The following is a 57671-nucleotide window of genomic DNA, read 5'->3' as shown; positions in this document are numbered from 1 at the left end:
TCTTCATCGTGAGCAGCACCTCCTTAAAAATGCAATGAAAGTTGCCTCCCTGGCCAGGGGTGGTTTAATAACTTAAGAAAGACAACATTTCTTTCTCTTTTACTATATCCTCAGTGCAAGGGGTGTGCCAGGGTTGAAAAAAGGAAAATGTCCGAAAGAATAGCTGGATAACAATTTGTTTTTGTTATTACTAAACTGCTCGCTGGACATTTTGCTCCGGGTATGGTCACCTTTAGAGTGCCTGCCAATTAGCAGACACTACTGCCAGGATTGAGGCAAACAAAGAAGAGTTTTGCACCTCTTGTATTCACCGGATATTTGAGGTAAACTGCTTGTAATATATGAATTTTAACAATGGTTATTTTTAAGGGAGAAAGAAAATGGCTTTCTGGAAGCCAAAGAAGAATAACAATATTGAGGAAACGGGTGGTAGACTTTTATCATTCAACACGGATGTCTTAAATCCCCATGAAAAACAAAAGCTTTTTAGTGAAATTGATAAGCGGTCCGGTTTCACTGCATATCATGGCCATGTCGAACATGGATACTCATTGAAGTCGGTTACTGACCCAGAGAGGTGTCCACGATGTCACGCCCCGACAGAGCGGCATTACGGCAATTTTATTTATACTACCCAAACCGCTCTTCGTATAATGCATGCTCCAGCCGGTTTTTTTGTACAAAATGCCCAACGGTGATTATAGACGAAGACCTGCTGATATCCGGTGTATCAAGTGGGTATAGGTTCCAGGAGGTAGTGGGCCTGTCTGATGCCTACAGTGGTGGGGGTGGGATTAAAGATTTCTTCAAAACCTGGAATGGTGAGACGGCTGTTTATATCTATGATGAGTATGGCAGACTTTTGGGGCTCAATACTTTTCCCGGCAGGAGGAGGAGAGGTGCGGCGGCTTCAATGCGCATTCTCGATGTTAATCCTTCATCAAAGCAGGGAAAAACCAGGAAACACGACAGTAAGGTTGAATCGAGAAAACGTATGGCAAAACAATCGCGCAACCGAAACCGTCCCAAGAAATGACCATTATGCAGTGGATTCTCCGGCCCGGTTCCCATGAGCCTATCCCAAAACTGAAGATGCCGGGATTTTGGGACAGGTTCATGGTAGCGCTCCAGGCTGAGCCGGCCGCCTGCCTAGATCGCCTTTTCTCCTCTTTCTCCCGTGCGGATGCGGACGACATCCATGACATCGAAGATAAATATTTTCCCATCACCGGGCTGGCCTGTCTTGGCTTCCCTGATAATCGCTTCGACGATCGGCTCGACACGGTTGTCGGGAACAACAGCCTCCAGGCGGACCTTGGGAACCATTTCCATGCGGTAGCTGCTGCCCTGTCTCTCCTTCGTCAGACCCTTCTGGTTCCCATGACCTTCCGCTTGCGATATGGTAACACCGACACACCCTGCCACTTCCATCGCCTTGCGTACCGCTTCAATTTTCCCTGGGCGAATAATAATTTCCAATTTTTTCACGGATGACCTCCTTACGGAATGTAAAAGCCCGGCCAGAATTCAGGATAGCGGCTTTGCTTCCTGAATTCTGACTCTGACTCGTGACTCCTCTTAATTGGTAACTGATAACTGATCACTGATCACTGACCACTGGCCACTGTTTTTATCACATTGCGTAAACTCCCTTTTCTCCGGTACGGATACGCATGGCAGATGCCGCTTCGAGTACAATTATTTTTCCATCGCCGATATTTCCGGTACGCGCTGCATCGCTGATAACTGTCATCGCCCGATCGACATCCCAGTCTTTCACGATGATTTCCAGTTTCAATTTGGGCAGGAAACGAATAGTCTCTTCCTCCACTGGTGAACCGTCATCATTCTCACCGCGCTGACGTCCAAAACCGCGCACATCTATGACGGTCATACCCATAACCAGATTTTCCCGTCTCAAAGCCGAGACAACGTCGCCAAGCTGTTCGGGACGGATCAGGCAGGTCACCAGCCGTACGCGATAGGATTTCTGGACACTGGTCAGGGCAACGTAAAGGAGGCTCACCACAGCCCAGGCACCTGCAATGATGAAGCAAATCTTTGCCTCGGCCTGCGCATCGGCATTTCCGATGGTGTAGAGGTAAAGGATCGACACCACCATAACGATGTTGGCAATAAGGCCGAGGAAGGGAATTATCCCATGTTTGATAAAGCTGAAGTCCTTGCGGTTTTTAAAGGCGACGGTTGTCCAGATGCAGGTCAGGCCGTACAGGATGAAGGTCCCGAAGTTTGAAGCCAGTGTAATTCCCGTTAAGCCAACCACAGACCTGACTCCAATTGCCGCAATTATCGACGAGACTGCAACCAGTATCCAGAGTGCAACATGAGGCGTGCTGAATTTGCCGTGCAGGAAACCCATCATCTCCGGCAGTTCACGGGTTTCAGCCATACCGCAGGTGACACGCACGGCCGTATTCATGCAGCTCAAGGTGGTACCGACGATGGCGATGGCCACGGTAATGGCCATGGTTATCATCAAACCAAACCCCAAACCAGGAAGCACATGATCACCGATCAGTTTAACAAGATCGCCGATCGGTGCGCTCGACGCAGCCGCCGCAGCCATACCGGTTACTGTTGTGCCTCCGACAGCAGCGGTCAGTTTTTCACTGATCATGCTGCCTGCCGCAAAGTACTGGAGAAGATAAGCGAAAATTCCCTGAATGACCAAAGAAAGTATGATAGCCTTTGGGATATTTGTTTCCGGGTTTTTTGTTTCCGCAGCCAGGGCGGTACAGCTTTCAAATCCAACCAGAATTAAAATTGCCAGCGTGGATTGAATCAGCACTCCTTGCAGCGAATGCGGACGCATAACATCCCAGGCCCCGGTAAAAGCCCACTGGGTTGCGCTCTGGGGATTGGTAATCCGGTAATATATTGCCAGAGCGGAGAAAATGACCAGGGCGGTAAGCTGGATGATGTTGATCCAGAGTGCCGTGGCAGTCGATCCGGAAACACCGCGATAGCCGATATATCCGATCGCAATGGCGAATGCCGTCGCTATCACGGTCAAGGCCGTAATGGACAGGGTGGCACCCGTGAACTGAGTATAGATATAACCAATCAAAATAGCCATGAAAGCTACCATGACCCCCGGATAAACCCAGTAGAAAAGATGGGCTGACCATGCTGTCAGGAGCTTGGCAACACGGGACAGGGAAACCGGCGCAGAATGCTTGCTTCCATTGCGATCCATAAAGGCCTTCTCCGCAAAATAGCAGCAGCTTGCAAAACCCGCTTCCGGATACAACCTGGCGAGTTGGGCGTAAGACAAAGCGGTGAGAAAGGCCACAACCAGCGCCAAAACAATCCCTGCCCAGATATCAGAGGCGACCGAAGCCCCATTCGGTGCTGTTGCAGCAGCCTGTAACTGATAGGTAATCCATAAGAATGCCCCCGGCGCAATCAAAGCCATGGCGTTTACCGTGGCTCCGAGGAGCCCAAGTGTCGGTTTAATTTCCGGTGAATATATTTTTTCATAGTTCTTTGACATAATAATCCTCCCTTGGTGCATAGCTCTATTTTAATTCTTTAATTCTTTACTAACTCGGTATACTATTATCTTACAGGGCATCTTCACCCCGTTCTCTCGTTCTGATCCTCATGACATCTTCTATTGGAGAAACAAAGACCTTTCCATCACCGATATTGCCGGTTTTGGCAGCTTCGGCAATAACAGCCATTACCTCCTGAACCTTTCCGTCCTGAATAATGATCTCGACCTTGACTTTAGGCCGAAACTCGATCGTGTATTCAGTCCCCCGGTACATTTCCGTATGCCCCTTCTGCCTCCCGTATCCCTTGACCTCAGTCACGGTCATCCCCTTAACTCCGACCTTGTCCAGGGCTTCCTTGAGGTCATCCAGCTTGAATGGCCGTATAATGGCTTCTATCTTCTTCATCTTGAGTAATTCCTCTTTCAGGTGAAAGTGAAAATTTCTCTTACCTGCCTGCGATATTGAATAGTTTTATAAATATTATATTTCTTTCCCTTTACTGTATGTTAGCAGCAAGTAGCATGCCTGATTAATCTTTTAAAAAAACGAATCGTGAAGAAGTGAGTTAACTATTTGTTTTTCTTGCCAATAGGTGGGTTAAAAGAGGTTTCTCCCCCATCATTTTTATCGTCAAAACATCTGCCAATTAGCAGACACCTCTGCCAAAATTCAGGCAAAATCCAATTGGATCTAATAAGCTGCCTGGGGAATATCCTGCTCTTGCCATTCCTGACATTGGAGCATCTGCCAATTAGCAGTCATCATTGCCAGAATTTGTTCAAGGTTGGAATAATGAGGTAAAGGCACGAAGTGCCTTTCTTCGATCAGAGGGATGCCAGGGAGGAAAAAATATAGAGATGAGAGCAGAGCACCAAAAGGTACAGACCAAAGATGGCCATAAGCGTCAGCCTCGTAAACCTGAAATTAATCCGCACGCAGAGGAAGATCAACCCCAGGCTGGTCAGCCAGTATTTTACCAGAAAGAACCAGGAGACACCCCTGTTCAGCAGGTAAGCCATAATCGGGTTGAATTCCGGGATGTCCAGGCAGAAGACGTTGAACAGGGTGAAGTACCCATCGAGAATGCACAGAAGCAGGACCAGACAGATGACCAAAAGAAGCCTGTGACTGTATCGATCCACATAAACTTGAGAAGGATCGTTTATTCGCCGTTTTCCCTCCCTCTGCCCTGACAAGATACTATATCTACTCATGGCGGGAGTAGGACATACCCGCCGTTCCAGGCGCAAACGGCGGTCGGATTGGTCTGTAATGGTGAATTCTGAATATAATTCCCTTGGTGACTGCATTCAAAAGCCTTAATAAACAGGAAAACCTGTCAGTGTTTATTCTTATAGTAATATTTTATTGGGTCGGCGATAAATTATCAAGAAGGAAATCGATGTCAGAACCAATTTGTGGAGATTGGCTCTTGTTCTCCCGATCGGCATTTCAATTGCAATATTCTTGAGCTCAAGAGAATTTGATATAGGAGCTGGGATCCGGAAGATCAGGTTCGTGGATACTTGTTTTTCCTGCTTGTGTCTGGCTATTGAGCTGCGTTCATGCAGTAAATTACTGAACACTTTTTCGGGAGGGGGCATTTCCACACATGATCAAAGGGAAGTATATCTGCTCATTTTTTAAACCTGCTCTTTTTGGATCGATCGCAGTGCTCATGTTCTGGCATACGCCAGCAGCCCGCTCCACCGAGTTGCCGCTCATGGATATGCAGATGATGATGACCGGAAATGCCCTCATGACTGCCAATGGAGATATTCTGCTGGATAACTTTGAATACTGGGATAGCCCGTTGAATCATGGCTGGCAACTGGGAGAGCCAGCCTATCCTGTCTATGGAGGGTCAGCCGGTTACGGGACAGTTAATGGAGTGGTGGATTTTCAGGAAGGCAGCAGAGTGCTCGATGTTTACCGTCCGGCATCCATCTTTTTACCCTTCAGCTCCCAATACATGCCGTATACGATAACCAAAGCCGCCGTTTACCCGAACGGGAATTCCCTGGTCCCCATAAGCGCTGACAACGCTGATTTGAGCTTTAAGATCCGTGCTCCTCTGGCCATAGAAAATTTCGATACCTTCAGTTTTGTGGTCATCGGAACTACGGAAAAAACCTATCTTACCGGTCAAAACGCCGGGGCAAACCATGCTTTTCAACTTGTCTTATTCCCCCGGGAGGCTCTCAACGGAAGCGGCAGAACAGGGATCGACTCTCTTGACCCGAACAGCGTCAATCTGGAGGTCAATCCGGCCATCTGGGTTTATCTCGGCAGGCAGTTTCAGGATGGAACCTGGCATGCAGTCAATATCGATATCAGGCAGGCTGTCTTCAAGGCCACCGGTGAGAACCTCAAGGAGATCACGGCTATTCAGGTAAGGGGCAACCAGTATCGGTTGGATGACATTATCTTTTTCAAAAAATCTCCCTATAAAAACCGCGCCCCCTACCTGTTCCGGATCGGCCCGCTCTACGCCCTCCTGTTTGACCAGACCGGCCAATACAGCAGCAGGCTCATTTTTGCCGAAGATCCGGACCTTGGCACATGGTGCCTTGATCCGAACGGAAAAGCGCTCTGTTATGATAAACCGAGAGACCCGGTAACGAGAGTACCCACCATGATGGATGTCCCCTCTGATGTATTCACCAATTACAAAGATGAAAACCTGCTCTACGCCATCGACTCGGAAGGCAACAGGAGGTTTGTCAACGGCAGGAAGGGAGATGCCCTCAGCTTCAGGCTTACGGTCGGCGGGCCGGGAGCTCAGGGGGTGGAAGCTCCCTACCTGTACAGCAGGATCCCGTTGATTTACCAGGATCCTGCTACCGGCAACGCGATACCTATACCAAATTATGCCCAATATTTGCGCACTTACTTTGGCATTACCGCTATCCCCAAGTGGAATGTGCCCATAACTCAGTGGATTTCCGGAGAGGAGCATTTCAGGAATCTCCAGTATGCGCTGATTAACAGCGGCTTTTCGTACCTGCCCAATGTCATTGTTCTGCGGATGCAGGGGCAGGTACTGGAAGAGCTTATCGTCACCTGTGAGGTATCCGACGGGAGGCTTTCCGATGTGGAAACCTTCCCCGTTTCGGTGGTCAATTATCCGGTGACCAATAACCCTCCAAAAATTGAGCAGCTTTCTGATCAGTGCTTTGAGGTAGGCCAAGTTCCCAGTCAGCGGGATATTATTATGGGGGGATTGTCGATGTCCGATGATCAGGTCATTACCAATGTCTATACCATAACGGCCACGGATTCGGATCCGGGTGACATTCTGACCTATTCGGCTACCCTGAATGGACTTCCTTCGTATCAATATGGCCCGTGGATGGAAAGCATCATCGATCCTTTCCGGGGGGTTATCGCTTTTACTCCCCAGTTTGAAGGCTCTTTTCAGTGCGTCGTCACAGTCCGTGATTCCCGGGGAATGGCTGCCGTGAGCTCATTCAATCTCTTCTGCATTAACAGGGGGACATGGTTAAACCATCCTCCAATCGTCGTTGAACAAATCCAATCGCCTCAGCAATGCCGGGCAGGAGAGCTTTTCACCCTGTCTGAGCTGAAAATGTTCGATCCCGATGATCAGAAGATATTCTATTCCTGTAACATCGGGGCAGTCAGCAATGATGGAGTCTTTACTATCCAGACCCAGTACCCCGGCCAGTATCTGGTTCAGATCACCGGCTATGACAGCCTGGGCGGATGTGTGACCCAGCAATTCCTCCTGGATGTAACCCCCTGGTGGTCTTATTAAGGAAATCACAATGGTGAATTATTGGTGAATTATTTGTTTGACAATATACACTAATATCTATTATCTTACTATCGATAGATTTATCAGGGGTGAAACTGAAGAAGCAAAGGCGGCTACAAGATGAGCGTAGAGGTAATGGAATTATTCAATATTTTCTCAAAGACTTACACTAAAGAAGAAGCTCAGACTATAGTAAAAGACATCGAGACCTTGATAAATGACCATAAGCTGGAATTAGCGACGAAAGGTGATCTTCGAGAAACAGAGCTTAAACTGACCAAAGAAATCAAAGAGACGGAGTTGAGGCTTACGAAGGAGATAGAACAGGTAAAATCTGGTGTTATCAAATGGGTGGTCGGTTGGGTTGCCGGTCTTTTGATTGCTTATACAGGAGTAATTGTAACTGTACTTTCACTGTTAAAATAGTCGATCCCGGATCGATGTGCGGCATCGATCCGGGATGTGGTCATCATTGGTCCGAACCGTTGGGGCCATGCCAATGAGCGGTTAAGGCATTATTTCATCAAAGAGGAATCAAGGCTACCCGGGCAAAACGGGTCCACCAGGTACCGCACGCGGTTTCATCGTCAATCCTACCCAGCCTCAAGCGGACAGGCCGTTAATACAAGCTCAATTTCTCCAGCACATCAACTTCCTGCTGCAAGGTCTCGTCACCGATGGCCTTCATTTCATCTTTAAAGTGTTCGGCAAATTCCTTGAACAATTGCTTGTATTCCCTGGAAACCGTGAGATTGACCGACTGGCGCTCCCATTCACCCAGCAGGGTTGGACAGGGACAGGGGATAGGAATGACGATGCCCTTTTCATAGGTAACCGCAGGTACAACCGGCTCATGGCGGGCCTTGCTTTTGCGCTCATCGATAATCCAGTTTTTCAGCAGATCCGCATAGCTGGAAAGCAGGACAGCCTTTCTCACTCCCGTGTTGGCAAAAAATTCCTGCTCCTGACTGCCAAAAACTATCTCTTCGCTCACACGGTCAGTCTTTCCTTCTCTGTCCTCATACGATACTGTCAACTTTATCCCGGCATCGTTCGCTATCTTTTTGAGTTTCAGCAGGACGACACCGCCCCTGGTTCCTTCTTCTGTTTTGCTGGATGGAAACAGGGTATTGACTTTCATGATCTCGCCGGTTGCCTCGTTGGCTTCAGGAGACCCGTACACCTTGGCAATCTCATAGCCTGACGCCTCAAGGCGCAGCTCCAGATTGAAGACCAGAGGTGTAACCATATAATCGAAGTTCTCATCCATCTGCTCCTTGAATTGAGCCGAGGAATGAACGGAATAGTAATTGGCGCCTCGCACCTTGGTTATATATTCCACCAGCTCGGTGTTAAAATCGACTCCGATGCCGATAAAGGTGCTGTATACCTTGTTATTGGCATTCTTTTTAGCCATACCGAGGAGCCCTGTTTCGCTGGTGTCCTCCGTGTTTGGCATGGCATCAGTCAAAAAAATGATCCTGTTTTCATATTGGGAGTGATCTATGTCCAGATATTCATTAAAAAGCTCAGTCCCTTTTTTCATCCCGGCAGACATATTCGTCCCCCCACGGCTGGTAAGCTCCATAACGTGATCCTTGATGGCCTGCATGTCCGTTTCTCCAACCAGTCTCAATGGCTTGGACAAATAAGCCCGATCGTCAAAGCAAACCATACCGAAGCGGTCATCATCCTTGAGATGATCAATAAGGGCAGCAATGGATTCGGTAGCAACCCGGATCTTGCTCTTCCCGACGCTCTCACTTTCCTTGATTTCATGCCAGACGCCAAACCGGTCATAATAGTAGGAGTCAAAAGACGACCCCATCGAGCCTGAAATGTCCAGAACAATAACCAGGTTCAATTTCTTCCTCTGAAAATCACCCGCCTCGATGCCCGAATTCAATCCAACCGACAGGTAATAGTCTTCCTTTTCAGAAAAGATATCCCGGGAGACAGCCATGCTGTAGGAAGGGCAAAAAAGCTTCTGGCACTCACCCTGCTGGCCAGTGTCGAAATAATAGTCATAGAACAGCCCTTCATAGGTCACATCGCTAGGAATGGGAAGATAGCCGTTTTTGATATTCGAACGGAAGTTGTTGATATCCTTTGCTCCACCCGTTGAAAGGCCGATGGAGGAAGAAGAAGCCATTGCTCCACCGGCAGCGATGCCATACATGGCAGGAAAGAAAGGAGTGTATCCCCCCCCAGAGCTGTTTGATGTCCACTCTTCCTGCCAGTCATCAACTTTAGCCTTCCCGTTCCCTCCTGGTGTTCCTCCTCCATCCAGGCAGGATGGTTGCCCTAAGTACTTCTTGAACAAACACAGGGCATCTTCGGGAGTGACACTGCCATCCTGGTTTATGTCCGCCTGAGCAGAACAGGAAACTCTTCCAAGATAGCAGTTAAAGACCAAAAGTGCGTCCTGCGGAGTCAATACTCCATCTCCATTCAGGTCACCGACGGGGGGCCGGGCTGCCCCGGATTGCAGGACGGAAACTGCCAGAATGGCCACGGACATTATTCCTGCGATTCCTAAAACCACATTGAAGACTAATACCTTTTTCATGGTTCCCCCTCCTGAAAAAATTAAAAAAATTAAACTTTATATAAAATATAGTCAATTTAACTCCGCATTGTCAAGAGTGGAAATACCTGAAGAAAAGAAGAACCGGGGGGAGGGGCTGACCACTGGCCACTAAATTACCGTCTTCCTTCTTTAATACTCGGCCAATCATCATCCTCAGCAGTGACCCTATCTTTGGCGATTCCCCTCTATCAAGATTGTTATCCATAAATGCTCAATCTTATTCGACTGGTGCGGAATCGGGGGTCTTATCGGAATAACTTGCCGATAATACGTCGTTCCGGATATCCTAATGGCAAAATTTATGGTATAACGATTAAATCATGTTTTTCACCTTTTTTCTGATTACCATACTATAACCGCATTCAACCTGATGGAGGAACTACCGATGATCGGCAATTTCCGGATGAATCCTGCCGGTAAACAACACAGAGTGATGACCGTGGCAATTTTTTTCTCTCTCATATCTTCCTGGATAATGATCATATGCTTCAGCGGATGTCAAAAAACATCCCGCCAAAGCCCGGTCGATGGCCGGAGAGCCTGGCAGCACGTTGAGAAAGTCGCAGGTTTTGGCCCCCATCCTTCGGGTTCAAAGGCATTGGAAGAAGTTCAGCGATACATCAAGAGTACCCTGACAGAGGCGGGATGTTCGATCAGCGAACAGAGTTTTACCGCTTCCACCCCGATCGGCGGCATACCGATGAAAAATATTATCGGAGCGCTGGCAGGAAAGCGGGAGGATATCATTCTGCTGGCCACGCATTATGAAACCAAGCTCTTTACCGAGTTTGATTTTGTAGGAGCAAATGACGGCTGCTCCGGAACAGGCCTGCTGCTGGAATTGGCTACAGCCCTGGGAAAGGTCCGCAAAGACCTTGACTGTACGCTCTGGTTTGTCTTTTTTGATGGTGAAGAGGCATTCATTCAATGGTCTCCTGATGACAGCCTCTATGGCAGCCGCTATCTTGCCAGCCAGCTTCTGGCGAAGAGGATGCTTCCCCGGATCCGGTCGGTGATTCTTCTGGACATGATTGGCGATAAAGACCTTACCATCTGCCGGGAGAAATATTCAACCACATGGCTCCAGGACCAGATATGGTCTGTTGCTTCGGAGATGAATTACCAAAAGTACTTCCGGGAATGCAGCCAGATGGTCATGGATGACCATTGGCCGTATCTTCAGGCAGGAATCCCCGCTGTGGATATCATCGACTTTCAGTATGGCGGAAGCGAACCGCCGGGCGTCTATTGGCATACGGCTCAGGATACCCTGGACAAGCTCAGTGCGGACAGCCTGCAGGTTGTCGGAGATGTAGTTTACCAGAGTATATTCCGGATTCAGAAGGAATTATTTAAGGGGACAAAATAAATACGGGGGATAAGGATGACTGATATCAGTCATCCTTATCCCCCGTACCATAAAGGGTAACAGTCAAAAATAAGGATTAGAACAGGCCCAATCCAAACATCCCAAGGCCGCCGACTCCGTTCGCCAGAGCGGCTATGCTCAGGGGATCAAAAGCTCCAAGGCCGGTCAGCCCAAGACCAAATCCGAAGGGATCAAAACCCAATCCTGCATTCAGGCCCACCGGGGGAATAGACAGACCCAGGGGCGGATACAGAGCAGGCATGGTCAATCCGGCAGTCTGAAGTCCAAGTCCCAAGCCAGGATTCATCAGCCCATACATCCCATAGCCAGGCTGCTGCCCGTAGCCGGGATAGAGCTGCTGCCCGTAGCCAGCGGCATATTGCTGTCCGTAGCCAGTCGCGGGATATTGCCCGTAGCCGCTTGTCGGATACTGCCCGTAGCCGCTTGTCGGATACTGCCCGTAGCCGGACGTGGGATACTGGCCATATGGGGTCGGATACTGGCCATATGGGGTCGGATACTGGCCGTAACCGGACGTGGGATACTGGCCGTAACCAGAGGGATACCCGTACGCAGAAGGATATTGGCCATAACCATAAGGATACTGCCCATAGTAGGCACCATAAGCCTGTGCGTACCGGGGATCGGCCGAATAGGGGTTAGTCGCATAGGGATAAGCCCCATAGGGATATGCACTCGTACCACCGCCGGCCGTAGTTGGCGGATAGCCATAGTATGCATAATATGCTGCATATGGATCGGTCGCCGTCTGACTGGTGGCTGTCTTCTTGGTCACGTACATATAGGAGGGTTGGAAGTTGATATTCGTGGTATCGGATAAATCGCCATTAGCATCTTTAAACTTCTGGATAGTATTAATAGTGGCAAAATCAGAATCATCGACTATCCAGTCCGGGCTGGTAAAGTTGGAATTATTGGCCAGGGCAATTGAATAGAGTATGAAGTCATCACCGTAAATGCGGATTTTTTCAACCTTGGCCTGTGGATCTCCGGGAGTGTAGAAATGTGTTCCCATCAGGATGGCAAAGTTTCTCGACGTGAGATCACTCAGGTCTGCCTCATAAGTCTCTCGGGTCGCAGCCGTAGCATTGAAGAAACCTGTCCCGATGTTAACGACATATGAGTCAGATGACGGGATTGAATACACGGTAGTGGTGTTATCCACCGCTTTGAAAGTTATCGTAAAATCGTCACCTGCATCATCAACCATGTAGACCACCACATCATACGTCTTTGCCGCTTCGATCTCCCATTGGATGTATCGAGATGCCTCATCGATGTCGTCGAATTCTATATAGGTGTCAGTGGTGGCCGCCAGGAGCTGACTGCCCGTAAAGAAAAACATAGTCAAAAGAAACAGGCCTATTCCCAACGCCTTCAAAAACCATATTTTTTTCATTAAGTTCCCTCCTCGATGAATATCCTTCCAAGGATATATCACGCGCTGCTATGCTCATTGATAATTCATGATAATTATGTCTATTTGCGGATTAGCGACTCGACGAATTCACCTCCTCCTCAAAGCTGCCAGGCATTTCAAGAGCTTGCCCGTTCCTGATGTAAAAAATAAGAATGAAATAATCATTCATTATTATCTAGGGTATAAAATTATAGGAAAACTGAACAAAGACATATGCAATATGTATGCCTGCCGATAGACCTTATAATGATGAGACCATGACTCTGCCATATCTTTAAAAGACGGAGTTAAGAGGCTTGCATTATGGCATCTTGCGGATAAAGGTGAATAAAAATTTCCGCTGCCGGAAAAAAATACGATACCAAAGTTTATGAAAAATGTTTCACCAGGCGATAACTATGGTTTTTATGTTATCAATTCAAGAGGTTGTGGACTATGAAAAAAAATTCATAGCGTGTAAATACTTGCACCCCGAGCAGGATATCAGGGTCGCGAGATGTATATCCAGAGAAAATGCAGCCCATTTTTCTTATGACGTGCCGAATTATCCCTTGACAGAACAGAGGGATTTGGCTACTATTTATTGAGAAAAACTCTTTGTTATAATCAAAAAGGGAACAAAAATGAATTTTACGGGATATAAATATCTTATCAGGCAGGCGGGATGGCGTTCCTGGCGGGAGAGGCCCCCTCTGGCTGCCTGATTCAATGAAAGGCACGCATAGCCATAGGGTCCTCATAAGATCAAGGATTCTATGGCTTTTTTGTTTTTAGGGTTTTTCGACTATTTGCCATCATTAATCTAACACCAATTTGGAGATAAGCGAGAATATATGTATTACCCGGATAAAGGAGAGTTTCAAAAAATGGCCTTGCGGGGTAATCTCATCCCTGTCTACCGTGAAATCTGTGCTGATCTGGATACTCCGGTGTCGGCCTTCAGGAAAATCGACAGCGGGAAATCCTTTCTGCTGGAAAGTGTCGAGGGTGGCGAAAAGATCGCCCGCTATTCTTTCCTCGGATCCGATCCGGTCACCGTTATTCTCGGCCATAAGGGAGAGGTGAAAATCCAGGAGAGATCCCGGCCAGGCACGGTGATTTCCACCCCTAACCCCCTTGCGGTCTTAAAAGAACTGATGAGCAGGTTTCACCCGGTTCCGGTGCCTGGACTGCCGCGATTCTCCGGAGGTGCAGTAGGATATATCAGTTATGATTATGTCCGCTCTCTGGAGCCTATACCCGATGAGAATCCGGATGATCTCAACCTGCCGGAGATGGCATTCTTTCTGGTCGATACCCTTCTCATTTTCGATCATCTGGCGCATACCATTAAAATTGTATCCAATGCCTTTATTGAAGATTCGGCAGACCGGGCCTATGATCAGGCTGTCGAAAGGATCGATCATCTCTATGAACGGATGAAGATGCCGGTGGCCTCTTCTCAGATTCTGGATGGCGATATCATGCTTCGCCGCCGGGCATCCAGCCCTGCGGCTGATTTCATCCAGAGCCAATCGAAAATCAGCTCGAATTTTACCCCGGCAGGTTTTGAAGAGTGCGTTATGAAGGCCAAGGAATACATTGCCGCGGGCGACGCTATTCAGGTCGTCCTGTCTCAGCGGCTTTCGACCGAGATTTCCAGCAATCCTTTTGACCTTTACCGGGCGCTTCGGCTGGTTAACCCTTCCCCCTATATGTATTATCTGCACTACGACGATACCAGTATCGTCGGGGCGTCGCCTGAGCTTCTGGTCCGGGTGGTGGACGGGGTGATCGAGGAGCGGCCCATCGCCGGTACGCGAAAGCGCGGAGCCACCGAGGAAGAGGACAGGTTTCTGGCCGAAGACCTTCTGGCGGATCCCAAGGAGCGGGCCGAGCATATCATGCTGGTCGATCTGGGAAGAAACGATGTCGGCAGGGTTTGCAGGCCCGGCACGGTACAGGTGACCGAACTGATGGTCATTGAAAAATATTCCCACGTGATGCACATTGTCTCGAATGTCAAGGGCATACTCCAGGATGACAAGGATTGCTTTGATGCGCTTTCGGCCTGCTTTCCTGCCGGGACGGTGTCCGGGGCTCCCAAGGTTCGGGCCATGCAGATTATCGAGGAACTGGAGCCGGTCAGGCGCGGCCCGTATGCCGGGGCCGTCGGCTATTTCGGGTTTTCCGGAAATATGGACACCTGCATTACCATTCGAACGATTGTCATCAAAGGAAAGACCGCCTATATCCAGGCTGGTGCGGGGATCGTAGCCGATTCCGATCCCCGGCTTGAGTACCAGGAAACATTAAACAAAGCAATGGCCCTGATCGAGGCCATCAGAAAGGTGGAAAGTGATTAGTCCGAAGGTTCTCATGATCGATAATTACGATTCTTTTACCTATAATATCGTCCAGTATCTTGGAGAATTAGGGGCAGAGGTTCTCGTCTACCGCAATGATGACCTTACGGCGGAGCAGATTCCAAAGCTTTCTCCGGACAGGATCGTTATCTCACCCGGCCCCTGCACCCCGCTGGAAGCCGGAATCTCCAATGAGGTCATCATGGCCTTCGGTGCCTCCATCCCGACTCTCGGCGTCTGCCTGGGGCATCAGTGTATCGGCCACTGCTTTGGCGGTGAAGTGGTAAGGGCCGATCGGCTGATGCATGGCAAAACCTCGATGATCTATCATGACGGGCAAAAATTATTCCGCGGCCTGAGCAACCCTTTCATCGCCACCCGCTACCATTCCCTGATCGTCAGAGCCGAGACCCTCCCGGCATGTCTTGAGATTACCGCCCGGACCAAAGAGGGCGAAATCATGGGTATCCGGCATAAAGAATACCCCATTGAAGGAGTTCAGTTCCATCCGGAGTCCATTTTGACCAAGGAAGGAAAACTGCTGCTGAAAAATTTTCTGGAATTTGAAACATAGATTATAGATTAAGGAGGAAGAATGGCCATGATCAAGGAGGCTATCGCTCAGATTATAGCAGGCAAGGACCTGTCCCGTCAGGAAGCGGTGGATGTCATGAGAGAAGTTATGGAGGGGGCGGCTACCGATGCTCAGATCGCCAGTTTCATTACCGCCCTGCGGATGAAAGGAGAAACCATCGAAGAAATCACCGGGTTCACTCAGGTTATGCGGGAGAAGGCCGAGCGGGTGAATCTCGATACCCCGGTCCTGGATACCTGCGGAACGGGCGGGGATGGTGCTCATACCTTCAATATCTCGACGGCAACGGCTTTTGTGGCTGCCGGTGCAGGCGCTGTCGTGGCCAAGCACGGAAACCGGTCGGTTTCAAGCAAGTGCGGAAGCGCAGACTGCCTGTTAGCCCTCGGAATTGAAATTATGGCCGAGCCCCCGGTGGTGGAAAAATGCCTCCGGGAGGCAGGAATAGGCTTTTTCTTTGCTCCGCTCTGGCATAAATCCATGAAGTATGCCATCGGCCCCAGAAAAGAGATCGGCATCCGGACCGTGTTCAATGTCCTTGGCCCGATGACCAATCCGGCAGGGGCCGAGTGCCAGTTGCTGGGAGTCTACGACCAGGCTTTGCTCAGTCCCCTGGCCCACGTCCTGAAGAACCTGGGAAGCACCAAGGCAATGGTTGTTCACGGCCTGGACGGCCTGGACGAGATTACCACCACTGGCCGGACAAGGGTTTGCGAGTTAAAGAACGGCTCGGTTATCGACTATGAAATCGATCCGCAGGATTTCGGGCTCCCCCTGGCCAAAAAGGAAGACCTGGCCGGTGGAACAGCCGAAGAAAACGCCAGAATCGTGATGGATGTTCTCAAGGGCGTGCAGGGTCCGGCCAGAGATATCGTCCTCCTCAATGCCGGGGCTGCCCTGTATGTTTACGGAAAAGCCGAAAATCTGGCCGATGGCATCAGCCTGGCTGCCCGGTCCATCGACAGCGGCGCAGCGTTGGACAAGCTGGAGATGCTTCGCAAATGTGTTCAGGAAGTTAAAAGTTAAGTTATCGGTTATCAGTAGCGCAAGGTTTCATCCTGCGCCGTGGCCGAAACACCACATAAGTAAAATGGAAATCTTTGGTGATTTAATTATGGTTTCAATTATGGTAAAATTCAGAGTGAAAGTGGCGTGATTAGAGGGAATGGCACTTACATAAGCCAAGCTTATAATATAGAGAGGACACAAAGCACACAGGGAAAAAAGATCTCCCGCAGAGACGCAGAGACGCAGAGAACAACCAATCCGGCAAGGTCCTGATGAAAGTCGGGATATATCGATGTGTCAACGGCCTGGAAGCAAGCAAAAAGTAAAAAGGCACAAGGAGGAACTTATTTTACTTTTACTTTTCAATGATATCCTCTGCGTCTCAGCGTCTCTGCGGGAGAATTACTAATTCTTATGTAAGTGCCATTCTGATTAGAGGAGCTATATTGATAAGTAAAGAGGAAAATAATGTTTAATTTTCCAAAAGTTAAGAAAGAGCCTGAATTTCAGTATAAGACTAACTTTTTGAAATCAGTTATCTTTCAGTTTCAGTATCCGGAAAATAATTCTGTTACTAACAATAAAGAGCTTTGGAAAAAAGCTCTTGAAAATAAATACCCAAATATTAAAGCCATATTTCATAGTAAGGTAAAATTTGAACTTAAACCAGATAATAAGACTTCTTTGCTTCAACAACCCCAAAATACAGCAAGGGGATTTGAGTTTAGGAAAAAGGATAATAGTATTGTAATAGCGTTTACAAATGATTCATTTACTGTGACGATCTTAGGTGTTGCATACTCGAATTTCAATCGTATGTTCAATGAGGTTAAGAACGATTTTTTCCCTTTGTTTAAACAGGCTGGCATAAGTTCTTTTAATAGAGTGGCGATTAGAAAAATTAATTTATTTGGGTTTGATCAAGAGAATGACTCCAATTCCCCTCAAATATACCCTCAAAGTTTAAAAAGATATTTGCCGGTGCAGTATGCTTAATGACAATGAGTGCTAACACGGCTTTTACAAAACCTCATGGTAGATTACATAATATATCACTACAGGAAGGATGTTCTATATCGGAAGATGATTTCGGGGTTATTGATGGAGACCTCACCAGCGGGATTTTACATACACAGCTTAGTCTCGATACTACTAGTGATACTAGCCTCGATACCAGCTTTTCCCATAGAATTGAACAGGATATAAAGGCTGTCCTTGATTTACAAGCTTCTCCACTTGAAAAATTAATTGATGAGGATGAAATAAGAGAGGAAATGGAAATAATTTCGACTTATATGAGTAATGTTAAAAGTTTTTATGCCTCAAGAAAAAAGAATTTTATTATTTGATGAAATATGATTTATGTTAATACCTTCAAATATTTCTTCCTTTTATTCTAATGCCATAGACAAAAACGCCCTTTTTCAGGGGGACATAATCAGGGCTGTTGGCGTGGGGTTAAAAGAGCCAAATAGAGATGGCGATCCCGATTATTGGATGATCATTACTAAAAACTGTGATTTAGTTTTTGTGGAACCCAAGTTGCCCAGAAAGCAAAATATATCAATTATCCCATTATTCACTATTAACATTTTACGAAAACTATTTGATAAAGATATATTAACTGCTCTTTCACGAGCAAGAAAAAAAATGGTCTTCATGGCAATATATAAAATATCCAGGGCATTTGGTAATTTAAAAAAATCACACATTGATAGCCTTGTTCAGAATAAAATTTCTAAATTCATGTTTCTGCCTCCCGATGGTAAAGAATTTGATGAGCCGATGATAATCGATTTTGATATAGTTGTGCAATTAGATGGCAGTAACCCACAAGAAGTGGAAAGAGTTTTAAAGTCAAAAGCCATACAACTTGTTTCTCCTTGTTAGAGAGAAGGTTGCACAAAGATTCGCCGAGCATTATTTCAGTATCGGAATAGATGATGAAGAAATTAGAGATAAAGAATACGTAAAGAAGTTAAAGGAATTATTGCCCTATTAAAAGCAACGTATACGATCAAGTTAAGCCATGACGCCTATACTCGATGAAATTCTGATCCATAAAAGAATCGAAGTAGCCCGGAAGAAACTCTCACTCCCTTTCCGGGAATTAGAGGAGAGAACCAAAAGCCTGCCACCGGCCCGAAATTTCTATCAGGCCCTCAAGCAGCCCGATGGGATATCCATCATCGCAGAGATCAAAAAAGCCTCCCCTTCGCGGGGAATTATCCGCAAAAGTTTCGACCCGATCCAGATCGCTCAGGTGTATGAACAGGAGGGAGCTTCGGCCATATCCGTCCTGACGGATCAAAAGTTCTTCCAGGGAGATCTGGACTATCTGCGAAAGGTGCGGGAGATTGTCTCTCTTCCCCTTTTGCGCAAAGACTTTATCATTGATGAGTATCAGATCTATGAGGCCAGGGCAGCCGGGGCGGATGCGGTTTTGCTGATAGCGGCTGCGCTCTCACCGGAGCGGCTTGGCGGCCTTTATTCCCTGGCTCGCTCTATCGGCCTTCAGGTGCTGCTGGAGGTCCATGACCGGGACGAGCTGGATACGGCCCTTGCAATCGGCGCTGCGATCATCGGCATCAACAACCGAAACCTCAAGACATTCCAGGTGGATTTATCTGTCACGGCAAGCCTCGCCCCCCTGATCCCTCATGACCGGGTCATCGTGAGTGAAAGCGGCATCCACGAGGCCAGCCAGCTTCATTTTCTAGAAAGCCTTGGCGTGGATGCGGTCCTGATCGGTGAGGCTTTTATGGCTCATGATGATATCGGCCAGGCATTCCGGAAACTGGTGGGGAGAGGGTGATCAGTGATCAGTGGCCAGTGGTCAGCAAATACAGTGCCACCAAGTGTTTTTCTCTGTGCCTCAGTGTCTGTGGGGTGTCCTTTGTTTTTCATTTTACAGGGGAAATATGACCAACCAGCCGGAAGTTAATACCCCCCGCGTTCGGGTGAAAATCTGCGGCCTTACCAGGGCGGAAGATGCACTCAAGGCCGCAGAGCTTGGTGCCGATGCTCTTGGGTTCATCTTTGCTGAAAGCCCGCGGAAAGTCACGCCCGAAGCGGCACGGGCCATCATCGAGCTTCTTCCTCCCTGGGTGAGCCGGGTAGGGGTTTTTGTGGATGAAGATATCCGGAAGGTACGCGAAATCCAGGACTTTTGCCTGCTGGATTACCTTCAGTTTCATGGCCATGAGGATCAGGACTACTGCCGCCAGTTTCCGGGCAGGGCAATCAAGGCCTTCCGGATCCGGCAGGAAGCTGATCTTGCGCCCCTGGCCGGGTATTCGCTCCCCGCGTATCTTCTCGATACCTTCGTTCAGGACCGGATGGGGGGCACCGGCCAGACCTTTGACTGGCAGTTGGCCCTTTTGGCCAAGCGTCATGGCCGGATCATTCTCTCAGGAGGCTTGACACCGCTCAATGTAGCGCAGGCGATTCAGCTTGTTCAGCCCTATGGAGTCGATGCCAGCAGCGGCCTTGAATCCTGTCCCGGTCAGAAGGATCATTCCAGGCTCTCTTCGTTTTTTGAATCAGTCTCTTTGGCCACCTCAGCCAGCAGGGCGGAATCCTCTCCGTCGATCATAAAGGGCTGAAGGGATTTTTCGCCCTGACCGTTCTGCAGGAGTATCTGGATCTTTCTTTCAGACTCCTCAAGCTTTTTGGTGCAAGCTTGCGTGAGCCGGATGCCCTCGTCAAAGATCTTCAGGGATTCGTCCAGCCCCAACGAGCCCTCCTCCAACTGGCGGACAATCTCCTCCAGCCGCTCCAGGGCTTCTTCGAATTTAAATTTAGCCATGCTCTTTCACCTCACAGGTAACTTTTCCGCGAAACAAGTTGACACTGATCAAATCTCTGGGACCAAGGCTTGCGGAATCGGTGATGATTTCCAGATCCGGTATTTTCCGGCAGATGCTGTAGCCTCTTCTCAATACAGCCAGCGGGCTTAAAGAGTCGAGCTTGCCCATGATGCCTGCCAGCCGCACGGCCTGACTTTTCATATATTCCTGCTCCTGCCGACAGATCCGCTCCCGCAGGCTCCTTACCCTCTCCTGCCAGGAATGAATGCGGGCACAAGGTGCAAGCCGGTAGAAGGTATCGATAGTGTGCTGCGTCTGTCCCCTGGTCAGGGAAAGCTTGTGCAGGAGGGATTGCCGCAGACGAAGCTCCAGAGTGTCGATGGTCTGATGGTAGTGCTGGAAAAACCGGTCCACCGAGCGCGGGGATGCCCAGTTTTGGCTGCATCGCTGAACACGCGCGGAGAGAAGGTCAAGCTTGTGCCGCATGAGCCGGTACATTTTCTGCTGCCTGACCACGATCTTTTCGACAAGGTCCTGTTTGTTCCTGACAACCAGTTCCGCCGCTGCCGAAGGGGTAGGTGCCCGCAGGTCTGCGACAAAATCGGCAATGGTAAAATCGATTTCATGCCCTACGGCGGAAATAATTGGAATGCGGGATTCATAGATGGCCCTGGCCACGATTTCCTCATTGAACGCCCACAGGTCTTCAAGCGATCCGCCGCCGCGGCCGACGATGAGGACATCGATATCCGGCCATTGGTTAAATTCCCGGATAGCCCTGGCGATCTCACCGGCAGCCTCTTCACCCTGGACCCGCACCGGGTTGATGATGATCGATACCGTGGCAAACCGGCGGTGTATGACCTGGAGGATATCCCGGATGGCTGCTCCGGTCGGGGATGTTACCAGGCCGATAGTCTGCGGATACAAAGGAATGGGCTTTTTGGCCTCTGCGGCAAACAACCCTTCCGCCTGGAGCCTGGCTTTCAACTGCTCAAAGGCGGCCTGGAGCGCTCCGGCTCCCCGGACCTCCATCTGTTCCACCACAATCTGATATTCACCCCTGGCTTCGTAAACGGTAATCCGTCCCCGTACCAGAACCTTCATTCCATCCTGAGGCCGGACGGCGAAGGAGCGGCTTTGATAGCGGAAGGCTACAGCCCGTATCTGGCTGGTTGCATCCTTTAAAATGAAGTAGATGTGACCGGAGAAAGGTGCCTTCAGATTGGAGATTTCTCCCTCGATCCAGACATTCTGAAACTCTGTTTCCAGATTATCACGGATGAGAGAAGTAATTTGGGAGATCGAGTAAATCTTTACCTGCGGAGGCATGGAGGCAATTTTAAAGGAGTCCCGCCAGGATTGTCAAGAAGAGAATTTCCCCTTGCCAAAATAGTTCTTGACCATTATAATACAACCGTTAAGCTTCGATCGAATATCTTCGGGCAGTGATGAATTGAATCATCTTTGGTCAACAACATACAGGATGTTGGCTTGGAAAGGGTTCTCTACCATGATTTCGCTGGCGGAAATGAAAGTGAACACAACCGGAATTATCAAGCAGTTAGGCGAAGGAGTCCAATTTCGGGCCAAAATGAATTCGCTCAACTTCCGAATTGGAAAAAAAATTAAAAAAATCAGCAAGTCGATTTTAAGCAGCCCGGTGGTGGTTGAAGTGGATAATACGCGGGTGGCCATCGGGCTGGGCATGGCTCAAAAAGTATTTCTGGAGGTGCTCACTGAAGATCCTTCGCCTGAGCAACCTGAAAGCATTCCTGGAAACGCTCAATGAAAATTCTTCTTATGGGCAATCCGAATGTGGGAAAAAGCGTTATTTTTTCCCGCCTTACGGGTGCCCATGTGATATCATCCAATTATCCCGGCACAACAGTAGGGTTCACCAAAGGGCAAATCCGGGTTGATGGACTCGAGGCAGAGCTCATCGACGTTCCCGGCATCTACCGTCTTGAGCCGCTGTCCAAGGCTGATGAAGTGGCAGTGAAGATGGTGGCCGAGGGCGACGTTATTATCAATGTCGTGGATGCCACAAACCTTGAGCGAAGTCTTTACCTGACCATGCAGCTCCTGGAGCTGGGAATCCCCATGGTTCTGGCCCTGAACATGTGGGATGATGTCAAGCACAAAGGGATTAACCTTGACCTTGAAAAGCTCAGGGAGTTTTTGCAGATTCCGATTATTCCGACCGTGGCCGTGGCCGGAGAGGGGATCAAGGAGCTGGTGGCCAATATCAGGCAGGCCAGAGCTCCGAAAATTCATCAGCATACCGATGAAGAGCGATGGGCGGATATTGGAAAAATCACCAGAGATGCCCAGGTAATAACCCATCGGCATCACACCTTCCTGGAGAAACTCGAAGATGCCAGTCTTATGCCGTACACCGGAATCCCTCTCGCCCTTCTCGTATTGCTCCTTTGTTTTGCCCTGATCAGGTTTTTGGGAGAATCCCTGATTCACTCCGTCATGGATCCCTTCTTCTATGGCTTTTATGGCCCCTGGATCATCAGGCTGGTAAAAATCCCCTTTCCGTCAGGTCTGATGTACAATATCCTGATCGGAAATTCAGCCAATTTCATTGAATCCATGGGGCTTCTGACGAGCGGGCTGTATGTGCCCTTCGGCATGGTACTGCCGTATATTTTTGCCTTCTATCTGGTCCTCAGTATCCTCGAGGATGTCGGGTATCTTCCCCGCCTGGCGGTCCTGGCGGACAACGTCATGCACCGGATAGGATTGCATGGCTTTGCCATCATCTCGATTGTCCTTGGCCTTGGATGCAACGTTCCGGGTGCCCTTTCGACCCGCGTGCTGGAGACCAGAAGGGAAAAGTTCATCGCCTCCACCCTGATATGTACCTCGGTCCCCTGCATGGCCCAGAGTGCCATGATCATCGGCCTGGTCGGAAAGTACGGGCTTGGCTATATCTTTCTGGTTTACGGGATTCTCATGGGTATCGGCATCTCGATCGGTCTCATCCTGGACCGGACACTGAAAGGTGAAAGCCCCGAAATATTCATGGAGATACCCTCTTACCATGTCCCGCATCTTGGGTCTCTGCTGAAGAAACTGAGAATGCGGATCATGGAATTCCTGAATGAAGCCGTGCCTCTGGTACTGCTTGGCATTCTGGTTATCAATATCCTGAACGGCATCGGCGTTATGAAGTTTATCAGTTTCCTGGCCGCACCGGTAGCCATGCGGGTCTGGGGACTTCCCAAAGAGGTGATCCCGGCAATGATGATCGGATTCCTGCGCAAGGACGTAGCTGTCGGGATGCTTCAGCCGCTGCATCTTACCATCAAACAGCTCGTTATCGCCTCGACCGTGCTGGCGGTCTATTTCCCCTGTGTGGCCACCTTCTTTGTCCTGGTCAAGGAACTGGGCTTTAAAGATATGGCCAAAGCCACGCTCATCATGGTGGCGGTAGCCCTGACCGTCGGCGGAACAATCAATCTGCTGTGGTAGTAGAGCCCAAGGTAAACTTTTACTGTAACTACTCAGCTTCCCATTGACTACCCCCTCGATGAGTGATAAAATTCTGTAATTTTGGCTACCATCAAAAATACGGATTCTCAATTCCTTAACCTTATAAGAGTTGCAGGGTGTAACATCACATGGCTATAGCAAAAAAAGGAATAATTGTGCTGGAGGATGGCACCGTATATCAGGGGAGATCCTTTGGCTGCGCCGGAGAGCAGGTGGGTGAAATTGTTTTCAACACCGGGATGGCAGGCTATCAGGAGATACTGACTGACCCGTCCTATAGGGGACAGATTGTCGTTATGACCTATCCCCTGATTGGCAACTACGGGATCAATCATCGTGACCAGGAATCGGAAAAACCCCAGGTCTCCGGATTCATTGTCAAGGAAAACAGCCCGATCCCCAACAACTGGCGCTCAAAAAGCTCCCTTTCCTCCTACCTGAACGAGCATCACATCATCGGCATCGAGGGCGTGGATACGCGGGCTATCACCCGGCATATCCGGGTGATGGGGGCCATGAAGGCCATTATCTCTACCGAAACCGAGAGCATTCCCGACTTACTGGCCAGGGTACAGGCTGCGCCCGGCATGGCTGGACAGGATCTGGTGCAGGAGGTGACCTGCCGGGAAGTCTATGCGTATCGGGAAGGGAAGCAGGATGAGCATGAGCTGGATTGGCATGAATACCTTCCTGATCGCCTGGAGAATAACGAGCTGGGGAATACCGAAGCGGACTGTGACTGTCCGCCCCTGGCCCTGCCCCGCTATCAAGTGGTGGCTGTGGATTGCGGGATCAAGGAAAACATCCTGCGCCAGTTGACTGGCGCTGGTTTTGATGTTCAGGTGGTTCCGGCGCGCTTTTCAGCAGAAGATATCCTGTCCCTTAAGCCCCAAGGAGTGTTTCTTTCCAATGGCCCCGGAGATCCGGCTGCCGTTTCGTATGTTATCGAGACAGTAAAAGGGCTCCTTGGCAGAGTGCCGATTTTCGGTATCTGCCTGGGGCATCAGATTCTGGGCCTGGCTCTGGGAGGCAAGACTTTTAAACTGAAGTTCGGGCACCGGGGCTGCAACCATCCGGTAAAGGATCTGACCACGGGAAAAGTCGAGATAACCTCACAAAATCACGGATTTTGCGTGGATATCGACTCTTTGCCATCTCAGGATGTCACTATCACGCATATCAATCTCAACGATCAAACCCTCGAAGGAATGCAGCATAACAGATGGCCGGTCTTTTCCGTTCAATACCATCCAGAAGCCTCTCCCGGCCCCCATGATTCCCATTACCTCTTTCATCGATTTTACCAGATGGTTCACGCCCGGCAGAATAAGGCGGCATGAAACAAACCAAAAGCAACACTATCGCAGGAAAAACAACGAAATGCCAAAAAGAACAGATATTCGCAAGATCATGATCATCGGCTCCGGGCCGATTGTCATTGGCCAGGCCTGTGAGTTTGACTACTCCGGCACTCAGGCCTGCAAGGCTTTGAAAGAGGAGGGATATGAGGTTGTTCTGCTCAACAGCAATCCGGCGACTATTATGACCGATCCGGAAATCGTCGATCGGACGTATGTCGAGCCGATTACTCCTGAAATTCTGGAAAAGATTTTCGCCACAGAGCGCCCCGATGCCCTTCTGCCCACGCTGGGGGGGCAGACCTCCCTGAATGTGGCTGTCAAGGCCTGTGAGATGGGTATTCTCGACCGCTATCAGGTTCAGATGATCGGGGCCAACTATGAGGCCATCAAGCGGGCTGAGGAGCGTGAGCAGTTCAAGCAGGCCATGATCGAGATCGGGCTGGACCTTCCCCTCAGCAAAATGGCCCACAGCATGGAGGAAGCCCGAAAGATCATCCAGGATATGCCCTTTCCGGTCATCATCCGGCCAAGCTTTACCCTGGGCGGAACCGGCGGCGGGATCGTCTACAACCGGGAGGAGTTCGAGAGCCAGGTAGCGCGCGGGCTCGATCTGAGCATGACCAGGGAAGTTCTGATCGAAGAATCGGTCATCGGCTGGAAAGAGTATGAGCTTGAGGTCATGCGGGACCGCAAGGATAATGTGGTCATTATCTGCTCCATCGAAAACCTGGACCCTATGGGGGTCCATACCGGAGACAGCATCACCGTGGCCCCGGCCCAGACCCTGACCGACAAGGAATACCAGAGGATGCGGGATGCCGCCATCCGGGTAATCCGCAAGATCGGGGTAGAGACCGGCGGATCGAATGTCCAGTTTGCCATCAATCCGCAGGACGGGAGAATGGTCATCATCGAAATGAACCCCAGAGTCTCCCGGAGCTCTGCCCTGGCCTCCAAGGCAACGGGCTTTCCCATTGCCAAGATTGCCGCAAAACTGGCTGTCGGCTATACGCTCGATGAAATTCCCAACGATATCACCCGCCAGACTCCGGCCTGTTTCGAGCCGACCATCGACTACTGCGTGGTCAAAATCCCCCGCTTTACCTTTGAAAAGTTTCCGGAAACCAAAGCTGTCCTGGGTGTATCCATGAAGTCCGTGGGTGAAGCCATGGCCATTGGCAGGACTTTTAAAGAGGCCCTGCAAAAGGGGCTGCGCTCCCTGGAGACCGGTCGCTTTGGCCTGGGACTGGATGGAAGGGAGGAGTGCGGGCAAAGCTGTGACGGATCCCCCGCTTCCCTTGAGGAATACTTCAAGCTGCGGGCTTCGGGGTATGGTAAGGAGGACGTGGTCAATATCCGCCAGCAGCTGCGCATTCCCAATCCTGCCCGGATATTCTACCTTCGCCATGCTTTCCTGGCCGGAATATCGATGGAGGAAATCTACCAGTTGACCTTCATCGACCCCTGGTTTCTGGCCAATATCCAGCAGATTCTCGAAATGGAAGGAGAGCTTTGCATCATGCGGGAAGCGATGCAGCAGGAAATCAGCTCCTTCCAGGAGCAGGGGACGTTATCTCCCGATGGAATCGGCAGGGACCTGGTGCGAAGGGCCAAGGAATACGGCTTTTCCGATGTTCAACTGGCCAGGATACTGAAGACCCAGGAGCGGGTGGTCCGCCACTGGCGAAAGGCTTTAGGGATCGAGCCGGTTTATAAACTGGTCGATACCTGCGCTGCCGAGTTTGAGGCCTATACCCCGTATTATTACTCCACCTATGAGCAGGAGGACGAAATCCGCATCTCGCAGAAGAAAAAGGTCATGATCCTGGGAGGGGGGCCAAACCGCATCGGCCAGGGGATCGAATTCGACTACTGCTGCGTGCACGCCTCCTTTGCCCTGCGGGAGGAGGGGGTTGAGAGCATCATGGTCAACTGCAACCCGGAGACGGTCAGCACCGATTACGACACCTCGGACAAGCTCTACTTTGAGCCCCTGACCTGCGAGGATGTGTTATCCATCATCGACAAGGAAAAGCCTGACGGCGTGGTTTTGCAATTTGGCGGCCAGACCCCCCTGAACCTTTCAGCAGCTCTGGCGGAAGAGGGAGTGCCTATTCTGGGCACCAGTTGCGCAAGCATCGATCTGGCTGAAGACCGGGAGAAGTTCAAGCAGATTCTGAACAAACTGGGCCTGATTCAGCCCGACAATGCCACCGCATTCTCCCTGGAAGAGGCGCAGGCTGTAGCCCGGAGAATCGGCTATCCGGTGGTGGTCCGCCCCTCCTATGTTCTGGGAGGAAGGGCCATGAAGATTGTCTATAATGAAGCTACCCTGGCGGAGTTTATCCAACTGGCCCAGGATGTTTCACCGGGACACCCCATTCTGATCGACAAATACCTTGAAGATGCCATTGAAGTGGATGTGGATGCAGTCTCCGACGGCCAGAATACCTACATCGGCGGCATTATGGAGCATATCGAGGAGGCCGGCATCCATTCCGGCGACAGCGCCTGCGTTCTTCCGCCCTATACCCTGGCCGACGAAATCATCGAGGTCATCAAGGAAAACACCAGGACCCTGGCATCGGAGCTGAAGATCAGGGGATTGATCAATATCCAGTATGCCATTAAAAATGATCAGGTGTATATCCTGGAGGTCAATCCGAGGGCTTCCCGTACGGTCCCCTTTGTCAGCAAGGTGACCAATGTGCCCCTGGCCAAGGTGGCTACCCGGGTTATGCTGGGCAAGAGCCTGGCCGAGATGGGGCTTGATCGGGAAGTCGAGCTGGACTATGTCGGAGTCAAGGAGGCGGTCTTTCCCTTCAACCGGTTTCCCGGCGTAGATACGCTTCTTGGCCCTGAAATGAAGTCTACGGGCGAGGTCATGGGCATTGATACCGGCTTCGGCGTGGCCTTTGCCAAGGCGGAACTGGCTGCCGGAAGCAGGGTGCCTTTCCGGGGCAAGGTTTTCGTCAGCGTCAAGAATAAAGACAAACGGAACATTCTGTTCATCGTCAAAAAGCTGGTCGATCTGGGATTTGGCATTGTGGCTACCAACGGAACAGCCCGGGCTTTGCGGAAAAACGATGTGGAAGTTGAGCAGGTTTACAAAGTGCACGAGGGCAGGCCCAACATCGTGGATCTGGTCAAGAACAGGGATATCCAGCTCATCATCAATACTCCAAGCGGTGCCAAACCCTGGGAGGATGAGCTATCCATCCGTGCCGCAGCCCTGGCATACGACATACCGATCATAACCACCATCTCCGGTGCCGCAGCCATGGTCAATGGGATCGAAGCGCTGCAAAAGCGGGGCATGGGAGTTAACTCCCTCCAGAATTACTACCGTACCGGCAGGAGAATACGATGAGGCAAAGAGCAGCATGCTTGCATCAGCCTGTCCTGATTATCATCACCCTTTTCCTGATGTGCTGTTGTGCCGGATGTGCCTTTGTCAGTGTCCCGCTCCTTGCACCCTCCCTCTCCGACCTTGAGGAACGGACGGTTTTGGGAAAGGGAGACAGTAAGATCCTCCTTCTGGATGTTTCCGGAGTAATCTCGGAGGAAGACCAGACCAATCCCCTGGGCATGACCACCGACGTCAGCCCGGTGGCAAGAATCAGGGAAGAGCTGGAAAAAGCGAAGGAAGACCGGAAGATCAAAGCCCTGCTGCTGAAGATCGACAGCCCTGGAGGAACAGTCACTGCCAGCGACATTATCTACCATGAATTGCAGGCATTCAAGAAGAAGACCGGCATTCCCATAATCGTCAGCATGATGGATATAGCCGCATCAGGCGGCTACTACATCGCTATGGCCGCAGATAAAATCATTGCCCATCCCACGACTGTCACCGGAAGCATCGGGGTTCTGACCATGAAATTCGATATCCAGGGCTTAATGGCCAAGATCGGCGTGGAGGAGGTAACGGTCAAATCCGGGGATATGAAGGACTTCAACTCGATTTTTCACACCCTGAGACCCGAAGACCAGGCCTTGCTGCAAAATATTATCGATACCCTGCATGAGCGGTTTACCACCATTGTGGCTGAATCCAGACCCGGTTTATCGCAGGCAGAGGTCAAGCGGCTTGCCGATGGCAGGGTTTATACGGCCCAGCAGGCCCTGGACCTGAAACTGATCGATGAAATCGGCTATCTGGAAGATGGAATTGAGCTGGCCAAAAAAGCGGCAGGGATATCCCAGGCCAGAGTGATTGCCTACCAGAGGCCCAGCCAGCCGAAAAAGACAATCTACGCCCGCTCATCCGCTGCCGAAAGCACCTTTATCTCCTCACTCGGTTCACTAAGCAATCTATCCTGCCGGTTCTGGTACCTGTGGGCGCCGTAATCAGGTATTTTTATCTAATCATTAATAGGTAAAAAATTATTTTCTCCTAACGCGTTAATCATTCCTCTTAATAAAAAGTTGTTATCAAAGCGTAAAATATATTTCCTTCCTTTTTCTTAAGATTCGTGAAATATCTGCTGGATTCCTTCATCAGCGTGTTCTAAACGAAAAATCTTTAAAGGTTGAACCAGAAATAATTTCTTAGCTGCAAGTTCGGTGGAATTGAAGTGAAGATAACGTGGAAAAATTACTTTATTGTCTTTCCAACGAAGGAGATCACGGTCTGAATCCAGGATGTTTGAAGCTGCGAGAAGCCGAAGAATATGGTTACTGCGGCAGCAATAAAGCCAATCAACACGGTAATTGCAGTCCCTACGACCCATTGACGGGTAGCCTTGTTATCTGCCCTAACTTCTGCTCTAACCTCTGCAAGCTCTTTTCTTGTGGCTTCGCTCTCTTGCTTAACTTCCTGTTTAACCTCTTGCCGCAATTCAATAAACATACCTTTTAAAGTATCTATAGATTCATCAATATGTTTGAATCGTTCATCAAGATACTTATTGAAGTATTCAGTTTGCTCCGGCATATTCCTTGTTGGCTCCCATGATATGTTACACCAATTTATATTATAAGTATAACTTATTTTTCGGCAAAAAATCAAATCAGTTTGGTAATACCACCTCATGCGTGCTATACTACAGCGTAGTAGAGGATAGAAATAAGGGGTAGCAAAATTTTTTGCTGCCCTTGTCATTGGCAGGTATTATGCGCCTGGAAGGACTCGAACCTTCGGCTTCAGCGTCCGGAGCGCTGCGCTCTATCCCCTGAGCTACAGGCGCATTGAAGATTGTGAAGTCATCATAATAAAATTACCCCAAAAAGTCAACCAGTTATTGAACAGTTATCAATTACAGTTCATTACCGGCAGCTTGCGGTAAGTAAGTGGAAAATATAATATGCCCACAGTCAGTGTGATCCTCACGACTTACAACCGGGGCCGATTTCTCCCCGAAGCCATCGAAAGTGTCCTGAACCAGAATTACCGGGATTTCGAATTCCTGCTTGTGGATGACGGATCGACCGATGATACCCTGCATCAGATTCAGCCATACCGCAGGTATTTCTTCTTCATTCAGCACTGCCGGAATCGGGGAGTCAGTGCAGCCAGAAATACGGGGATTGCCTGCTCTTCAGGAAAGCTCATCTGTTTTTTGGATTCCGACGACCTCTGGAAGAAAAATAAGCTGTCTTCTCAGATCGCTTTCTTGAGCACGCACCCGGGCTATCAAATCTGCTACACGAACGAGATCTGGCTGCGAGATGGGGCCTGGCTGAACCAGAAATTGAAGCACCAAAAGTTCTCCGGCGATATTTTTGAAAAGCTCCTGCCCCTTTGCATCATCAGCCCATCATCAGTCATGATAGCCCGAAAAGTCCTGGACCAGACCGGCTGCTTCGATGAATCATTTCCCGCCTGCGAGGATTACGACCTTTGGCTTCGGATAGGCTGCCGATTTCCAATCGGCTATCTGGAAGATCGTCTGATCATTAAAAGAGGTGGACACGAGGACCAGCTCTCCCGGAAATTCGTAGGACTGGACAAGCTGCGCATCAAGGCCCTGCTGAAGATTCTGGCCAAAGGAAGCCTGAGCCGGCCACAAAAGGAAGCTGCCGGAGAGGAACTGAAACGGAAATGTCAGGTTTACGCCTGCGGCTGCCTGAAGCATCACAAGGATGAAGAGGCGGCCTTCTTTCTGTCCATTTCAAAAGCCTTTGAATCGTCGATGGACACGGCTTGCCTTGAAACCTTGCTCACCTCAGATTACTTTCTTGATCACACCAGGAAATAAGCCCTCAGCCAGAGTATTTCCTTGAGATTTCCCGATAAGACAGGGTATAATAAATAAATATAAGAGGTTAGGGAATTATGAGCCAGGCGTCAGAATGCAGGAGTCAGAAGAAATAAAGCCTGAAGAGTCAATATGAGCTGTAACTCCGGATAAAATGAACACCCGGGCTCGAAAGACTATGGAGAGGACGACTGATTGTGAGCATACAAATCTTGGAATTATATAAGGCCTTTGAGGAGAGCCTGGGAAAGGAAAAAGCCCAGCTCGTAGTAAAGGATATTACCAGCTTGATCGATGAGGCCAGACAGGAATTGGTAACGAAGGAGAATCTGAAGGAAACCGAGCTTAAACTGACCAAGGAGATAGAAGAGGTCCGCCTGACCCTCACCAAGGAGATAGAAGAGGTCCGCAAGGAGATAAAAGAAGTAGAGCTTAAGCTCACCAAGGAGATAGAAGGGGTCCGCCTGACCCTCACCAAGGAGATAGAAGGGGTCCGCCTGACCCTCACCAGGGAGATAGAAGGCGTCCGCCTGAGCCTGACCAGGGAGATAGAAGGGGTTCGGAAGGAAATAAAGGAAGTAGAGCTTAAACTGACCCATGAAATAAATAATGTCAAACTGGATATCGAGAAGGTTCGATCGAGTATAATCAAATGGGTTGCTGGCTTGTTGGTTGCTCAGACAGGGGCGATCGCAACTATATTCATGCTTTTGAAATAAGATCATTGTCGAAGTAAAAGGAGTACTATCCAGGAGGAGTATTATCCAAGAGTGAATAGCCATATTCTTCCCTTAACCTCACGCTTCATCGAGCTGGCAAAATTTAATCCTCAGCATCGGCCTTATGTCATTCGTTACCCTTTCAACCAGCATCATGAGGGAGGAACTACCGGCCACCTGGAAGAGCTGGCAAGCTCCATCAGGCACTATGGCCTTCTCTCTCCGGTTATTGTCCAGGAGGGGGGAGGGGATGATGAAGTATTCATCGTTCATGGAGCCAGGCGCTTTCATGCCTGTCAGTCGCTCGGCTGGTCCGCTCTGCCCTGCCAGGTTGTTCCATCAGGCATGAGCGCGCAGGAGGTTTACCGGCTCAGCCTCTCGGTCTTTCTCAGCCACCATAAGCCGAACATCATAGAGCAGGCCAGAATAATCCAAAGGCTTCAGGCCTTTTTTCCGCAGGATATGGTCATTCAGGATTTTCTCCCCCGGCTGGGACTTTTACCCCAGCGGAAAGTGCTTGAGCGGGTCGTTCAGCTCGCGGAATTGGAGGATGAGATTGCCCAGGATGTGGCGGTGGGGAAGGCTGATCCTCAGCTTGGGTGGCGGCTTGTCAAAGTTGCCCCTGCTGCACGGCTTGCCCTGTATCGATTCCTTCGCCGGCTGCCCTTCACTCTCAGTCAGCAGTTTGAGATTCTGGAATATGTGCAGGAGATCGCCCTGCGAGACCATACACCTCTTGAAAGTCTCCTCACTCTCCAACCTGTCCTGGATATTCTGGCCAGTGACCTCGATCAGCGGCAAAAAGCCAATTCCATCCGATTTTTCTGGCGTGCCAGGCGATACCCTCGCCTGACTGCCATCGAGGAGGAGTTTAGCAGGGAGAAAAAGCTGCTCCGGCTGCCGGAGCAGCTTGAGCTGTATCCACCCCATAATTTTGAGCATGGAAGCTATAAATTTGAGCTGAAGTTTTCCGACCTGGCCGAATTCCGGCAGAAGCTCGACTTTTTAAATCAGCTCGTAACTAATGGAAAATTCAACAACATCATCAAGTCGTAACCTTAAGCTTATCAATCATGCCTTTATATCTGCCAAAAAGAATCATTATCAGCCCGCAGGTTAAATCATCCTCCCTGCTTCTTGATGCCATTCTCCGGAATGCTCCTTCAGTTCCGGTAGAATACCGGAAAATCGATCAGGATTTCTTTCATCTTTTGACTACGGATGATCTGATCATAACTCAGCATCAGGGAAACTTTTATAAACCCTGTCCCGGCACCCTGCACTATCTGTGCTGCCAGTACAAGATCCTGAACATCGGATCAAACTGTCCCCTGTCCTGCACCTACTGCATCCTGCAATCCTACCTGGACCATCCGGCCATGGTTGTGCATGCCAATGTGGACGATATGCTGTCGGAGCTGGATGCACTCTTTTCTCACTATCCTGCGAATATTTTCCGGATCGGCACCGGCGAATTCACCGACAGCCTGGTTCTGGACCATCTGACGGGGCTGTCCACCATCATTGTTCCTTATTTTGCCGCCCGGAAAAACGCTTATCTGGAAATCAAGACCAAAACCACCAATATCAATAACCTGAACAACCTGGATCACCGGGGAAAAACCATTGTGGCCTGGTCACTGAACTCAGCCGGGATTGTCCGGCGGGAAGAGCTTGGAGCACCCTCCATCGAGGAGCGCCTGCTGGCGGCCCGAAAATGCCAGGACTGGGGATACCGCCTGGCCTTTCACTTTGATCCGATTATTTATTACCCCGGCTGGGAAGAAGAGTATCGGAAAACCATCGAGCAGCTTTTTTCAACAATCACAGCATCCCGGATTGCCTGGATCAGCCTGGGCTGCTTTCGATACCTGCCAAGGCTCAAACCGATCATTCAGGAAAAGTTTCGCCACAGCCGGATCATTTATGAGGAGTTTGTTCAAGGTCTTGACGGAAAGATGAGATACCTGGAAGTTCTCCGTCAGGAGATCTACGCCAAAATGGTCCAGTGGATCCGGGAGCGGGCTCCTCACTGTTTTCTTTATTTGTGTATGGAAAGCCCCAAAGTATGGCGAAACTGCCTTGGATTTGCTCCGGCCAGCAATCAGGAGCTTCAATCCTGGCTCGATCAGCGCTGCCGGGAATGAGTGGAAGAGGGAATCTGTCGGCGGGCTAATCAGTCTGATAGACCTCAAATCCGATGTCAGGGAAAAGGTTGTTCAATTTCTCGATCGATTCAAGCCACTCAAGGTCGATAGCCCCGGCTTCGACCTGGCGGCAGATTCGGTTAAACCGCTCAAGGTGGGCAATGGTGCGCTTTGTGGCATACTGGACGCTGGTTTTATTATGGATGATGAAGGCCCAGTCACTCCCCTGCGCCAGCAGAAGCTCACGGCTGGCCTGATTCAGGGCCCTTCGCACCACACCATTGCTGCCGGAAAACCGTGCGGTCAGATATTCCATATACTGGGCAGCCTTGAATAAGGGAGCATAAATCCACTTATTGGTGCTGTTCAGCCACATCTCGTGATATCCCTTCCATCCCCAGCTCGAAGCGGCGGGCTGGGAAACCTGATTGATGGGGAATTTTTCCAGATATTCCGACGGGGTAATCATCCTGAGTGAATCCTTGCCAGCCGCCATTTCCCGAATCAGGAAGTTGATCCAGTCAGGCCCCTCATACCACCAGTGGCCAAACAGCTCCGCATCGTACGGCGCAACAAAGAGAGGCGGGCGGTCCATCCCCTGACTCAGGGAAAGGCCGCAGCTTTCGTGGCTGCAAAAGCAATCCCGGGCATGCTCTCTGGCTTTGACCAGTGCCTTCTGCGGATCATAGAAATCCTTGTGATCCGTTGCCCCGGTAATCCGGTAATACTTGATGCCGGTATCCACCCTCAGATTCTGGTGAAGGTAAGGCCGGATATATTCATAGTCAAGGTCATGCCCGATATCACGGTAAAATTCCCGGTAGTCCGGATCTCCGGGATATCCCTCCTGAGCGCTCCACACCTGCCGGGCGGACTTTTGATCACGACCGAACGCAGCCACTCCTGACGGGCAATAAACTGGAGCGTAGACAAAATATTTGGGCCGGGGGTGAGCAAAGGAAAGTCCGTGGGTGTCCACAAAAAAGAAGCGCAGGCCAAAAGACCGCAGCACATCGTCCAGACCCGGATAATATCCACATTCAGACAGCCATATGCCGCGTGCGGGCTTTCCAAAGGAGCTTTGATAGCATTTCAGGGCTACGGCAATCTGAGCCCGTACCGAGGAGGGATTCATCTTTAACAGCGGCAGATAGCCATGGGTGGCCGGGCAGGTAATGATCTCCAGTTTTCCCAGGGTCTGAAACCGGGAGAAGGCCCGGATCAGGTTTTGCTGATACTTCTGCTGGAAAAGAACTTTATTGGCCGAGAACTTATCATAATACAGGGAAGACAGCGACAGGAGCTTGTGATGGAGCCTGTTTCTTTGGACCTCTTTTTCCGCCAGCTCAATCAGCCTGTCCAGATACCGGATGTATCGTTCCTGAAGCAGAGGATCGTTGAGCATGGCTATCAGGGTAGGGCTTAAGCTTACGGTAAGCCGAAAATCAACTTCTTCCTCAACCAGGTTATCAAGCACCTGAAGCAGGGGGAGATAGCTTTCGTTGATGGCCTCAAAAAACCACCGCTCCTCCAGACACTCGTCCTGTTCAGGATGCCTGACAAAAGGGAGGTGTGCATGAAGAACCAGACAAAAATAAGCCCGCGGCTCCATTTAATCTCCACTCACCCTGATCTTTTGCAGCCAGACGGGAATAAATTCATGGACTTCTCCGCCTTCCGGCAAACATGCCCGTAAGGTAATCCAATGCCTCCCCTGTTGGCTGAGATTCAGACGACAGGAGAAGCTGCCATCCGGCTGGACTTCAACGGCATCCTCGCCAATATATACCGCTGCCCCTGGCTGAGCACGGCCATAGATCAAAAGATCAAGGTCATACTGGAAAAATCCTTTCACCTGGCGAGGAGAAGAACTTTCTGAGGAGGTTTCTTCCGAACGGCGGTTGTTCAGGCTGGAGTAATTACCCATGCTGGCCGATGGGTAGCTGCTCAAATAACTGCTGAAGGGGCTGCTCAAGGGACTGCTTGCAGGACTGCTCAGGCTGGCACTGAAGTAACTGCTCAAGATACCGGATGCTCCAAATGATGCGCTGCTCAGACTGCTGAGGCTGAAAGGGCTGCTGCTGGCGACCTGCCCGGCCATGCCTGCCGGTTCTTCTGCGTCCCAAAGGGGGAGTAGGGCATTTTCCGGTGAAGATGCAGGTGAAGCCGGCCAGCAGGGTATATTCTCCCCTTGCAGCTCCATAACTTCCCTGGGCTGATCTTGAGGCAGGTTGCTGTAATATTCTTCAATCATCTTCCGGCTGATGGATTTCCGGGTTTGTGATGAGGGTGGCTGCTGGGGCAAGAGTTGTCGGGCCAGAAGCTGCTCATCGGGATTGACCATGCTTATGGTTTCATACTCGCCGAGAACTTTCATCCATTGTTCCTGGTGCTGCTGAGGTGGAGAGAGGATGTTTTTCGGAGTTTTGACGACATTTGACCGTTTGATGACATAAAAGTCATTCGATGAAAGAGATATTAACCCCAATTCGGCAAAATACGCCCTGTCGGATTGAGGAACCTCGATATACCAGTCATTCTTCCATCCTTCCACCGGGACATCAAAATATGAGCCGGGCTGCTGCTCATTCCCGTCACCTGCAAATATCCGGAGGGTGAGCCGGGTCTGCTGAAAAATGCCCTTAAGCTGCTCACCAATGGCGGTCAGATCCTCAGGCCATACCTCCCAGCAGGCATATATATGCGCTGGATCAACCTCCAGAAGGAGCAGAAGCGGAGACAGCCACTCCTGAGAGATAATCTCCCGTTCCTTTGCTGGAGATGGATTCTGGCCATTGCCCGTTGTATGGCTGGTGCTCATTTTGCTCTTACTTTCCGGATAAGTTCCTGGTTAGAACAAGAAGTCAGGAGTCAGGAGTCAGAAGTCAGGAGTCAGAAGTCAGAAGTCAGGACAAATGGATTTTCTCCTACCTTCAGGTTTACAATTCGAGCTTATAATACCTGCCGCTTTATTTCCTTCAGAAGAATGAGACCCGGCTTGATATTATCATAGAGCCTTGCCGCCCAGGGTCCATCTTCCGCGAAATAGCAATCGGTTTGAGATTTCAGCAGCCATTTCTCGGCTTTTTCCAAAAGACCTGATAAATATTCCTGGCAGAGGCTGCGATCTGCCTTTCGCAATAAGGCTGACTTTACTTCATGATAGAGCTGGCTCAACTGCCAGACATCTTCAATCGCCCTGGCACGGTCAGATGCGGCGTACCTGCCGATGGAGGCCGAATGACCGTCATCAGCCTGTGACCCTGCTGCAAAGCCACTTCCTTGCCGGACAGTCATCAGGTGCCGCACTTTCATGTCATGCAGGAACTCCCTGAGAAGTACACCTCTGACTGCCAAGCCGGCCTTGTATATCCGCTCCAGGTAGGGGGAAAAGCATCCTTCCCAGAATTCGCAGTCTTCAGGCTCGCCAGCCGTCCTTCGACCGGTCAGCTCGTCAATAAAAAGCCAGTCAACCACCAGCGGATTTCTCTGCCTCTGCCCGGACGGATTTTCACTATATGGATGAGCGGATGAAGGCTCTAGCGGGGAATCGCCGTTCTGGAGGTGATCAAATCCCTTACTGATAAGCACAGCGCCGATTTCAATTCCCTGGTAGGTCAGGTTTCCAATGGTGGAATAGTGCTCCCTGCCATGTCGGCCTTTAACCACCTCCCTGGATCCTGGTTTTATTATTGACCGGTCCAGAATAACATATTCATACCCGTATTTTTTGAGCACAGGGATCATCTGCGGACAAAATCCTCTGCCTGATGGCCAAAATCCTTTCGGTTCCTGTCCAAAAACCTCCCTGATAATCTCCCGGCCCTGCGCTATCTGTGAATTCCAATCCACAGACGGGATCAGGGGAAAGATAGGATGGGAATATCCAAGGCCGATGATCTCGACATTTTTCGATTCCCGATATTCATTCAGCATTAACGGAATATCAATAACCTTTCGGCAGGCATCGATAACCTCCCTGCTGAGAAGCTGCTCAAGAAGGATGCCGGAGAAACCGACATGAATTTTCAGGGAATCCCGGTAGCTGTCCAGATACTTTAATGGCATCTGATAGCTATTGATGATCTGCACAAGCCTTCCCATCTGGTTCTCAACAAGTAAACTGAAGATGTCAGGGGGTTGGTGCATAAGGAAGCCAAGAGTATGACATACCTTTGCCATTATTCTCTCTCCAGGTCCGTAACGTGGCATCCTGACTGCTGTAGTAAGCGATCAAGGACTCGATGACTTCTGCTGCACCCGGCAGCAAATGTAATTGATATTAAAATATTTAGAAATTATTGTCAATAAATAACCAAGGGTAGTTTTACATTCCGGATTGTGCAATTGATAGCATAAACAGGCAAAAGAATTTCATCTATTATTTTTTTGTTGACTTTATTCTTTCTTAGCAATAAACTTATGGGCTGCATATATTATCCGCTTTGGCTCATGATAGGTTATGGTTGTTATTGATTCTATAAAGGGGAGATAAATGGTACCTCCATGTATTATGGGCAGGATCATACTCTATCAGTCAGTCATGACATCAATTCATCATTCCCACCCGACATATGATGATGCTTACCGATAAGAACCAGCTTTTCTCTCACATAATAATAAGCAAACTGCCAAATTTTTCGGATATGGTAGTTGCTTATTTCAACAATTCCCCCGGCTAAAAACAGCCGGAGTCCCTCAAAAAATACCAGATAATCTTAAAGAAAGATTATGTTATCCTATCCGGAAAAATGTAAAATTTTAATTAAGAATCGTAAATATAAAAAATGTCAGTAAATACAGGAAAATACCAAGGCCGGTTTTTTCAGGATCACTTTGCAGGAAAAGGAGGAATATTCATGGCAAAGTCAAAAACTCTCGTATCCGTAGTCGGTTTTATTGCAATCTTGTTCTTTGTTTTATCTCTCACCGTTATAGCTCCTTCAACTACCCTGGCTAATCCGGAGGAGCAAGGGGCGGTAAAGGCTGAGGAGCAGGCGACACCTCCAGCGGAGCAGCCCACAGCACCACCTGAGCAGGCAGCTCCGCCAGCCGAGGAGCCTGCACCGCCGGCAGTCGAGCAACCTGCACCACCGGCAGCCGGGCAGCAGGAGTCTACAGAGGTTATCAATATCAATACCGCCGGAGAACAGGACCTCCTGAAGCTCAAGAGGATTGGACCTGATCTGGCCAAAAGGATTATTGCCTACCGGGAGAAAAAAGGCCCGTTCAAGAAAACCGAGGATATCCTCAAGGTAAAGGGACTTGGAGGAAAATTCTGGAAAGCAAACAAAGACCGGATGACGGTTGGAGAAGGTGTAACGGAAGAAAAAAAGGAAGAGCCGGCACCTCAACCAAGTGGACAACCAGAGTCTACTCCTCCGGAAGCAGTTACTCCCCCACCAAGCCAAGAGGCTGCTCCTGCGGCAGAGGGACAGACCGCTCCCCAGGGAGAACAAGCTGCTCCTCCCGCGGAGACAAAATAAGGGCGATGACCTGAGTAATAATTCCATTGAGATTGAGATTGAGATTAAAGAAAAAATCAATACCAGGAGAAAACCGGCCTGAGTTTTCTTACCCTTAATCCAGTCTCAATATCGATTAATCACGTGTGATGACTACCCAAAAAGCTGAAATTCTTGCTCCCGGCGGGAATGAAGAAGCGGTCCTGGCCGCCATTTCTGCCGGAGCAGACGCTGTCTATCTGGGACTGCCAAAGTTTAACGCCCGGATAAAGGCGGCCAATATTACCGAAAAGTCTTTACCTGCTCTGGTGCATCTGGCTCACTCTTGTGGAGTAAAAATCTATGTTACCGTCAATACCCTGATTACTCCCGGTGAGATCGATGAATTTCTGGCCCTGATCGGGGTTTGTCGAAAAGCCGGAGTGGATGCCCTGATTGTTCAGGACTACGGTGCATTGTACCTTCTCCAGAAACTCTATCCGGAAGCAGAAGTCCACGCCTCTACCCAGGCAACCAGCCATAACAGCAGGCAACTGGAATTCCTTAAAAAATTCGGGGTCCGGCAGGTCAACCTTTGCCGGGAGATGTCCCTGACCGAAACACAAGAGCTGACCGCAGTTGCCAGCCGGCTGGGAATCAAAACCGAGGTCTTTGTTCACGGAGCTTACTGCATCTCTTTTTCCGGTCAGTGCCTGATGAGCTCTTTTATCGGCGGCCAGTCCGCCAACCGTGGCCTGTGTGCCCAGCCCTGCCGCAAAGTCTATTACCTCCAGCCGGGAAAGAGCGGGGCCTGCCGCCTCAGTCTCAAGGACAACAGCGCCTTCAAAGAGGTCGCCTCCCTGCTGGAAGCTGGAGTCAGCTCTTTCAAGATCGAGGGACGGCTCAAGAACTTTTTCTATGTCTATCAGGTTGTCCGGGCCTTCCGGGAACAACTGGACAGAATCTCTGCCGGGCTCCCCCCCAATCCGGACGATCCCCGGCTGCATAAGGTTTTCAACCGCGGATTCAGCGCCGGTTATCTGGAAAACAGGATTTCCCGGCAGATGTTTGCCACTTCGCCCCTGGATCAGTCCCTGCCCCTGGCCGGAGAGGTAAAAAAATACCTGGCCGACCGGCACCTTCTTGAACTGACCAAAGACGCTGTTTTGCCGGAAGGAACCAGGATCAATATTTATACCCCCGATAACCGTTTTATCTGCACGGCCGTGGTCGGGGAGAAGCAGGCATCCGGAGTCTTCCGTATCTGCCTAGAGCACTTTGTGCGGGACAGGATCCTCCGGGGGTATCTGGTCTGCATCCTGAGAGACAGTGATGAGATGGCCCGCATCCAGGCAGAATTGAAGCACCTGAAGGACAGACGGCTTCCCGTGCAGGTCAGGGTTGAAGGAAAAGAAGGCCAGAGATTGAGGGCCAGCTTCAGCGACGGGCAGAAAACCGTTTGGGTCGAAAGCAGGCTGGTGTTGCACAAGGCCACGAAAAACCCGCTGACTCAGGAAACATTCTTCGTAACTTTCGGGAGGCTGGGGAATACGCCGTTTGACTTGAAGAAGGTAGACTGCTCGGGTTTGATCGGCAGCCTCTTTCTGCCGGTCAGTGAGCTGAATGCCATAAGGCGAAAGGCTGTCAGCCAACTGGAATCGGTAGAGGTTCAGGGCGGAGAGGTAAAACCTCCCCCGCTGCCTGCGGCACAGCCGGTGAAGAGCGGCCTGGCCATCCTGGTTTCAGACTCGGAAGAGGCGGTCTCTTTCTCAAGCCTGACTTCGGCGGTGCTCCTGGAAATCAACACCGCTGAGGAGTTTCACCAGGCGGCCCTCTTCATGGCCGGAAACCGTAACATACTTCCCTTCTTCCCGGCCATCCTTTTTGAAAAGGAGTATCGCACGATGGCCGAAAGCCTGGATGCAGCCATCTGTTCCAGAATCGTGGCCAACAACGGCGGTCTGGGTCTTTCTGCTGCCGAAAAAGGGATCGGCTGGATCGCCGGTCCTGCCCTTAACTGTGCTAACCCCTATGCTGCCAGGGCATTGCAGGAGAAGGGCGGAGCTGAAGGTGTATTCCTTTCTCCGGAATTGAACGCCAGACAGATCACCGAGGCCAGTGCAGGTATTGACATCGAGACCTGGATCACCGTCCTTGGGCCTCTTACCCTGATGACGAGCCGCCAGTGTCTGCTCCGGGACACGGCACACTGCCGCAAAAAGGCATGCGATGAGCGCTGCCTCACCTCATGCCGCCAGTATGCGGTCTGGTATGATGAGCGGAATATGCCCTTTTACGTTTATAAACGTCCGGGAGCATATACGCAGGTTTTCAACAATGCCGTTCTTTTCACTCCCGAAGCAGTGCGCCAGTTGAAGGGCCGGATATCCTGGTTTGTTCTGGATATGCGCAGCTTCCCGTTTTATCATCTGACAGGGAGGGAAAAAAGAATGATCCTGGATTATATGGCCGGAATCCTGGCCGGGGAGCAGGGACATAACCAGCAGGACAGGGAGGGGGATAGGCAGGCAATCAAGAGGATCTTACCTGCAACAACCACCGGGCATTTCAAGAGGGGAATTTGATCCCATAAGGAGTTACCCGGAGGGGTACTTAGTACACTGCGCATTAAATACGCGGCCAGTTAAAGCCGCCCATTCACTCCCTCGCTCCCCTTTGAGGGGGAGAGGGTTGGGGTGAGGGGGGCTGATAAGGCAACTATTCTTATCCCTCACCTGCCACACAGAGAGCCCCAGAGGGACTCCCTACCTCAAGGGCAATAGTGTTAACTGTAAGCTACTAACTACAAAGGCCCCTACCCCAGCCCCTTCAGGGGCGAGGGAGAAAAGATGTGCCCTCACGGGCGAGGAAGCTATAGGTACCCTCAAGAGGGCAAGGGAGAAAGGCGCTACTCTTCAATGGGTAAATCATTTGTTGGGAGTTCCCTTACTCTATGCTGCTTTGACCTCCTTTATCTCCTGGCCAATTTCGTATAAAAATTCAGGGGCAAAATCAGCACCATTCTCCCACTCTATCGTATTGGTTTCTTTATTTACCCTTACCTTCTTAAATACCTCAATATCTCTTAACGGCTCAAATACCTCGCCGTATAGCTCATCTTTCAAATCAACATCCTTGACTTTGCCATCGTTAAACTTGAGCCTTAATCTGTAATCCTCTAAGTAGGTTGCTTCTATGACATGCAAAAACATAGTTATCCCTTCTTAAGGTAATGGGTCTATTCTTTTAAGCGGTTTTCTTTCCTGAGCCAGGTTCCAATCCAGGTGTAATTCTTCGATATGCTGCTCATACCATTCAAAGATCATTTTCAGTGCACGCTGAGACATCTTCCCCTGTACAGTTCCTGTTTGGATTTCAACAGTGATTTCTTGATCCTGGTATCTCACATGGAAATGCGGTGGATTATGCTCATTGTAGTTCACGAATATTAGAAGACCATAGAATCTACAAATTTCGGGCATGCTATTGCCTTTGTACCTTCATTATTTTCAATGAACGATGCATACTCTAATAACTGAGCAATCGTTTCACGAGGAGTTTTCCCTCTCTTTAATTCTATAACTACAGTATTACCGGCCTTATCAAGACCTAGTAGGTCAATGAAAGAATTTAGGTTAGTAGTGACCTGACGGCCAATTATGAAAATTTTACCCTCTTCAAAGAAGTACTCAGGATTGTTCTCAAGCAAGGCTTCCAGATCAGTTTCTCGATTGGAATCTTTGAAATCATGCTCCTTATACGGGATCAACTTTCCATTTTTATCAATAGTGAATAGATTCATACTCTTACCTTCTGGTATAACTTGATAACTGGCGACTCTGAAGAGAATTCAATGACTTAAAAAGAATACTGCAAAATAGGTTTTTAAGCAAGAGGTATATTCAAGCTGACAATCTTTTTCGGTTTTTTTGTAATTAATTAACGTGCAGAGAAAAATGTGGTATCTTACCGTGGCACTCCTAGCAGCTACCCCACAATGTGGTTGTCACTGCAAATGCTAGCAAAATAACGATGGGGGCAGAAACCTGCCCCCTACGAGATATTGGCCATGTATTAACGTGCTGTAACTAAGTTTCTCTCTCCTCATTTTTAAAAGAAGGGTGGAGGAGCTTTCAAATGAACAAATTCATGTTTGCCCGGTCCGCTTCACTCAGGTATTGAGCGACTCCGCCGACCTCGACGCCATCGATGAGCTCTTCCTTTTTTATCCCCATGACATCCATCGACATCGAGCAGACAACGAACTTGATACCTGATTTCATCGCTGCTTCTATTAAACTGGCTAAAGAATCGACGTTTTTTTCTTTCATGACATACTTCATCATGCCTGTTCCCATGCCCAGCATATGCAGTTTGGAAAGTTTCAAGCGCTGTGCGCCTTTTGGCATCATCATGCCGAACATTCGGTCGAGCAGAGGCTTACGGGCCGGAGTAGCCCGCTCTTTTCGCAGAATGTTGAGCCCCCAGAAGGTGAAGAATAAGGTCACCTCATTCCCCATTGCCCGTGCTCCATTGGCAATAACAAAGGTTGCCAGAGCCCTGTCAAGATCGTTTGAAAAAACAACGATTGTCTTTCTGTTTCCGTTATGGTTATTCCCCGACTGGCGGTGTTCCTTCTCCGCTCTCTCAATCAGGGCATGATAATCACGACCTTCCCAGCGGGTATCGAGGATTTTGAGGCCCGCGGCCTGGCAGAAAGCCGGCAGGTCCTTGGTAAATCCAGGGTCTGAGGCTCTGACCGCTACCCGATCACCCGTCTTCATGGTTTCCAGCTTCCGGGATAGTCTCATAATCGGTCCGGGACATTGGAGTCCGGTCAGATCAAGCTCTTCAACCTGAGCTGATGTGCTTGCCGAGGTTTTCCCACCCGAATCCCCCGAAGTGCCGCAGCAAGCCGAGGATGAGCCATTGCCTGAACTGCTTTGGCAGCAATCGGGGACATCGTTCCCCTGGCCGCAGTCAGGAGCGGGTGAAATTCTGGCCGTGGAATGGCTGTAGGTCTTATATCCTCCCGACAGGTTGTACAGATGCTCAAAGCCGGACTGCTTCAGGATTCTATAGGCCACATAGGCTCTGATACCAACCTGACAGGTTATGACGATATGCCGGTCCTTTGGCAATTCATGCATCCGTGAGCGCAGCTCATCGACCGGAATATTGACTGACTGCGGGATACTGCCCAGCATATATTCCGGTTTGGTCCGGACATCCAGAAAGAGAGGATTTTCGATCGCTCTGGCCTGGTCATAGGTAACAACATTCACTAACCCTTTGAGAATATTGCTGCCGACAAACCCGGCCATATTTACCGGATCCTTGGCCGAACCAAAGGGAGGTGCATAGGATAACTCCAACTGCTCCAGGTCGTAAACCGTCATCCCGGCGCGGATAGCTGTGGCAAGGACATCGATTCGCTTATCAACTCCTTCAGCTCCGATTCCCTGAGCACCGAGAACCCTGCCGCCCGGTACTTCAAACAGGACCTTCAGGGTCATCTGCGAAGCGCCCGGATAATAGCCTGCATGGTTAAACGGGTGCAGATGTATCGCCTGATACTTGATGCCGCCTCTTTGGGCTGCTTTTTCATTCAGGCCCGTCGAAGCGGCCTGGAGATCGAAAACTTTGAGGATGGCCGTGCCCAGGGTCTTCTGATAGCGGGAGTTCAGGCCGCAAATGTTATCCGCAGCAATGCGGCCCTGCCTGTTGGCCGGTCCGGCCAGAGGAACGTGCACTTGTCTTCCCTCAACAAACTGGGTGGTTTCAACCGCATCACCTACGGCAAAAATGAAGGGATCACTGGTCCTCATCTGCTCATCAACCGCAATCCCGCCCGTTGTCCCAATCTGAAGCCCAGCATCCCTGGCCAGCTTATGGTCAGGCCGAACACCAAGAGCACCGATCACCACATCGGCATTGAGCTCGGCCCCGGATTTCAGGATAACTTTGCCTTTCGTATCTCCGACTATTCTCTGGATGCCATCCCCCAGGTGGAGACAGACTCCTTTCTCCGCGAGTTTGGCATGAATAATATTGGCCATTTCAGGATCAAAGGGGGCCATCACCTGATTCATCATTTCGACAAGATGCGTCCTGATTCCCATCTCGACCAGATTCTCGGCCATTTCAACGCCGATGAATCCGCCACCGATGACTACCGCCTCCCTTACCTTGTGCTCCCTGATATGGGCGATAATAGCATCCATATCCGCCATGTCCCGAAGGCGCATGAACATCCTGGCGTCAGCACCCTCAAGCGGTGGAACGAAAGGATACGCTCCCGGCGACAAGATCAGGTAATCGTAGGATTCATGGTATTCAGCACCCGTCTTTAAGTTCTTGACCCGGATCGACTTGCGGGCCGGTTCAATGGCCAGAACTTCGTTGTTGACCCTGACCTCGACCTGAAAGCGGGAAAAAAAGCTGGCAGGCGTTTGCAGCAGGAGCCGGCTGCGGTCTTTGATCTTGCCTGAAATGTGATAGGGAAGCCCGCAATTGGCAAAAGAAATGTAATCACCCCGCTCAAACATGATAATCTGGGCCTGTTCATTTAATCGTCGTAATCTGGCGGCAGCCGTAGCCCCCCCGGCAACACCGCCGACAATGCATACTTTCATTTTTTTATTTCCCGATATTAATGGTTAGATCGTAAGGTGTGTAAGAAATCCCCGTATATTCTTATCGTCATATTGCCCCGGTTTCGAGAAAAGTTTCAAACTGGGCCTTGACTTGCGGATCCCGTTCACACCTTTGCAGAACGTTTTTCTGTTCTTTTATCTGTCTGTCCGTAAGTTGAAAGACAGAAGAGTGCCCATATTTTTGGTGGATATACTGCTCGTATTGCTCCAATGAGGCTTTCATCTTCAGCCCGGTGAATTTGGCTATCAGCAGTTGAGGAGATGCCGGGCTGCTGCTTCCATCGGCCGGGTAATTGCCGCCGCAGCCATCGGTTTTAGCCGATTTTTCGTGCTCCTGGAAAAACTCGGCATCCTTGCGCATGGCATCATCTTCTTCATGGTGCCTGGCCTGCGATTCATAATTATCATCATTTTCTTCCAGCAGGGGACGGAAGGTTTCATAACTGGGGTTGTCGATCGTGGTACCCCGGTCAAAGTGTCCGGTCCGGTCCTTCTCGAAGACCGCCACCCGTCTGCCATCCTCCACTTCCAGACGAAAGCAGATGTCTGGGGCGTAGGGAGTGGACTTTTCAGCCTCCATTTTGACTCCGGCCTTCACGATTTCACCACCCCTGGCTTTATATTCATCCTTGAGCCTTCCGGTCATGACCACATGCATGGGCAGATTGACGAGCTTGGTCATCAGCAGCGAGTAAAACCGCTTGATCTGCATCCAATCCACATAACTGAAGCCCGATTTCTCTTCGCCTGCAATGGCCTTGTCAGGGTCCTGAACCTTATACTCAAGCCTTCCCTCCTGCAGGGCGGACCAGATAACCGTGATGGGATCGATGACCAGTGTCCTGAAGTCGTGGTTTCCCTGCTCCAGGAAGTTTACGGCATTCAGGACTTCGGCGTAGCTTTTGGTATCGAGCACATGAAACTGGAACCGGTCTGCGTAAAAATCCGTCCCACCCTCAAGATCAATAACCGCCGGATTGGGAAATCCAAGCGCAAAATATGTCTTACCTACTCCAGGACCACCATATAAGCTGATTTTCAAATGTTTTTTCTTGGATGAAGCTTTAATGAATGGGTTTTTCATTTCCTTCCCTTTTTTATTATAAAATATCCTTGCGCAGTTTTCTATGCTTGGTTAACTATTTGATTAGCAATACATTATAGCAAACAAGAGGTGGTGTTACAAGGAGAAAATACTTGTTGTTAAAGGCAAAAAGGGGCTGGCAGGTGGGGGTGATATTGACAATTCAGTGGGCTTTCGTTGATAATTAATAGGGAATTTATTGACGAAACATTAATAAATTGTTGACGTAAGGATGAAAAATGGAGAAAAGAAGCAGGAGCAGGGAAATATCCTCTTTCATAATAAAAAATGTGTTCGAGAATCCTCAGACCATTTCAAAGGTAACGGCTGAAAAATTCGGAATTAGCCGGCAAGCTGTCAGTCGGTACATAAAAAGATTGGTTGAAGATGGTGTATTGAAAGCTCGAGGAAGAGCACGGAATAAAGTATATGAATTAACAGATATTATTCATAAGATATACAATGTGCCAATACGGCCTGATGTGGAAGAAGACAGAGTCTGGCGGCAGCATGTAAAACACTTACTCACTCCAGTTCCAGCAAATGTCTTGGATATATGTCAATATGGTTTTACTGAGATATTTAACAATGCGATTGAGCACTCAGAAGGTCATACTGCTGAGGTAACTGTTAAGCTTACGGCTGCATTTGTAGAGATGTGGATATCCGATGATGGTATTGGCATTTTTAATAAAATCAAAAAGGTGTTAGGACTTGAAGACCATCATCACGCTATTTTGGAACTGGCTAAAGGTAAGTTGACAACAGATCCTGAGCACCATACCGGTGAAGGGATATTTTTTACCAGTCGCGTATTTGACTATTTCTCGATACTATCTGATCAACTCTACTTTTGCCATAAAAAGTCGGGTGATGACTGGTTGATTGAGGACAGCGAAGGCGAACCTTGTAAAGGGACCCTGATATGCATGCGAATATCAACATTCTCTTCCGACACCCTCCAGGAAATATTTGGCAGATATGCGAGTGAGGATACCGATTACGGCTTTACAAAAACCCGGATACCCGTCAGCTTACTTAAATATGGTGAAGAGAACCTTGTATCACGTTCTCAAGCCAGGAGACTATTAGCCAGATTTGATAGATTTAAAGAGGTATTCCTCGATTTTCAAGGTATAAAGACAATTGGGCAAGCATTTGCAGATGAAATATTCAGAGTTTTTAAAAAGCAAAACCCACAAATAAAGATCATTTGGGTTAATGCTGATGAAGAAGTAGAAAAAATGATTATGAAGGCACTGTCTGATAGTGCTACGAGTTCAAGAATCTGAGCTGAGATATCCATATTGAACGCTCTTTCTGCCTCAGTTCATGTCCTACTCCCTGCCAGGCTGCGGCTATATTCATGGTATTTTCCCTTTGCTGATATCCCAGACCGGGGAAAGAGACGGATTTTTGACACCCCGGATAGATGTTTGATCTATCAAATCAAGGAAAATCCTCCACACCCTCTCGGAATCAGCCTGTCGGACCATCCGATAAGTCCATCGGCAAGGCACTTTTTCCTGCCCGATCCCTGATCCCTGCTTCCGCTTGCTGGCCGGAGTCGCTTTTTGCTTCTCCACCTGAACCCGGTAGAAGGCAAAATGGCCGTCGGTAAGCCATTGGGCCAGGAGCCAGAGCCCAAGCTCCCGTGGTGAAAGCGGGCGAGGTGAGGTGATAGAAGAGGAGGAGCAGGCACCTGCACTCCTGCTGTCGGTTTCAGGAGCGTAAGGTTGAGTTTCCGGAAGGTCGGCTCCTGCCCGGTAGTCCAGGATATCCTGGCGAAATTCCTGCATCAGGCTTTTCAGGAAAGCGGATAGTTTTATTTCTCCCCCGGCAGTCTCTCCTTTTGCTTCTTCCTCCTCCCCCGCTCTCCCTGCTGCTTCATCGATCAGCGATTTGATAAAATTGAGCATCCTGACCAGGCGAAAGAGGGTGACAAGATCCAGTCGCCGGAATTGCCCGGTTTCAATCGCAAAGGCTGAAGAGCGCAGCAGCGTGAACCCTCCCTCCGGCAGCCAGCCGCTTTTCCGGCACTCGTCATAGAGCTCCATGCCGGGGGTGGCATAGAAGATACTGGGTGCGATCAGCACAGGCTGTGCGGCCAGAAAGCGGATGGATTCCACCATTTCCTCGAGGCTGGAGCCGGGAAGTCCCAGAATCAGGTAGCCGGTGATGAAAAAGTCACTCTCTGCCGCCTCACCGACAGTCCGTGCAAAGGAGGAGCTTAAGCCCGGTCTCTTCAGCCTCGTGAGGGTACTTGCCGAAGAGGAGACCAGGGGAAGGTTCAGATGGCGGCAGCCGAGCTTTTTCAGCCTGCTCAGGATTTCCCGGTCGAGAGTGTGAGGGAAGAGGCCGTTTTCAAAGAGCAGGCCAAAGGCAGGATCATGTCCGAATTCCGCCTCGATGGCATCGAGCACCTGAATGGTTCGCTCCCTTTGCCAGGTAAAGTGCTCATCTTCAAAATCGAAGACCCTGATCCGATAGCGGTCGTAGCACAGCCTCATTTCGGCCAGAATGCTCTCGATAGAGCGAAGGCGCACGGTATGGCCAAAAATCGTATGCCCGGAGCAGAACCGGCAACGGTAAGGGCAGCCCCGGCTTGAGAGCATCATGGTGTATCGCTCGCCCTGAAAGCGGTAGCGATCAGGATCAAGCAGGGAGCGGTCCGGAAAGGGCAGCTCATCAAGATCAGACACAAGACACCGCGGAGGAGATATCTTAACCGAGCCCTTTGACCGCCAGGCCAGCCCATCGATGGATTCAAAGCTTCTGCAGCCGCAGATGGCCTCTGCCAGGGCCGCAATCCGCGCCTCTCCCTCACCCAGGATGACATAGTCCACAGCGGGGTCTTCCATCAGGTGAGCGGCGGCGACTGTGGCATGGCATCCTCCCAGGAGGGTCAATTTTCCCAGTTCTCTGGCTGTCCGGGCAATAGCCAGCGATTCCTCCTCATAGGGCGTAAACAGCGTGCCGATGCCTACCAGGTCTGCGGCTGCAATTTTTTCACGAATCTGTTCATCCAAAAGGCCGAAATGATAGAAACGGCCAAAAAGCCGGAACGGACTTTTATCCTCCGCCGGGTAGTATTCTTCCAGATAGCTCATTGACCGAGGGATGGGCAGGGCTTTTTTCCGCTCTCCGCTGAAGGCATCGAGCACCTCACAGGGAAAGCCTGACTCCCTCAGGGCAGAGGCCAGGTGCAGAAGCCCCAGGGGATACATTCTGTGGCCGGTATGATAAAAGTCCCGGATCGGTGGCTGGATCAGGAGAACGTTCATAAATATCCATTTTATACCCATGATCTTGAGTCTGCAATCCGTATCCGGTGAATTGAATTGCCGAAAATGAAAGTAACTGTCATTTTGGGATAGATTTTCACCTTCTTTTATGTTATCCTTTTTTTTGATCTTCGGAAGCAACTATTTGAGCCTTTTTGCCAAAAACCTCATTCCGGGAAGTGTCAGAGGACAGGCAAGAGGATGTTGTTCCGATGTGGAGTGCGGATAACTCAAAACATCCGCGTGTAAGAAGAAGAGGGTTTTTCCTCAGTCAAATGACCTTGTGAGGGGAAAGGGAGGCTGATTCCCTTTATCATCGCTCACTGAAAGGCAGAAATTTTTCTCCCTTCGGCTGTTCTTAAGGATGATGAAAAGGGCCTCGCCTGTGAAAAAATGCGGACGACCTCACCGGAATGGCGTATTATGTCGCTCAGGAAACCCATGGCTCAAGCAGTTATTTCAGGAATACTTTATCAGGAGTCAGAGCATGATCTGTGTACCTATCACTGCCATAACCACAGGAGTAGCCCTGCAGGATATTCAGCAGGCGGAAGAAGTTGCTGACATTTTGGAATTGCGGGTTGATTATCTGGCTGATCCGGATCTGGCAAAAATTCTGACAGCCAGGAAAAAACCGCTCATCGTTACCTGCCGAAAAACGGATGAGGGCGGAAAATTCCCCGGCACCGAAGCAGAGCGGATACAGCTCCTTGAGGAGGCCGTTCGCCTGGGGGCGGATTATATCGATGTGGAGTGGAGCTGCGGTCCGGAGGTTTTGCAGCGCTTCAAGGAACTGACGAGGGGAACCAGGACCCGGATCATCAGCTCCTGGCATAACTTTCAGGAGACGCCACAGAATCTTGGCGGATTATACACCTCGATGCGATCAGCAGGGGCCGATATCGTTAAAATCGTCACCCAGGCCAATTCCATCAACGATAACCTGAAGATTTTCGACCTGATATTTCAGGCCCAGGAGGATGATCAGGAGATCATTGCCCTGTGCATGGGTCCTCATGGCGAAATCAGCCGGATACTTGCTCCGCTGCTGGGGGCCTTCCTGACCTTCGGCTCTCTGCGGCAGGGAAAAGAATCCGCCCCGGGGCAAATCGAAGCCCGGAGCCTCCGTGATGTCTTTCGGGTCCGCGACCTCAAGGATACCGATTTTCGTCTCTATGGCCTGGTAGGCAATCCCGTTAACCAGAGTCAGGGGATTTATCTTCATAACCGCGCCTTCCAGCATCTGCAGCAGGACAGCCTGTATGTCAATTTTCTGGTGGAAGACCTGGCTTCCTTTATGCGGGGCTTTAAAGGCTATATCTGCGGGCTCAGTATTACCATGCCTCACAAGCAGAAGATCATGGATTATCTGACCGAGGTTGACCCCATAGCCCGCCGGATCGGGGCCGTCAATACGGTGGTTAAAAGAAAGAACAAATTGATCGGCTATAATACCGATATTACCGGAGCTGTTCAGGCCATTGAGGCAGTCACTCCCCTTGCCGACAAGAAAGTGGTTCTCCTGGGGGCAGGCGGGGTGGCACGGGCCATTGCTCATGGGGTGGCAAAGCAGGGAGGCAGGCTCACCATCCTGAACCGGACACCCGGCAGGGCTCAAACTCTGGCCAGAGAGCTGTTTTGCCGGTCAGGAGGACTGGAAGAGATCCAAAACCTCGAAGCTGACATTCTCATTAACGGCACCTCAGTCGGCATGGCTCCCCAGACCGAAGAAATGCCGGTACCTGAATCTGTCCTGCGACCGGGACTGGTCGTCTTTGATACCGTTTATCATCCGGCTGAGACGCGCCTGCTCAAAGAAGCCAGAGCACGGGGTTGCCTTACTATCTCAGGCGTGGATATGTTCCTGAACCAGGCGGCAGCCCAATTCACCTTGTGGACCGGCCTTGAGGCACCAATCGAGGTTATGAGGTCAGTCCTGAAATTGTGAGAAGAGAGAGAAGATAGTGGTCAGTGGCCAGTGATTGGAATCAGAGTCTGAATTCCTGGAGATTACCATGAACCTGGTAGTACAAAAAACAGACCGTCTGGCCGGTGAGATTTCCATTCCCGGCTCAAAATCCCATACTATCCGGGGTGTGGTCATGGCTTCCCTGGCTGAGGGCGGATCCTGCCTGAGTGACCCGCTGGATTCGGCCGATACCCTGGCCGCCTTCAATGCAGCACAGGCACTGGGTGCCCGGATCGATGCATCCCGCTCCGGCGAGTGGATCATTACAGGATTCGGCCGATACCCTCAACCTCCGGCTGGCCCGATCGATATGCTCAACAGCGGCACATCCACTAACCTGTTTACCTCGATAGCGGCCCTGGGGGATTTTGAGGTCATTATCGACGGGGATTCTTCCATCCGCCGCCGTCCGGTGCAGCCTCTGCTGGATGCCCTGAGACAACTGGGGGCTGAGGCAGAGTCAATTAACGGGAATGGCTGTCCTCCGCTGCGGATCAGAGGCCCGATGCAGGGAGGTGAGGTCGAGGTGGAATGCCGCAGCTCCCAGTACGTCTCAAGCCTCCTGATATCCTGCCCGCTCATCCCTGCCGGGACCACCACGATCCGGGTCTATCACTTATGCGAGGTGCCCTATATCCAGATGACTCTCGACTGGATGCACAGCCTCGGCATCCAGTACGAGCAGGAAGGGTATGAATATTTTAAGATTCCCGGCGGACAGCACTACCACCCCTTTACCCGCAAAATTCCGGCTGACTGGTCATCGGCCACCTTCCCTTTAAGCGCGGCGGCCATGATCAGGGGCTCCGATTGCCTGCTTAAAGGGCTCGATATCAATGATTCCCAGGCTGACCGGAAGGTTCTGGAATATCTTCAGGAAATGGGGGCCCGGATTGAGATCATTGATCGGGGAATCCGGGTTATCGGACAGGGCCTGCACGGTGCGGAGCTTGACTTGAATAACACCCCCGATGCCCTTCCGGCCATAGCCGCAGCCGCCTGCGTGGCCGAAGGGGTGACCGTGATCAGGAACGTTGCCCACGCACGGATCAAGGAGACCGACCGCATCCGGGTCATGGCCGAAGAGCTTGGCCGGATGGGAGCTCAAGTACAGGAAACCCCCGATGGGCTGATCATCGAGCGCAGCAGGCTGCATGGTGCCAGGGTCGAGGGGCATCACGACCACCGCGTGGTTATGGCCCTTTCCCTGGCCGGGATGGTGGCCGAAGGTACGACACTGATCACGACAGCCGAGGCGGTTAACGTGACCTTTCCCGGCTACGTCGATCTCATGCAGGGCCTTTCAGCCGGGATGAATATAGAAGATAATACATAATTAAGATACTACGTAACCAATCCGTAGAACAGTCACCGGGCCTTCCCCGATCGGGGAAGGCCCGGTATTTTCAGAATATTGCCCCGCTTACCCGAAAACTTACCATACCTTCATTATTGATACACAATCCTGCCCCTCAAACTGATAACCGCCACTCTCCTTCCTGAGCCTGCCGGTCAGGGTGAGGAGAACTTCTTGGCCAACCATCTGCTTCAGCTTGAATGTATTCATAGCTTTCTGAAAATCGAAGACAAGCACCAGGTCCATATGTCCATCACCGGCAAGGGTCTGGCAGGTGCAGGGAGCCCCTTCCAAGGGTGTCGATGCATCCTGATACATGCTGCGGACAGGAGCAATCGTACCCTTAATTCCTTCCCTGCCGATTCTTACTGACCCGGGATCGATCCTGCGGACGTCGAAACCCGGCCTGCCTGAGATGGCTATCGTCACAGTCTTGCGGCTGCTGCCCACCGGAAGCCGGTTCGGACACACTCCCGGATCAATATCCACCGACACCGGGAAGTCTCCCCCAAGCCTGATCAGTTCCCATCCTCCCTCCGGCAGATCGTCATCGGGGTCGGTGAGCAGGTTCATGGGATTGGCCATACCCAGATAAAGGGCATCGTCCGCAAGCATGGTCCGGATGCCATAGCTGGTATAATTGCCAACCCCGGCCAGGGATTCGGGCACGGCAGGAGTCCTCGAAGATTCTATTCGGTAAAGATCAGCCCCGAAAAAATGGGTGGGAAGCTGAAGCAGAGTATCCGGGACAGAGCCGATGGTAAAATCCAGAAATTCGCTCATCTGCTCTCCAACGAAGTAGCTCCAGTCCATAGTGCCAATAAAAAGCCTGTTATTATAAACTGACATGGTCCAGGTATAGTTATTAAAGAAATTGCCAAACCCGGACAGGCCCCAGATTGGCGGCCCCATTTTGGTCGGTACAATCTCCCAGTGTCCGGCCTGGCTTGAGGGATCATCGCCCGGGGGCACATATTTGGGCAGATACGGCATGCCATAGACAAGCTGCATCCTGGGATTGTTATTGAAATTACGCCCGCGGAAAATGCTGATCGGACGGTAAGTCGCCAGAACAGCGGTCAGAATATCCTCCGGATTATCCGGCATCCCGTATATGGTAAAATGGGCAAGTGCCGAGGTGAAGGGGACATGCATGGTCCCCCAGTAAAGATAGCCGTCAAAGGAGGCCAGAGCCCCGCCTCCATAGGTGGCCGCCGTGACCCAGTCCGGCTCATAGTCATCCACCTGCCAGACTTTGGTCCAGCCGTCCGCATCCCGGGCGGTCAGACCGCCTTGGGGAATGGGCGGGCTCATATAGAGACCGGCTGTAGTTATCTCTTCTCCCGCCAGCATATTGCCTGGCCAGGTGGTCACAAAGAGGCGGCCTTCATGTTCGGCAAGCTCTGCGCCCTCGCCATCTCTCAGGTTTCCGACAACGGTAAACTGGAAGAGCCTGGCAAGATCGGGTAGATTCGATGGAAGATAGGCCAGCTCTCCCGTCCATCGCAGCACACTTCCTTTGGATTGGCCTGTGGCATTGCGCACGGCGGTGTAGAGGACATTATCCACCACCACCCACTTGCGGATATTGGTGTAGGCGGGCAGGTTTTTCGATCCCAGATACGTGCCAGAGTCTGAGAGGAATGCGCACAGGGTAATCCCTCCCAGAGCGTTTGGCCCCCCCATGAAGACTATATTGCCAAGGCTCCCTGCCGACCGAATCCCGTGCATGGCGCGGAAAGCCGGATCTTGAGGTGATTTCTCGGTCAGAGTCCTGGCCACGGTATTATAGGTATAGATGTGAGGCGGCCGCCAGTCACCGCCGGCAGGCGGAAGATAGGGATAATTTCGAGAATATTGGGAGCTGCCAAACTCGCAGACCCATGAGTCGGTTTCCCTGGGCTCCGGGTCGGGATTACCGCCATAGGTTCCCATAGCCAGGCAATGGACGTTCGGGGCGGTCCCAACCCAGATATTGCTTCCGGACTTGGCAAGCCCCCAGACATAGGCCTGGTTCACTTTAGGCTTTCCTTGGGAACAGGGCGGGCCGGGAGGATAGGGATTGCCGATGCCGTTATAGCATTCATCCGGTGTGGCCTTGGCCAGTAACTCCCTGCTCAGGGTGGCAAACAATTCATCCCCTGGCAATTCACCCGGTGGAGTGCCGGGGATGCCGGGTATGGCCGGTATTTTCTCCCCCTTCTTGGGTGAATCTGCTGGTGATGATCCACCATAGGCATTCAGCCAGAATTGCTCGATGGTCTGCTTGGGATCAGCTTTGCTCGGCGGGGAGGAGTTTTCCTTGCCGGTACCGCTATGAGCGGCCCCGGCGGTAAAACCAAGGATCATAAGAATAGCCACAAATTTGATCTTTCTGCTGAGCTGATTCATGCTTTCTCCTTTTCTCACTGTAAAGGTTTAATTATGAATCTTTTTCTCCTGGACATTGGTGCAGCCTTGATGGAAAATGGTTAATACCTGGGTGCCTGATGGGTAACTCTGATATGCTTAAACTGGCTCTCGTGCCCGTTTTGAAAAAGGGGGGATGAATGATTTCAGTAATAACAAAATTATATCTCATATTTATATACAATACCAGCATAATTGTCAAATATTTTCTATCAATTTTTAGCATATAGTAAAGTTCATGGAGGATGACATGCAGCTCATTGCCGGTATTGATGAAGCCGGGCGGGGATGCCTGATCGGGCCTATGGTCCTGTGCGGGGTGGCGATCGAACAGGAGAGGGAGAAGGAGCTTTGGGCGATCGGAGTGAAAGACTCCAAACAGCTCACTCCCGCAAAAAGGGAGCGCATCTGTGAGCTGATCGGCCAGACAGCCCGGTCGGTGCAGATGGTCATGGTTATGCCCCAGGAGATTGACCGGGAAAACCTGAATGTGCTGAGCAAGAAAAAGTCAGCGGAGCTGATCATTCGGCTGAATCCGGATTGCATCTATCTGGATGTTCCGGCCAGGGGGATGGGAATCCCGAAATACTGTCAGGACATCCGCTGCCTGGTTGCCAGGGAGGGCTTGCACATTTGCGGAGAAAACAAGGCCGATCAAAACTATGCAGTCGTTGCTGCCGCATCTATTGTGGCCAAGGTGATGCGGGACCGTGAAATCAAAAAATTGCAGGAATTCTATGGAGATTTTGGTTCCGGCTATCCTTCAGACCCAAAAACCAGACATTTTGCCCGGCAGTGTCTTGCCGCAGGAAAGCCGCTTCCCCCTCTTATCCGCACCAAATGGGCTACCATTGCCCGCTTCCGGAAACCTCTGCAGCAGCGGCTCTTCGATGAAAGCGGGAAGGAGCAATGAATCGGAGGGCTTGCCTTTTTTCGGCGCAGTCTTGGGGTGACGGTTTTTTTTCAATAACCCGCTATAACACTGTATAGTATTTCTCCCGCAGAGACGCAGAGACGCAGAGGATATTATTCTTTCAAGCCATTGACACACCGGGTAATACCAGCTTTCATCAGGGCTTCACCGAAG

The 57671-nt window shown here is 50.3% G+C and carries 48 protein-coding genes and 1 tRNA gene (1 of these 49 running past the window's edge); 28 read left to right on the top strand and 21 right to left on the bottom strand.

Going from position 1 to position 57671, the window contains the following annotated elements:
* Window positions 1–7, bottom strand: the 5' portion of a protein-coding gene (locus tag AB1611_19320; GenBank protein ID MEW6381734.1) for a P-II family nitrogen regulator. Its footprint begins 332 nt before the window's first position; only the first 7 of its 339 coding nucleotides appear in the window; the start codon lies at window positions 5–7; its stop codon lies off the left edge, out of view.
* Window positions 8–380: 373 nt separating this feature from the next.
* Between AB1611_19320 and AB1611_19315 the strand changes: the two genes are divergently transcribed.
* Both AB1611_19315 and AB1611_19310 read left to right on the top strand, forming a co-directional pair.
* Entirely contained in the window at window positions 381–698 is a 318-nt protein-coding gene (locus AB1611_19315) for a hypothetical protein (protein MEW6381733.1), read from the top strand.
* Entirely contained in the window at window positions 695–1036 is a 342-nt protein-coding gene (locus AB1611_19310; protein MEW6381732.1) for a hypothetical protein, read from the top strand. The genes AB1611_19315 and AB1611_19310 overlap by 4 nt, the downstream gene beginning before the upstream one ends.
* A 113-nt stretch (window positions 1037–1149) precedes the next feature.
* Here AB1611_19310 and AB1611_19305 read toward each other — a convergent pair whose 3' ends face one another.
* The 4 genes from AB1611_19305 to AB1611_19290 all read right to left on the bottom strand — a co-directional run bounded on the left by AB1611_19305 (window position 1150) and on the right by AB1611_19290 (window position 4828).
* On the bottom strand, window positions 1150–1488 hold the full coding sequence (locus tag AB1611_19305; GenBank protein MEW6381731.1) for a P-II family nitrogen regulator: 339 nt from the start codon (window positions 1486–1488) through the stop codon (window positions 1150–1152).
* A 145-nt stretch (window positions 1489–1633) separates the two neighbouring features.
* Window positions 1634–3514 carry an amino acid permease gene (locus AB1611_19300; GenBank protein MEW6381730.1) on the bottom strand — a complete coding sequence of 627 codons (1881 nt, stop codon included), beginning with the start codon at window positions 3512–3514 and terminating at the stop codon, window positions 1634–1636.
* Between the two features lie 70 nt (window positions 3515–3584).
* On the bottom strand, window positions 3585–3923 hold the full coding sequence (locus tag AB1611_19295) for a P-II family nitrogen regulator (protein MEW6381729.1): 339 nt from the start codon (window positions 3921–3923) through the stop codon (window positions 3585–3587).
* A gap of 419 nt (window positions 3924–4342) precedes the next feature.
* Window positions 4343–4828, bottom strand: a complete 486-nt coding sequence (locus tag AB1611_19290; protein ID MEW6381728.1) for a DUF5658 family protein — start codon at window positions 4826–4828, stop codon at window positions 4343–4345.
* Between the two features lie 302 nt (window positions 4829–5130).
* On the opposite strand from AB1611_19290, the gene AB1611_19285 reads away from it, so the two are divergent.
* Window positions 5131–7296, top strand: a complete 2166-nt coding sequence (locus tag AB1611_19285; protein ID MEW6381727.1) for a hypothetical protein — start codon at window positions 5131–5133, stop codon at window positions 7294–7296.
* Between the two features lie 120 nt (window positions 7297–7416).
* Window positions 7417–7722, top strand: coding sequence for a hypothetical protein (locus tag AB1611_19280; protein MEW6381726.1), 306 nt, complete (start codon window positions 7417–7419; stop codon window positions 7720–7722).
* A 193-nt stretch (window positions 7723–7915) separates the two neighbouring features.
* Here the strand turns inward: AB1611_19280 and AB1611_19275 are convergent, their stop codons facing one another.
* Window positions 7916–9865: a VWA domain-containing protein gene (locus AB1611_19275; GenBank protein ID MEW6381725.1), complete on the bottom strand. Its 1950-nt coding sequence runs from the start codon at window positions 9863–9865 to the stop codon at window positions 7916–7918.
* Between the two features lie 496 nt (window positions 9866–10361).
* Here AB1611_19275 and AB1611_19270 point away from each other — a divergent pair, with 496 nt between their 5' ends.
* Window positions 10362–11255, top strand: coding sequence for a M28 family peptidase (locus AB1611_19270; protein MEW6381724.1), 894 nt, complete (start codon window positions 10362–10364; stop codon window positions 11253–11255).
* Window positions 11256–11331: 76 nt separating this feature from the next.
* On the opposite strand, the gene AB1611_19265 is transcribed toward AB1611_19270, so the two are convergent.
* Window positions 11332–12675, bottom strand: a complete 1344-nt coding sequence (locus tag AB1611_19265; GenBank protein MEW6381723.1) for a hypothetical protein — start codon at window positions 12673–12675, stop codon at window positions 11332–11334.
* Between the two features lie 854 nt (window positions 12676–13529).
* Here AB1611_19265 and trpE point away from each other — a divergent pair.
* The 8 genes from trpE (at window position 13530) to AB1611_19225 (ending at window position 20246) form a co-directional block, all read left to right on the top strand.
* On the top strand, window positions 13530–15041 hold the full coding sequence (trpE, locus tag AB1611_19260; protein ID MEW6381722.1) for an anthranilate synthase component I: 1512 nt from the start codon (window positions 13530–13532) through the stop codon (window positions 15039–15041).
* Between the two features lie 13 nt (window positions 15042–15054).
* Window positions 15055–15615 (top strand): aminodeoxychorismate/anthranilate synthase component II, encoded by a 561-nt coding sequence (locus AB1611_19255; GenBank protein MEW6381721.1) that lies wholly within the window; start codon window positions 15055–15057, stop codon window positions 15613–15615.
* Window positions 15616–15642: 27 nt separating this feature from the next.
* A complete protein-coding gene (gene trpD / locus AB1611_19250) occupies window positions 15643–16659 on the top strand; it encodes an anthranilate phosphoribosyltransferase (GenBank protein MEW6381720.1) in 1017 nt (338 codons plus the stop codon).
* 450 nt (window positions 16660–17109) lie between these two features.
* Window positions 17110–17637 carry a TIGR04255 family protein gene (locus AB1611_19245; GenBank protein ID MEW6381719.1) on the top strand — a complete coding sequence of 176 codons (528 nt, stop codon included), beginning with the start codon at window positions 17110–17112 and terminating at the stop codon, window positions 17635–17637.
* A gap of 5 nt (window positions 17638–17642) precedes the next feature.
* Window positions 17643–17990: a hypothetical protein gene (locus AB1611_19240; protein ID MEW6381718.1), complete on the top strand. Its 348-nt coding sequence runs from the start codon at window positions 17643–17645 to the stop codon at window positions 17988–17990.
* Between the two features lie 13 nt (window positions 17991–18003).
* On the top strand, window positions 18004–18531 hold the full coding sequence (locus tag AB1611_19235) for a hypothetical protein (GenBank protein MEW6381717.1): 528 nt from the start codon (window positions 18004–18006) through the stop codon (window positions 18529–18531).
* Between the two features lie 139 nt (window positions 18532–18670).
* Entirely contained in the window at window positions 18671–19456 is a 786-nt protein-coding gene (gene trpC, locus AB1611_19230) for an indole-3-glycerol phosphate synthase TrpC (protein MEW6381716.1), read from the top strand.
* A 106-nt stretch (window positions 19457–19562) separates the two neighbouring features.
* Window positions 19563–20246: a phosphoribosylanthranilate isomerase gene (locus tag AB1611_19225; protein MEW6381715.1), complete on the top strand. Its 684-nt coding sequence runs from the start codon at window positions 19563–19565 to the stop codon at window positions 20244–20246.
* On the opposite strand, the gene AB1611_19220 is transcribed toward AB1611_19225, so the two are convergent.
* Both AB1611_19220 and xseA read right to left on the bottom strand, forming a co-directional pair.
* Window positions 20156–20449 carry an exodeoxyribonuclease VII small subunit gene (locus tag AB1611_19220; GenBank protein MEW6381714.1) on the bottom strand — a complete coding sequence of 98 codons (294 nt, stop codon included), beginning with the start codon at window positions 20447–20449 and terminating at the stop codon, window positions 20156–20158. The genes AB1611_19225 and AB1611_19220 overlap by 91 nt on opposite strands.
* A complete protein-coding gene (gene xseA / locus AB1611_19215; protein MEW6381713.1) occupies window positions 20442–21782 on the bottom strand; it encodes an exodeoxyribonuclease VII large subunit in 1341 nt (446 codons plus the stop codon). Before xseA ends, AB1611_19220 begins: the two co-directional genes overlap by 8 nt.
* A 181-nt stretch (window positions 21783–21963) precedes the next feature.
* Between xseA and AB1611_19210 the strand changes: the two genes are divergently transcribed.
* The 5 genes from AB1611_19210 (at window position 21964) to sppA (ending at window position 29665) form a co-directional block, all read left to right on the top strand.
* Window positions 21964–22242 carry a FeoA family protein gene (locus AB1611_19210; protein ID MEW6381712.1) on the top strand — a complete coding sequence of 93 codons (279 nt, stop codon included), beginning with the start codon at window positions 21964–21966 and terminating at the stop codon, window positions 22240–22242.
* Complete coding sequence (locus AB1611_19205; GenBank protein MEW6381711.1) at window positions 22239–23933, top strand: ferrous iron transporter B; 1695 nt, start codon at window positions 22239–22241, stop codon at window positions 23931–23933. The genes AB1611_19210 and AB1611_19205 overlap by 4 nt, the downstream gene beginning before the upstream one ends.
* Before the next feature lie 149 nt (window positions 23934–24082).
* Window positions 24083–25294, top strand: a complete 1212-nt coding sequence (gene carA / locus AB1611_19200) for a glutamine-hydrolyzing carbamoyl-phosphate synthase small subunit (protein ID MEW6381710.1) — start codon at window positions 24083–24085, stop codon at window positions 25292–25294.
* Window positions 25295–25334: 40 nt separating this feature from the next.
* Window positions 25335–28685, top strand: coding sequence for a carbamoyl-phosphate synthase large subunit (gene carB / locus AB1611_19195; GenBank protein MEW6381709.1), 3351 nt, complete (start codon window positions 25335–25337; stop codon window positions 28683–28685).
* Window positions 28682–29665: a signal peptide peptidase SppA gene (gene sppA / locus AB1611_19190; GenBank protein ID MEW6381708.1), complete on the top strand. Its 984-nt coding sequence runs from the start codon at window positions 28682–28684 to the stop codon at window positions 29663–29665. Before carB ends, sppA begins: the two co-directional genes overlap by 4 nt.
* A gap of 247 nt (window positions 29666–29912) precedes the next feature.
* Here sppA and AB1611_19185 read toward each other — a convergent pair whose 3' ends face one another.
* Together AB1611_19185 and AB1611_19180 are read right to left on the bottom strand one after the other, a co-directional pair.
* On the bottom strand, window positions 29913–30251 hold the full coding sequence (locus AB1611_19185; protein MEW6381707.1) for a hypothetical protein: 339 nt from the start codon (window positions 30249–30251) through the stop codon (window positions 29913–29915).
* 180 nt (window positions 30252–30431) lie between these two features.
* Window positions 30432–30504: transfer RNA gene (locus tag AB1611_19180), tRNA-Arg, on the bottom strand.
* Between the two features lie 117 nt (window positions 30505–30621).
* On the opposite strand from AB1611_19180, the gene AB1611_19175 reads away from it, so the two are divergent.
* From AB1611_19175 to AB1611_19160, 4 genes are all read left to right on the top strand, one after another.
* Window positions 30622–31515 (top strand): glycosyltransferase, encoded by an 894-nt coding sequence (locus tag AB1611_19175; protein MEW6381706.1) that lies wholly within the window; start codon window positions 30622–30624, stop codon window positions 31513–31515.
* Between the two features lie 212 nt (window positions 31516–31727).
* On the top strand, window positions 31728–32234 hold the full coding sequence (locus AB1611_19170) for a coiled-coil domain-containing protein (GenBank protein MEW6381705.1): 507 nt from the start codon (window positions 31728–31730) through the stop codon (window positions 32232–32234).
* Between the two features lie 51 nt (window positions 32235–32285).
* Window positions 32286–33290, top strand: a complete 1005-nt coding sequence (locus AB1611_19165) for a ParB N-terminal domain-containing protein (GenBank protein MEW6381704.1) — start codon at window positions 32286–32288, stop codon at window positions 33288–33290.
* 17 nt (window positions 33291–33307) lie between these two features.
* Window positions 33308–34381, top strand: coding sequence for a spore photoproduct lyase family protein (locus AB1611_19160; protein MEW6381703.1), 1074 nt, complete (start codon window positions 33308–33310; stop codon window positions 34379–34381).
* A 25-nt stretch (window positions 34382–34406) separates the two neighbouring features.
* Here the strand turns inward: AB1611_19160 and AB1611_19155 are convergent, their stop codons facing one another.
* From AB1611_19155 to AB1611_19145, 3 genes are all read right to left on the bottom strand, one after another.
* Window positions 34407–35993 carry a 1,4-alpha-glucan branching protein domain-containing protein gene (locus AB1611_19155; GenBank protein MEW6381702.1) on the bottom strand — a complete coding sequence of 529 codons (1587 nt, stop codon included), beginning with the start codon at window positions 35991–35993 and terminating at the stop codon, window positions 34407–34409.
* Window positions 35994–37202 carry a DUF4912 domain-containing protein gene (locus tag AB1611_19150; GenBank protein MEW6381701.1) on the bottom strand — a complete coding sequence of 403 codons (1209 nt, stop codon included), beginning with the start codon at window positions 37200–37202 and terminating at the stop codon, window positions 35994–35996. It abuts the gene before it with no gap.
* Between the two features lie 131 nt (window positions 37203–37333).
* Window positions 37334–38563, bottom strand: coding sequence for a hypothetical protein (locus AB1611_19145; GenBank protein ID MEW6381700.1), 1230 nt, complete (start codon window positions 38561–38563; stop codon window positions 37334–37336).
* A gap of 677 nt (window positions 38564–39240) precedes the next feature.
* Between AB1611_19145 and AB1611_19140 the strand changes: the two genes are divergently transcribed.
* On the top strand, window positions 39241–39867 hold the full coding sequence (locus AB1611_19140) for a helix-hairpin-helix domain-containing protein (GenBank protein ID MEW6381699.1): 627 nt from the start codon (window positions 39241–39243) through the stop codon (window positions 39865–39867).
* A gap of 128 nt (window positions 39868–39995) precedes the next feature.
* Window positions 39996–42410 carry a U32 family peptidase gene (locus tag AB1611_19135; GenBank protein ID MEW6381698.1) on the top strand — a complete coding sequence of 805 codons (2415 nt, stop codon included), beginning with the start codon at window positions 39996–39998 and terminating at the stop codon, window positions 42408–42410.
* A 366-nt stretch (window positions 42411–42776) separates the two neighbouring features.
* On the opposite strand, the gene AB1611_19130 is transcribed toward AB1611_19135, so the two are convergent.
* The 5 genes from AB1611_19130 to AB1611_19110 all read right to left on the bottom strand — a co-directional run bounded on the left by AB1611_19130 (window position 42777) and on the right by AB1611_19110 (window position 47565).
* Window positions 42777–43037: a DUF2442 domain-containing protein gene (locus AB1611_19130; protein MEW6381697.1), complete on the bottom strand. Its 261-nt coding sequence runs from the start codon at window positions 43035–43037 to the stop codon at window positions 42777–42779.
* A 12-nt stretch (window positions 43038–43049) separates the two neighbouring features.
* Window positions 43050–43268, bottom strand: coding sequence for a DUF4160 domain-containing protein (locus AB1611_19125; GenBank protein MEW6381696.1), 219 nt, complete (start codon window positions 43266–43268; stop codon window positions 43050–43052).
* Window positions 43269–43273: 5 nt separating this feature from the next.
* On the bottom strand, window positions 43274–43627 hold the full coding sequence (locus AB1611_19120) for an endonuclease NucS domain-containing protein (protein ID MEW6381695.1): 354 nt from the start codon (window positions 43625–43627) through the stop codon (window positions 43274–43276).
* A gap of 331 nt (window positions 43628–43958) precedes the next feature.
* The gene (locus AB1611_19115; GenBank protein ID MEW6381694.1) at window positions 43959–46460 is read right to left on the bottom strand and encodes an FAD-dependent oxidoreductase; all 2502 of its coding nucleotides are present in this window, start codon (window positions 46458–46460) and stop codon (window positions 43959–43961) included.
* A 67-nt stretch (window positions 46461–46527) separates the two neighbouring features.
* Window positions 46528–47565 carry an ATP-binding protein gene (locus tag AB1611_19110; GenBank protein MEW6381693.1) on the bottom strand — a complete coding sequence of 346 codons (1038 nt, stop codon included), beginning with the start codon at window positions 47563–47565 and terminating at the stop codon, window positions 46528–46530.
* Window positions 47566–47804: 239 nt separating this feature from the next.
* Between AB1611_19110 and AB1611_19105 the strand changes: the two genes are divergently transcribed.
* Entirely contained in the window at window positions 47805–48857 is a 1053-nt protein-coding gene (locus tag AB1611_19105; protein MEW6381692.1) for a DUF4325 domain-containing protein, read from the top strand.
* A gap of 72 nt (window positions 48858–48929) precedes the next feature.
* Here AB1611_19105 and AB1611_19100 read toward each other — a convergent pair whose 3' ends face one another.
* Window positions 48930–50849: a radical SAM protein gene (locus AB1611_19100; GenBank protein MEW6381691.1), complete on the bottom strand. Its 1920-nt coding sequence runs from the start codon at window positions 50847–50849 to the stop codon at window positions 48930–48932.
* Window positions 50850–51336: 487 nt separating this feature from the next.
* Here AB1611_19100 and aroE point away from each other — a divergent pair, with 487 nt between their 5' ends.
* Both aroE and aroA read left to right on the top strand, forming a co-directional pair.
* A complete protein-coding gene (aroE, locus tag AB1611_19095) occupies window positions 51337–52797 on the top strand; it encodes a shikimate dehydrogenase (protein MEW6381690.1) in 1461 nt (486 codons plus the stop codon).
* Window positions 52798–52864: 67 nt separating this feature from the next.
* Window positions 52865–54154, top strand: coding sequence for a 3-phosphoshikimate 1-carboxyvinyltransferase (aroA, locus tag AB1611_19090; GenBank protein MEW6381689.1), 1290 nt, complete (start codon window positions 52865–52867; stop codon window positions 54152–54154).
* A 99-nt stretch (window positions 54155–54253) separates the two neighbouring features.
* On the opposite strand, the gene AB1611_19085 is transcribed toward aroA, so the two are convergent.
* Window positions 54254–56566 (bottom strand): hypothetical protein, encoded by a 2313-nt coding sequence (locus tag AB1611_19085; GenBank protein MEW6381688.1) that lies wholly within the window; start codon window positions 56564–56566, stop codon window positions 54254–54256.
* A 256-nt stretch (window positions 56567–56822) separates the two neighbouring features.
* On the opposite strand from AB1611_19085, the gene rnhB reads away from it, so the two are divergent.
* The gene (gene rnhB / locus AB1611_19080) at window positions 56823–57497 is read left to right on the top strand and encodes a ribonuclease HII (protein ID MEW6381687.1); all 675 of its coding nucleotides are present in this window, start codon (window positions 56823–56825) and stop codon (window positions 57495–57497) included.
* Window positions 57498–57671: the final 174 nt, after the last annotated feature.

It is taken from the genome of bacterium, assembly GCA_040755755.1.
Lineage (GTDB): Bacteria > SZUA-182 > SZUA-182 > DTGQ01 > DTGQ01 > DTGQ01.
The sequence above is the reverse complement of the archived record's forward strand: the minus strand, read 5'-3'. Positions and strand labels throughout refer to the sequence as shown.

Bases quoted from the DNA above. Each gene is read 5' to 3' on its own strand.
- AB1611_19115 (MEW6381694.1), bottom strand. From the start codon at position 46,460: ATGAAAGTATGCATTGTCGGCGGTGTTGCCGGGGGGGCTACGGCTGCC.
- AB1611_19110 (MEW6381693.1), bottom strand. From the start codon at position 47,565: ATGAAAAACCCATTCATTAAAGCTTCATCCAAGAAAAAACATTTGAAA.
- carB (MEW6381709.1), top strand. From the start codon at position 25,335: ATGCCAAAAAGAACAGATATTCGCAAGATCATGATCATCGGCTCCGGG.
- AB1611_19135 (MEW6381698.1), top strand. From the start codon at position 39,996: ATGACTACCCAAAAAGCTGAAATTCTTGCTCCCGGCGGGAATGAAGAA.
- xseA (MEW6381713.1), bottom strand. From the start codon at position 21,782: ATGCCTCCGCAGGTAAAGATTTACTCGATCTCCCAAATTACTTCTCTC.
- AB1611_19235 (MEW6381717.1), top strand. From the start codon at position 18,004: ATGTTAATACCTTCAAATATTTCTTCCTTTTATTCTAATGCCATAGAC.
- AB1611_19240 (MEW6381718.1), top strand. From the start codon at position 17,643: ATGAGTGCTAACACGGCTTTTACAAAACCTCATGGTAGATTACATAAT.
- AB1611_19210 (MEW6381712.1), top strand. From the start codon at position 21,964: ATGATTTCGCTGGCGGAAATGAAAGTGAACACAACCGGAATTATCAAG.
- AB1611_19150 (MEW6381701.1), bottom strand. From the start codon at position 37,202: ATGAGCACCAGCCATACAACGGGCAATGGCCAGAATCCATCTCCAGCA.
- AB1611_19300 (MEW6381730.1), bottom strand. From the start codon at position 3,514: ATGTCAAAGAACTATGAAAAAATATATTCACCGGAAATTAAACCGACA.
- AB1611_19270 (MEW6381724.1), top strand. From the start codon at position 10,362: ATGATCATATGCTTCAGCGGATGTCAAAAAACATCCCGCCAAAGCCCG.
- AB1611_19220 (MEW6381714.1), bottom strand. From the start codon at position 20,449: ATGGCTAAATTTAAATTCGAAGAAGCCCTGGAGCGGCTGGAGGAGATT.
- AB1611_19100 (MEW6381691.1), bottom strand. From the start codon at position 50,849: ATGAACGTTCTCCTGATCCAGCCACCGATCCGGGACTTTTATCATACC.
- trpC (MEW6381716.1), top strand. From the start codon at position 18,671: ATGACGCCTATACTCGATGAAATTCTGATCCATAAAAGAATCGAAGTA.
- AB1611_19085 (MEW6381688.1), bottom strand. From the start codon at position 56,566: ATGAATCAGCTCAGCAGAAAGATCAAATTTGTGGCTATTCTTATGATC.
- AB1611_19295 (MEW6381729.1), bottom strand. From the start codon at position 3,923: ATGAAGAAGATAGAAGCCATTATACGGCCATTCAAGCTGGATGACCTC.
- AB1611_19285 (MEW6381727.1), top strand. From the start codon at position 5,131: ATGATCAAAGGGAAGTATATCTGCTCATTTTTTAAACCTGCTCTTTTT.
- AB1611_19175 (MEW6381706.1), top strand. From the start codon at position 30,622: ATGCCCACAGTCAGTGTGATCCTCACGACTTACAACCGGGGCCGATTT.
- AB1611_19245 (MEW6381719.1), top strand. From the start codon at position 17,110: ATGTTTAATTTTCCAAAAGTTAAGAAAGAGCCTGAATTTCAGTATAAG.
- AB1611_19205 (MEW6381711.1), top strand. From the start codon at position 22,239: ATGAAAATTCTTCTTATGGGCAATCCGAATGTGGGAAAAAGCGTTATT.
- AB1611_19275 (MEW6381725.1), bottom strand. From the start codon at position 9,865: ATGAAAAAGGTATTAGTCTTCAATGTGGTTTTAGGAATCGCAGGAATA.
- AB1611_19130 (MEW6381697.1), bottom strand. From the start codon at position 43,037: ATGTTTTTGCATGTCATAGAAGCAACCTACTTAGAGGATTACAGATTA.
- rnhB (MEW6381687.1), top strand. From the start codon at position 56,823: ATGGAGGATGACATGCAGCTCATTGCCGGTATTGATGAAGCCGGGCGG.
- AB1611_19225 (MEW6381715.1), top strand. From the start codon at position 19,563: ATGACCAACCAGCCGGAAGTTAATACCCCCCGCGTTCGGGTGAAAATC.
- trpE (MEW6381722.1), top strand. From the start codon at position 13,530: ATGTATTACCCGGATAAAGGAGAGTTTCAAAAAATGGCCTTGCGGGGT.
- AB1611_19160 (MEW6381703.1), top strand. From the start codon at position 33,308: ATGCCTTTATATCTGCCAAAAAGAATCATTATCAGCCCGCAGGTTAAA.
- AB1611_19280 (MEW6381726.1), top strand. From the start codon at position 7,417: ATGAGCGTAGAGGTAATGGAATTATTCAATATTTTCTCAAAGACTTAC.
- AB1611_19185 (MEW6381707.1), bottom strand. From the start codon at position 30,251: ATGCCGGAGCAAACTGAATACTTCAATAAGTATCTTGATGAACGATTC.
- AB1611_19155 (MEW6381702.1), bottom strand. From the start codon at position 35,993: ATGGAGCCGCGGGCTTATTTTTGTCTGGTTCTTCATGCACACCTCCCT.
- aroA (MEW6381689.1), top strand. From the start codon at position 52,865: ATGAACCTGGTAGTACAAAAAACAGACCGTCTGGCCGGTGAGATTTCC.
- sppA (MEW6381708.1), top strand. From the start codon at position 28,682: ATGAGGCAAAGAGCAGCATGCTTGCATCAGCCTGTCCTGATTATCATC.
- AB1611_19265 (MEW6381723.1), bottom strand. From the start codon at position 12,675: ATGAAAAAAATATGGTTTTTGAAGGCGTTGGGAATAGGCCTGTTTCTT.
- AB1611_19290 (MEW6381728.1), bottom strand. From the start codon at position 4,828: ATGCAGTCACCAAGGGAATTATATTCAGAATTCACCATTACAGACCAA.
- AB1611_19255 (MEW6381721.1), top strand. From the start codon at position 15,055: ATGATCGATAATTACGATTCTTTTACCTATAATATCGTCCAGTATCTT.
- AB1611_19315 (MEW6381733.1), top strand. From the start codon at position 381: ATGGCTTTCTGGAAGCCAAAGAAGAATAACAATATTGAGGAAACGGGT.
- AB1611_19120 (MEW6381695.1), bottom strand. From the start codon at position 43,627: ATGAATCTATTCACTATTGATAAAAATGGAAAGTTGATCCCGTATAAG.
- AB1611_19145 (MEW6381700.1), bottom strand. From the start codon at position 38,563: ATGGCAAAGGTATGTCATACTCTTGGCTTCCTTATGCACCAACCCCCT.
- trpD (MEW6381720.1), top strand. From the start codon at position 15,643: ATGATCAAGGAGGCTATCGCTCAGATTATAGCAGGCAAGGACCTGTCC.
- aroE (MEW6381690.1), top strand. From the start codon at position 51,337: ATGATCTGTGTACCTATCACTGCCATAACCACAGGAGTAGCCCTGCAG.
- carA (MEW6381710.1), top strand. From the start codon at position 24,083: ATGGCTATAGCAAAAAAAGGAATAATTGTGCTGGAGGATGGCACCGTA.
- AB1611_19140 (MEW6381699.1), top strand. From the start codon at position 39,241: ATGGCAAAGTCAAAAACTCTCGTATCCGTAGTCGGTTTTATTGCAATC.
- AB1611_19105 (MEW6381692.1), top strand. From the start codon at position 47,805: ATGGAGAAAAGAAGCAGGAGCAGGGAAATATCCTCTTTCATAATAAAA.